Below are 57,671 nucleotides of genomic sequence, written 5' to 3' on the forward strand. Positions count from 1 at the left end.
CCCAGGTAGGCAACCGGCAGACGGGCAAGCTCTTCCTCCCCATCTCGGATACACAGCAGACCCGAATCGGTCACCCTACCCAAAACCCCAAACTCAAGGCCGGCTTTTTGGGTTAAACTCTTGACCTTTTCGAGTTGGGAGGGCGCAAAACAAAGCAGCAGACGCCCCCAGGTTTCAGCCACCAAAATATCGCGGGACGATAAGCCCGCATCCCTCAAAGGAACTTCTTCGGTACTTACTTCCAGGCCCGACTGCCCCCTGGCAGCCATGTCGGCCATGGCGCCTACCAATCCCTGCGCACCAACAGGCTGAACGCCCACCAACAATTGTTGCTTGTTGAGTTTTTGCAGCAACTTCATCAGGCCTTTTTCAACTTCCATATTGCGTAAGCCATCAGCCTCTGCTCCCTTTGTCCCGTGATTGCTGATGACATCGGCAGCAAAAGCATCGCCATCGATGCCCTCACTTCCGGTGGCTGCGCCAACAACAGCTATTAAATTGCCTTCCCCCCGTGCAACAGCATGCAGTAGCTCTTCCCGTGAGGCCACCCCCACAACCATATTGTTGACTACGGGGCTGGAGTTGAAACCTTCAGCAAAAAAGGTGTCGCCTCCCGCTAATGGAAGACCAAAACCCTTTTCAAAGTCGGCCAGCCCCTCTATGACTTCTTCAAACAACCAACGCGCAGTATCCCGTCGCGCATCGCCAAAACGCAGTGCATCCAAAAAAGCCAGGGGCTTTGCGCCCATAGCAAAAACATCCCGGCCCACCACACGCAAACCCGTGGCGGCCCCCAAACGCGGCTGAACGGCACAAGGGTGATTGTGCGATTCGACCTTGAACACACAAAGCTCGCCATCCCCAATATCCACAGCCCCGGAGACTTCGGTCCCGGCCTCCACCACCACATGCTGACCACTGCGCGGCAGCTCCTGCAAGTGTTTTAAAGAGTGCTTATAACTGGCATGCTCCGACCAAAGGATAGAAAATAGCTCCAGCTCAAGCAAATTTGGGCTTCGACCCAGAATTTTTTGTATGTGATCAAACTCCCCGGATCCGACGCCAAAAGTCTCGGCATCCTGCAGGGTGGCTGTTCTTGTTGTCATGGTTGTTGGTTTATGAATCTACAATTACAAAAAAGTGTAATTTTACCGTGGCAATGGCTTCTGAAAAATACTAAAAAACAGACAAACCACAAACCGATCACCAAAAAACAGGGATATGCAAAAAACAGCATTGGTTACCGGAGCTACCTCCGGAATAGGACAAGCTACAGCATTTCAACTCAGCAAAATGGGTTACGAACTGATTATCACAGGACGAAGAGCAGAGCGCCTGGCGGCCCTTTCCGCTGAACTGGCAGAACAAGGCACCTCTTGCACCAGTCTGTGCTTCGATATACAAAAAAAGGAAGCGGTAGACCAGGCCATGGACGAATTGGGGGAAAGACTTCAGCAAATCGACTTACTGGTAAATAATGCAGGCCTGGCTGCCACGGCCGAACCCATACAGTCGGGCGACTGGAACGACTGGGAACGCATGATCGACACCAATGTTAAGGGCTTGCTGACCATCAGCAGGCGCATTATTCCGGGTATGATCGAGCGCCGATCGGGGCACATCGTCAATGTGAGTTCCATTGCCGGAAAGGAAGCCTACGCCAACGGCAACGTTTACTGCGCCACCAAACATGCGGTAGAAGCACTGACCAAAGGAATGCGTATCGACCTGCTGCCGTATGGCATTAAAGTCTCGTCTATTTCTCCGGGAATGGTAGATACAGAGTTCTCGCTGGTGCGCTACCATGGCGACCAGCAAAAGGCCGACGCAGTTTACCAGGGACTTACCCCGTTAGCAGCCGAGGACATTGCCGAAGCCATTGCCTTTATGGTCAGTCGCCCCCCACACGTTAATGTCAACGACCTTTTGCTTATGCCTACGGCACAGGCTAGTGCCGTATATAGTCACCGAGAATAATTGCCTTACATCTGGATAAAAAACAAAAAAGCCCTTACCTTTGGGCCATTGTATAACTTTAATACTTAACCATGAAAAAAGTACTTACTCTGCTGGTTCTGGCTTTTGCAGCCTTCCAGTTAAGCAGTGCCCAGACCAATGTTGAGAAAATTTCAAAACTGACAGAGGGCATCGTGAATGTGGGGGACGCCACCCTGAACGAAAACAACCCCATTGTAGACATCACCCCCCTGGCTGAGGCACAGGCAGAAAGCAGCATCGTGCTGACCAAAGAAAATGTAGTGGAAGCCTTTAGTAAGGGACAGGATTACAGCAAGGCCCTGATTATTGTTGGACAGCACACCCTTGTAAAAATTACCGACTGGGCCGACTGTCAGGCCTCTGGTTCCTGGGGAACCTGTATGCCCAAAGGGGAAGGCTTTGTTAAGAAGGGAGAGTTGCAGGAGAAAGCCGATTACATCAACAACATCATCGGCATTCCGGACAGTCAGACCCGGACGCTGTACCTTTTCAAGTAACAGAAAACAGTCTATCACAAAAAGTGGCCGGAAATCCGGCCACTTTTTTTATCTCCAAAACTCCGCTTATTTTGAGGGATTCACGATCTTTCCTGCAAACAATACCGCCCCGCTGCTTTTCTCTGAAATTACAAAAACGAAGGGGCGATCGACCCTGAAGGTCCGTACCTGAGGCATGCTGGTAGTTACAAAACCTACACTGGTTACAGCTGCTGCCTCGCTGCCCCGTTCGTCCACTTCCAAAAAAGTTTTGTGCCTGACGTCCGAGATCAGCATCCGGTCGTTGGCCAGATTGGCAAAGCCGGTATCGTCCTTAAAGGCCAGCTGCATGCCCAATTTTTCAAGGGCGGGAACCAAGTCGTAGGAAGCTTCTGTTTTAAACCGGGGAAGGGCCAATTGCAACAAACCGGGAGCGGGGTCTTCCTGAAGCTGAGCCCATAGTCCCTCTTTCATTTGTGCCAACAAATCGTCCACAGTATTTCCTTCACGGGGCAAAACCACGTGCATGCTGAAGGCACTGTCTCCATAGGCCAGTCGGACCGCTTCAAAGTCCTCACCCGAATAATATTGAAAGTGCCCCTCCTGTTGCATCATGGGCACATTTACACTGCCCTTTGCAGTATAAAAAGGAGCTTCCTCCGTTTTTTCAGCGTCAAAACGGGCACTCCATGCTCCTTTAAAATACACCGCATTGACCAGAAACAGAACGTGCTCGGGCCTTATTTTGTCTACAATGGATGGGATTCTGTCACGGGTAGCGTCTTTTACCCACTTATTGATAACAGCCTTGGCTGCCTCCTCGTTTCCGAAGTCCAATCCCTCTGCTCGAGCTGCATAAGATTCTGCTATGCAGGCCAGAAAGGCGGGGTTCAGTTCAAAACCTTTTCGGTACCAGGCCGAATTGACCACGCCCATTGTCACCTTTGGGTCTGCACTTTCCAGGGCAAGACGAACATTTCGAAAAGCTTCGTTTAAGGCTTTCGGGTCGTCGTAACCCAAAACCCGGCACATTTCCTCCAGATTGTTTCCACTGGCACCGTTGAGGGCCATCCCCAAAGCCTGTGCAACGCTCAAAGGGGAGAGCACCACATTTTCATCAGATGCTGCAGCTTCATTCAGCGCCAAAAGCAAAGACCACCCAAAATTTTCTGTTTTCTGCACCAGCTCAGCCGATTTCAGCGAGAGCACTTCAGGCTCCGGTTGGGGCAACTCTTCGCTCTTCTCACACGAAGAGGCAGCAAAACACAAACCCAGTACAAACCATCCTAAGCTTCTCATTGTCGTAGTATTTATTATAAATAAGTCCACGTACTAAGATGCAGAAAGTCGCACCGGGTTGCGTCCCATATACTAAAGCGACCTAGAGCAAGCCAAGTTGCCCCATTTCAGCCTTTAATGCCGACTGATGTTCCTCCGCCATGCTGCAAAGCGGCAAACGAAAAGTTCCACCCAATTTACCCATAAGCGCCAATCCGGTTTTTACGGGGATGGGGTTCGACTCCACAAACATCAGCTCCATAAGCCTTTTGTACTTATAAAAGAGAGAACGACTCTGAGCAACATCACCCGCCATGGATACTTCCATCAACTGATGGAACTCACGGGGTATAAGATTAGCCACCACACTGATGCAACCATCAGCACCCAGCAAATTGGCTGAAGTCGCCAGAAAATCGTCGCCACTGTATACTTTAAAGCCATCCGGACGATTGGCCAACAACTCAGCAAAGACCGACATGTTGCCCCCGGCTTCCTTAATGGCGACAATGTTTTTAAACTCGGCACCTAAACGCAAGGCCAATTTGGGCGAGATACAACTGCCGGTACGACCCGGAACGTTGTACAAAATAATGGGGGCATCCACAGCCTTGGCAAGTGCTGCAAAATGCTGATACATTCCACTATCGCTGGGCTTATTGTAATAGGGCGCAACCACCAAAAGAGCATCTACACCCACACTCAGGGCACGTTTGGAGTATTTGATGCTGTCCTGGGTCGAATTGCTGCCGGTACCTGCAATAACAGGGATCCGGCCCTTCACTCTCTTCACCGCTCTTTCCATCATCGTGGCATCCTCATCTTCCGACAAGGCCGGAGTTTCTCCGGTTGTTCCGCACACAACCAAAGCATCGGTCCCGTTGTCGAGATGCCAGTCTACCAAACGATCAAAAGTCTCGAGATCCAACTCTCCGTTTTCTTTGAATGGGGTGGCAATGGCGACTATAGAGCCGCGTAAATTTTCTATAGGCATAACAATCTGTATTATCTTTTTAAGGATCGTTTCAAAGGCTAAAGATATTGAAAAGTACAGGATTGTGCAAAATGCATCCCACTATAGCTCCTGAACAGCTGCAAGCGCAGCTTTCCTTTGCCCTTGTTGTTCGGGCAGGCCCGTGACTGCAAGGACTTCAGCTAAATCCTTAACCGGCAGACTGCTCTGCCGGGCCAAATTGTGTTGACAAAGCGGACAGGAGGTAACGATACTTTGTGCCCCGGGTACTTCCAACACCTTAAGAGTCCGGGAAGTTAGCGCCTGACGCTCGGACAGAGACAAAGAAAGGGAACCGAGACTGTTGCCGCAACACAATGCATCTGCCTGCTCGCGTTCGAGGGAAAGCAGCGTGCCACAACTTTGCAGCAACTCCCTGGGTGCCTGATAACAGGTCGATTTTCTGCCCAATTCGCAAGGGTCATGGTAGCTGAAGCACGCAGTTCCTTTCTCCCGCTTTAAGCTGCCCGAGCTGAGGCAGGACCAGAGCACTTCACTGTGATGATAAACAGGGAGCTCCAACCGATAGTCATCCCTGAACTGTTTGAGGCAAATGGGGCAGGTTGTGACCAGCATTCGGGCCTGCTGCCCCTTAATCAAACTTCGGTTGTGTTCCCGCAATGCGCTGGCCTCACTGGCGCGGCCGGCCAATGCCAGGGGGCGTCCGCAACAAATACTCTCCTGTTCGTCCAGATGCACCCAACTGAGGCCTGCCTCCTCGAACAAGTCTTTCAAGGCCTTGGTGGTTGCGGGTTTCAAACGCCCCATGCATCCGGTAAAGAGCAAAACATCCACCTTGGAAGTCTCCACTGGCCCAACAGTGGGCAAATAGGAATAAACTGCATGGTGCTTTTCATGTATCTTTCCACGGGCAGCCATCCGCAATTTCTCCAAACCGAGGTTGATGGGACAAGCTTCCTCGCAAGCCCCGCAACTCAGGCAGGTGGAAGCCAGACTTTCCCAGCCCTTACCGCTGCGCAGGGCGCGCAGGAAGTAGGCAGACTGAAAGGGATGGTCTTTAATGGCGGGACAAACATCCAGACACAGACCGCAGGAAGAACAAGCATGGATCTCAAAAGCCTGAAGCGCTTTTTCAGGCTGCAAATCTTCAGCGGCCTGCAAACCCCAGTGCCGCAAAAGAATCAATACCATCTCGGTTGGAATATGCAGATATCGCGAAAATGGCAGGACAACAAAAAAGGCACCCAGCGACAAGGAATATGCCCACCAAAACGGCAGTTCCAGACCGGCAAGTGTGCCGGAGGTGAAACAGCAGCGACCTAGTGCGCCCGTCAGAAAGCCCCCACCCCCATGCTGACCAAAAGTAAGGGCTTCGGCCACCAGGCGCAGAGGAAATATCATCCAGAGAAATGTAAGGGCCACCCGATTGACCAGGGTGTGCCGCGTGGTGCTGTGTATGCCCAGCACTTTTTTCCTAATCCTTTTCACTATGGCCAGGGCTAAGCCAGTCAGCACCAGCAAAAGCCCAAAATCCATATAATGCAACCAAAAAGTACCAGCCCATCCACCTACTGTTTGCGGTTCAAAATAACGAAAGAATACCGCATACCAGGTCCCGTGCAAAAACTGGCCGCTGTGGAACCAGGTCTCAAACTTTCCGCCCACAATCATCATAAACCAACCAAGGGCCAGACTCATGTGCATAAAACCCAGGCGTCGGTTCCTCTTGTATATACGCAGGTGCAAAAGACCTTCCGAAAAAATTTCACGCACAGCCAACAAACTGTGCTTCGAAAACATCCTCGACAACAACCTGGAAGAAGGCCGCCGCAACAAACTACGTAACCACCATAGGTAACGCAGCAGCAAAACCGCCAGGGCAAACATAAAGCCGAGCATAAACGGCCAGACAAACCAGGCTGATTTTTCCATCGACTAAGGTTTGGGGGGCAGCAAGGCCGCCATTAACAAAAGGGCGTTACGAATATTAACTCCGCGGGGACAAGTCATCTGACACTTTCCGCACAACATGCAGTGCTGCGCCCTTTGACCAACAACTTCCACTTCTCCTGCCCAAAGCTGTAAAACCAGACGGTAAAAAGCCAAAGGAGTGAATACACCGGCCGTACAAACCGCGGCACATTGTCCGCACGCCATACAAGCACGAATACTGGGTTCGGCCTCCAAAACAGCTTGCACCTCAGGCAATAAGGGTACACTCAGCTCCAGAGCCCGGTTGGGTGCAAAGGAAAAACCAAAATCGGGTTTAGGCATGGGCGACTGCTTTTAAGGATTTCAAATATTGCTCCACCTCACATGCCACTGCAGCGGCATCGGCAAAAACCTCTGGCAGTGTGGCGGGTCCTTTACAGGCCCCACTGGCAAAAAGACCTTTCTGTTGCACAACCGAACCCGCAGCCAAAAACCCCTGAACAGGCACAAAGCCGGAACCAAAAACGGGCTCCTTAAAAAACACGGCCCTTTCTTGCTGCTCCAACACAAAAGTTGGCACCATGCCCGACATGAGCACCAACATATCGAGCTGCAAGTGCAAAGGACGTCCCTGCAGGGTATCTTCGGCCTTTACATGCAAACGCTTACCCTGACCGGGCGCAGCTTCGGATAAGCGCCCCCTTATAAAGCGCACCCCATAATCGACCTGGGCCTTTCGGTACAGTTCCTCATACTCCAGCCCATGCATACGCAAATCCATATAAAAACAGTAAACCTGGGCCTCCGGAAAAAACGCCTTAACGGCCATAGCCTGTTTCACAGCGGTAACACAGCAGAGTTTGCTGCAATGGGGACTGCCACACTTAAGGTCGCGGGAACCCACACAATGCACGAAACCAATCTGGGGAGCGGCACAGTCGGGACCAAATGGCCAGGGGCGTTCCTTCCTGAAAACGGCCTCCAAATCAGCAGATGTAAGCACCGAAGGATACAAGCCGTATCCGTATTCTTCCTTGCGACGGGCATCAAACAAGGCAAAACCGTTGGCCAAAACAACGACCCCGGCCCTTCCAACAACCGTCTCCCCTTGCCATAATTCCCATCCCTCCCCGACCTTTTGCAAATGGTCAACAGTCTGCCCCAAATGGAGCGGAATGGCGCGAGCGAGCACCTGCTCTTTTAAAGCACCCAACAAGTCCGATGCCGCCACCCCATGCGGAAACAAGTGATGCCACCCTTTCAGATGGCCACCCAGCTGCTCCTTTTGCTCATAGATGCGCACACTAAAACCTCTTGCGGACAGCACCAGGGCAGTCTGCATACCGGCGGGACCACCACCAATAATGGCAACCTCATCCTTATTTATGTACTCTGATGATCTCATTCAAAGCTGACTTTTAAAACACCTGGTTCTCTGGGAACGCCGGCAACTCCCTCAACCATACTGTACTTCTGACGGGCTTGGTAAGCAATACCGATCTTGTCGAGCAGCGGCTCCAATTGCACTTGATGCATCTGCAAGCCCAGGGTCCAGGGATCACGTCCCAACATCAAGGCCGCCAATTCTTCATGAGAAAGCACGGGAATGCCTTTTCCTTCTCCATCGTAGGTCTTTCCGCTCATCTCGGCCAAAGTATATTGCCAGCGATCGAGAAACATATTGCAACCGGGACAGTTGGTCAGGATCAAATCAGGGGCAAAGGCCTCCATCGATTCAAACTTAATGCGGCTGTTCGACACGGAATAGCCACGATTTTCCTGCAACATATAGTGCCTGAAACCAAAACCACAGCAATGACGACGTTCCGGGTAATCCACCATCTCTCCCCCGAAAGTCTCCGCCAGGCCCGACAACACACTGGGAAACTCTGCGCCCCCAAAACCTCCGGCAGGAAAAATTTTTGCATAATGACATCCTACATGATCAACCACCCGCAAGGCGCGTTGGGTGGACTTATCGACCAGGCGATGGGGCGACCGATCGGCAATAGGCTTCCGTAAATGGTAGATAAGGTCTGAAGTATGCACCAGGGCTGTAGGCAGCTCAAAGGTTCTTCGGGTGGACTTCCACAAGGCCTCCCGGGTTTGTTCCAGCATTTCGGGATGATGCTGCCACATATCCAGCATTTCCAGATAAATGCCAAAGGAGGTAACACAAGAAACCAGCAAGTGCCGATAACCGGCTTCGGTCATCAGGGACAACTGACGGGCAATTACCGTCATGATGGTTTCGAGGGGCACCAGATCGCAGTGGTAAGCAATTCCGGTGCAGGTCGTGTGCCTGCGGTCTTCAAAAATATCCAGGCCCAGACTGTTGCGGAGAATATCGAGCAAGGCTGCCTCTGCGCCAGGAAAAAAGGTTTGCCGGATGCAACTCCGCACAAAAAAATAATGGTTATCGGGGACCTCCTTTTGGTAGTCCTTCCACAATAAAGGCGTCATGATTCCTGATTTAACTTTAGTTCTTCAGCCCCCCTTTCAATGGCCTCCCAAAATCGCAGTCCCCCCGTTTCCTCAAAAATCGCCTCCAACTCATTCAATACACCGGGGGCCATCTTACGCAGCCCTCCTTCTCCTTCGCCATAGTAATTAGAGCCACAACGCCGGTACAAGTCCGCCCCCTGCTCCAAGGCCCAGATCCATACCGGGCCCTGCTCGGGATGGGTTTCGGGCTCCACCATCAGCGGATGCACACAATAACCCGTCTCCAAAATACTGTGACCGATGCGTCTTTTGAGGCGTATTTGCTTACGCCCTTCGCTCGAATGAATAAAAAGTCCGCTTTGCTGACTCAGCTTGCGCAGGGACTGGATCAGGTAACCGGGAACGTTGCCCCGGGGACAGCGCGCTTTGCAGGACAGGCATTGTCCGCACATCCAGATTTCCTCCCCCTTGAGTAACTTTTCCAGCTCCTGCTCCTCTCCCGTTTGCACCAACTGACAAATACGTCGGGGGTCGTAGTCGAAATAAGCGGCAGCGGGACACACTGCCGTGCAAATGCCGCAATTCATGCAGGCACTCAAACCTTCGCTAAAACGAATATCGTCCTTCAGCTGAGACAACAGACTGGCCATACCATTTCATAATTTTGAACACAGGTTCAAAATTACCTGGTAAAAAGTTTAAACATCAGGGTAGAAACACGTAAATGCAGGTAGTAGAAACACCCATCCTAAACCCCTATATTTAAGCACCTTAATACCTGATTTGCGGAGCTATAAAAACAGGAGCGCCGACCTTCCGGTCCGACGCTCCTGTTCTCTTTTCCCTGACCAACTTCCCTATTGGGCGCCGGCGAAATACTTGCTGCCGGCATCGTAGCCGTAGCGATAATGGTACTCCTTGCGGTGAAAGGGCAAGCCGTTAATGATTAGGCCCAGATGAGCGACCTCTTTGAACTTCTCGTCCTTCAGATTCATTTTGAAAACCTGCTTTGGCGTTACGTTGTAGCGACTTACCAAAAGATTGACGTCGGCAAAAGGAGCCAGCAAAAAGGCATCGGACACTACGCCCAGAGGCGGCGTGTCCACGATGATGACCTCATACAAATCTTGTAAGCTCCCCAAGAATTGTTCCGTGGCTTCTCCGGCAATCATTTCGGCGGGATTTGGGGGGAGGGGACCGGCAAAAATAAAGTCGGGGGCCCCTGCCTCGCTGCCCTTAACAATTAAATCGGCTGCCTGCTCGTCGCTGCTGTAAAAAGACGTTACTCCTTTACCAGTGCCAGGAATGCCCGATTGTCGATTCAGGGATGGCCGACGCAAATCAAACTCCACCACCAGGGTTTTCTTATTCAACTGGGCAAAGGAACGTGCCAGGTTTAAGGCGCAAAAGGATTTACCTTCACCGGGCAGAGTACTGGTAATCATAATCACCTTGCAGGCTTTTTTATTGGCATAATATCCGAGTGCCGTCCGCATGCTTCTAAAACTCTCGCTGAGCAAGGCTTGTGGTGCCTCCTGACCCTCCTTGTTCCCCAAGGCAAAACGACTTTTTTTCTTTTCAGCCGGAATCTGCCCCAGCACCGGCAAATCGCACAACTCTTTTAAGTCGTCCACCTCCTGTACTTTGTCGTTGGTAAAGACTTTGATAAAAACCACGACCGCAGGTAAAAATAGCCCGGCCAATAAAACCAACATAAGCAAGCGTTTCTGATCCGGAGCAACCAGTCCCCGATAGGTTGCCTCCTCAATAATTTCGTTATCGGGACGATTGGCTGCCTTGGCCAGCTGGGCCTCGGTCAACTTGGTGAGCAAAAAAGTATAGGTCTCGTTGTTCATTTGCCGGGTGCGCTCAATATTCAGCAGGCGCTGCTCGGTGCGGGGCAGTTTACGAATTTCGCCACTCAGATTATACAGCCGGTTGTTGATGTCGTTCAGCGACAAGTTGGTGGCTGAGATCACACTCTTTAATGATTCGATGATGTTCCCCTTCAGGTTTTCGATACTGGCGTTGATGCGGGTGATGTTGGGATTGGCGGTGGTGGCATTGAAGCGGAGTGCAGAACGCTCGGCATTGAGGGTCGAAAGCTGGGCTATCAACTGACTCAACACCGGGTCTTCAATGCCCATGGAGGTAGGCACAATGACTTCCTGCAGGTCGCCATTGCCCTCTATATAATCGTTCAGGTAAGAGTAGTAGTCCAGCTTGGCCAGCAGGGCCGACTTCTGATCCTCCAACTCTTTCGATTGCGCCATAATCATTTCGCCCTGTAAGGAAACATTCATCACCACATTTCGAGAGCGAAAATCCTGTAAAATATTCTCTGCAGCTCCCAGCGAATCGGCCACTCCTATCAATTGCTTTTCGATAAATTCAATGGTATTGAGTGCGATCTGATTCTTCTTTTCGAGGGTATAACTTACCGAATTGTAAGCCAGGCGGTTCAGAAAATCACGCCCCTTTTCCACATTATTTTCGAGAATAGATAACTCTACAATGGAGGAGCCATGCTGTACCCGGTCTAAAAACAAACTGGACTTGTACTGGGCAGCCAGCGCCTTTAAATCGTTCACCACAAAACGATACTCCTTCTGTTCATAGCCCGAACCCGGCAAAACATCTTCAACAGGAACCAGACTAAAGGAAAAACGGGGGTGATTGATCTTTTCAAAAAAACCATATTCCTTAGACCACGCGCTGTTTTCGAGTTTTAACACAAAGCGGTCCTTAGATACGAAGGCGACTTCAAAAGCCAGGCCGGCAGGCTTCACCTTGGAAGAATCAATCAGGACCCTAAAGGGGCTGTCCTTATAGATTTCCTGTAAACGGTAGGCCTCCTTCTCGTAATACGACACCTCAAACTCCAACTCCCTGATGGTTTTCTCCACCTGGCGATGCGAGGTAAGAATGATGGTTTGGTTCTCAAAATGACTTTGTCCCCCCAGCGAAATGCCGGGCAAAGCTCTTTCTCCGACATCCACCCTGCCTGCGGCAGCATCCTGAGCACTGGATATCAGCACCTGGGTGCTGATGTGATGCAGGGGAACGGTCGTTTTATATATCGCGAAGGCAATAAAAACGGAAAGAACCAGAAAAACAGGAAAATAATACCAATAACGCAGGGATCTTAAAAACAACTTCTTCGCATCCAGCGTTTTACCAGATGGCGTATCGTCGAAACTTTTCATAGGCAAAACTTACTTAAAAAGGGTGTACAATAAAATAGAAGCACTAACCAGACTCATGCCCACACCCAGGGGAATGGAAGAGAGGTTCCATTGTTTCAAACGGCGGGGTTCGACATAAATGATGTCGCCCGGTTTCAGATAGAAGAAGGAGGAGTACATAATGCGCTCATCGGTAGTGTCGATGATCAGCATCTGTGGCAAATCGCCATCCTTCCTAATCAGACGTACATTTTCACGATTGGCAAAATCGGTCATATCGCCAGCCAGACTTACTGCTTCCAATATCGTAATCTCTTCACTGTTCATCAGGAAACGCCCCGGATTTTTAACTTCTCCCATTACCGTTACGTGGTCGTTAAGCAGTTTAACAATGGCACCGCTTTGATCGATGTACTTACTCGAGGCCAGTTCGATTTTTTCAGCGATCTCCTGCAGCGACAGGCCGGCCACGTATATCTTACCCAAAAACGGGTAATCTATTGAACCATCCAGACCTACCCTGTAACCCAGCAAACTGGCCGACATGGGATTGTCGGCCATCGCGTTGTAACCCGATTCGTTGTTCAGGAAGGCCGAAGAACGGTCGTCAAGACTTGTCACCCGAATGTACAGCAGGTCGTTGGGTTTCACCAGATAATCGGCTTTGTCTGTCTTGTAACTGCCTTCCACCTCCTCAAGATGCCGGGCCATATCTCCCTGCAGATAAATGGACTTCTTTAATGGCACACAGGAGGTAGCCGCGAACAGAAGCAACAGAAAAATTTGGTGTCGGTACTTCATTTTAGACTCATTTTAAATAATGTGCAAGTTACAAATTAAGACCTTTCACCCCTGTGCGAGAAGACCGGGTTTAATCACCGCTTTGCACAAGTTGGTCAAATTATGGCCTTGCTTCTTTCGCTTTCAGCCCCTAACTTGCTTCCCCTAAGCCCAAACCCGCGTTATGACCCTGTGGAAACAACTCCCTTTATTAAGAATTCTGGTCTTCTTTATGGCCGGCATAGTGCTGCATGAGGCCACCTCATCCTATGACATTGTTCTTCCGGAAACCAAATGGGGATCGGCTGCATTGTTACTGTTGCTTGCAGCAGGCCGGCTGCTGCACCAGGGCCTCCGAAGCCCCCTGGCCGGAGATTTGAGCTTCGCCCTGTTTCTAATGTTTTTGGGCTACCTGTTCACCCTGACCTTAAGTACACCCCTGCTGAAGGAACCCACCGAAGCCAAAATCGCCGGCACCCTCGAAGAAATAAAACAAAGCGACAGCGGATGGTGGCAACTGACCCTCCGGGTTGATGCAGCAGCCCCTTCCCCAAACGCAGCTCTGCTTAAGGGAAGCAGGGTTTTGCTGACCAGCAGCGACAGCAGTTTGTCCGACCTGCAAAGAGGCGAGCGACTTTTGCTGCAAACGAAACTGCAGGCCCTTCCCGTCAACACCAATCCCCATGCTTTCGACTATGGGCTTTTCCTTCGGCGCAAGGGCTATTCTTCTCAGGCCTTTCTCTCGGCCGGATCCTGGAAGAGCCTGCCTCTGCCCCCTGCAAGCCACCTGGCACTTCCCGATGCCATCAACTGCTGGTGCCGCGCAAAACTGGCACAAAACAAACTGGAACCGGAAGCCCTGGCGCTGATTCAGGCACTTTTACTGGGAAACAAAAGCGAACTCGACCGGGATACAAACCAAAACTTCGTAAAAAGTGGTGCCATTCACCTGCTGGCTGTTTCCGGTCTACATACAGGCATTATTTATATACTGGTGGCTTCGCTGCTGTCCCTTTTTATTCGCACCTCTCATCCCTTGAGTGTTTCCCTTATAATTGGCAGTCTGCTGGCCTATGCAGTGGTAACCGGACTGGCGCCATCGGTAGTGCGGGCCGTGCTTATGCTGTCTCTCCTACAAATGGGGCAACTCAGTCGACGCCCCGTCAACCGCTACAACCTCTTATGTGCATCGGCCTTACTGCAACTGCTCTGGCGCCCCCTACTCATTTACCATGCCGGTTTTTGGCTGAGTCACCTGGCAGTAGTGGGCATCCTGGCCTTCTACCCCCTCCTCAACAACTGCTTCACCTTCCGCTTTACTCCTGCGCGTAAACTGTGGTCGCTGCTTGCCGTTTCGCTTGCCGCGCAAAGCACAACCCTGCCTCTTTCGCTCTACCTCTTCGGCGCTTTCCCAAGCTGGTTCCTCCTCAGCAATCTCCTGTTGCTGCCCCTGCTCACACCCATTCTGCTCCTGGCATTGGCCAGTCTGGCCCTCAGCTTTAACCCCACACTGGCTGCCCTAACAGCCGGTCCACTCAACGACCTCCTTCTGTTTATGGCACAACTGACCCAAAGCATTGAAGCGCTTCCAGGCAGCTATCCCGACAATTTATGGCTTTCAGCCCCCCTGCTCCTGCTGCTGTACCCTCTGCTGTTGCAAGTCTACCGACTGTGTACCCGTCCCCGCGGCACCCACTGGCTGCAAGCACTTGCCCTATTGTGTCTGCTAATGGCAGGATTTCTGGCGCAACAACATATCAAATTGCAGAATCAAACCCTCATTCTTTACCAAACACGCAAAGGACTCCTGCTCGAAGGGCGCTCAGGAGGACAAGTCTTCGCGCTGCGCAGCCAAAAAATGAGCTATGCCGATGCCGACTATGCCCGAAGCGGACTTATGAGACGCAGTCTGCGCTCCAAAAGCCATTTAAAAGAAGTCCAGCTGCCTGCGGATTCGCTGCTGCATATTCAAATACTGAACCCCGACACACAACCCATACTGCTGTACCACGGCAGCAGTCGGACACCTCTACTGGTTCCCGACGACGCCCACATAGCCACCGTGTTGCTTAACGGTAACCTTCGGGTGGATATGCCGTCTCTACTTAAAAATAAAAACTGCCGACAAGTGGTGGCCGGTCCCGATTGCCCCCCATGGTTAATCCGGGAATGGGACACCTTTCTGGATACCACCATAATTTCCTTTCACAGTGTTCGCTACCAGGGAGCATTCCTCTTTCCGAAAAACTCAGACAACAGCCACCGATAAAGTCCGGTTTTTTTCGTCAAGTGCAAATTATTAGCTTATTTTGTCCCCGACCAAATCATATAAACCAGAATGAAGATTTTGATTGCCGGTGCCGGCGAAGTGGGCAACCATCTGGCAAAACTATTTTGCAACGAAGATCACGACGTGATCTTGATGGACAGTGATGAAGAAAAGCTGCGTAAAGCCGAATCTCATTTTGACCTGATGACCGTAGTGGGCTCAGTGACCTCCATTGACGATCTTCGGGATGCCCAGGTGGGCAGCAGCGATTTGTTTATTGCTGTACCCCCCTACGAAGAAGTCAGCATTCTCTCTGCCATGCTGGCCACCAAACTGGGCGCAAAAAAAACCATTGCCCGCATCAACAATTACGAATACCTGCTTCCCGAAAATCTGGAGTACTTCAGACAGCTGGGGGTCGATGAAGTCATTTATCCCGAGCACCTGGCGGCTCAGGAAATTATGGCCTCCTTAAAACAGGTCGGCATTCGACAAATGTTCCAGTTCAGCGACGGCAAACTGCTGCTTTATGCGGTTAAACTGCGCAACAATGCGCCCATTGTGGGACTAACCCTCTCACAGGCTTCGGCCATGCACGAAAAAAACGCCTATTTTACGGTAGCCATCAATCGCGACGGCAAGACCATTATCCCAAGGGGGAAGGACAGCTTTCAGCACAACGACCTGGCCTATGTAGTAACTACCAAAGAAGGGGCCGCGCAACTTTTGGCCGATGCCGGAAAAGTTCAATATGAAGTTCGCAATGTGATGATTTTAGGGGGCTCCCGCATCGGAAAAAAGGTCGCTAAGGAGCTGGAGCATCACTACCACATCAAACTGATCGAGATCAATAAGGAAAAAAGTGCCCGACTGGCCGACTTCCTTGAAAACACCCTGGTAATTAACGGAGACGGCCGCAACCTCGACCTGCTCAAAGACGAAGGCATAGCCAAGACCGATGCTTTTATTGCCGTAACCGACAACTCGGAGGTGAACATCCTGGCCTGCCAGCTGGCCAAAAAGATGGGCGTAAAAAAATCAGTGGCCGAGGTGGAGAATATGGATTACATCGACCTGGCCGAGAACATTGGTATCGGCACCATTGTCAACAAGAAACTAATTGCCGCCAGCTACATCTACCGACACACCTTTAAGGCCAACGTTTCCTATGTAAAATGTCTGACCGCCACCGACGCCGATGTGCTGGAATTGGTAGCCCGTCAGGGTGCCAAAATCACCAAAGGGCCCCTGCGCAGCTTAGATTTACCCAGAGACATGAACATCGGAGGGATCATCAGAAACAACGAAGTGATCATTCCCAACGGCGACACCCGTATTGAAGCCAACGACCGGGTGGTGGTGTTTGCGCTGCCTTCTGGTATTAAAAAGGTGGAAAAAATGTTTTTGTAGGTTTTTATCCACGAATTTCACGAAGGGGGCGCGCGCACCGGGCCAATACTTGCGTCGGCACTTTGCTTAGAGCTCCAGGATGCCCTTGCCCTGCCGAACAACTTCAAAGGGATAGTCGGTACAGTCCACTATGGTGGAACCCTCATTGCCTCCATAGCCGCCATCAATGACCAAATCCACCAAATCGCCATACTTCTCGTGAATCAACTCAGGGTCGGTGGTGTATTCGATCACCTCATCCTCATCCTTTATAGAAGTACTCAACACCGGGTTGCCCAACTCCCGTACAATTTCCAGAATAATGGGATTGTCGGGAACACGGAAACCAATGGTCTTTTTGTTGTTCTTGAAAAGCTTGGGCACATTGTTGCTGGCCGGAAGAATGAAGGTAAAGGGACCGGGCAGGTGTTTCTTTAAGAGTTTAAAAACCTGGTTATCCAGAGCCTTGGTGTACACCGAAAGGTGACTCATATCGTGACAAACAAAGGAAAGGTGATCCTTCTTGAGGTTCAAACCTTTGATCTGTGCAATCCGCTCTACCGCCCGGGCATTATTCACATCACAGCCCAATCCATATACCGTATCGGTGGGGTAAATAACCAGTCCCCCCGACCGCAATACCTCCACCACCTTTTGGACTTCCCGGGCATTGGGATTTTCGGGATAAATCTTAACCAGCATAGGGCGTGAGTTTTCGTCAAATATAGTTAAAAAAATAAGAAAGCCGGACCTCAACAGATCCGGCTTTGTATTTCTTTGGTGGGGGGAGGAGGATTCGAACCTCCGAAGTCGTAAGACAACAGATTTACAGTCTGCCCCAGTTGGCCGCTTTGGTATCCCCCCTAAAAAAAACTTCAATAAAATGAGCCGATGGAGGGATTCGAACCCCCGACCCGCTGATTACAAATCAGCTGCTCTGGCCAACTGAGCTACATCGGCAAGTGGGTAAGCTATCTGTATCGCACCGCTTCGACCGCCTACCTTTGCTGTCGTCAGACCCTGGAGGAGTTCAGCAGGAGCTGGTCGTACAGGACTTACCCGGCGACAAAAGTAGAAAATTCTCCAATTACCACAAGCACTTTCAAAGGTTTTTTTTCAGCCTTTTTGGCCCCCACAGCACATAAACCAAATAACCAATAGGTTATGCAAAAACAAAATAATTAGAAGCCCTGCCAATTCTACACTCAAAAGCTTTTGCCGCCAAAAAATCCAAAGCATTAAGTATATTTTTGTAATTTCACGCTGTTTAAGCCTCATTGTATGGAAAACCAAACACAAGACAAAAGATTGTTCCTATTTACCAGCGGTGCCGCCCTGGGCCTGGCCATGGTGCTTTTTTCAACCTTCGTTTACCTGCTTACCGGACGCCTGTCGGGCACCTCTTTGGATGCCCTAAGCTGGCTGATCTATGCTGGCGTTATTTATTACACCATGCGGGTGTACCGCGACCGCTACATGGGCGGCTTTTTGAGCTATGGAAAGGGCCTGGTCTTTGGTATGCAAACCGCCGCACTATCGGGACTCATCATCGGTTTTTTCTTCTTCATTATGTTCCGCTTCATTAATCCTGGATTGCAATTTCAACTGGTCCAGGAAGCCGAAGAGGCTTATCTGGCTTTGGGCATGTCAGAAGCCTTTGTAGAAGAAATGAGCGCTTCCATTGAAATGATGAGCAACCCCTGGGTGCTTCTGATTTCTAATGCCTTCAGCGGACTGATTAACGGCCTGCTGGTTGCCTTAATAGTCAGTATTTTTGTAAAACGCAAGGGCGATCCCTTTCAAGAAGTTATGAAAGATGTATAAAAACCCGGCTACCCTCGACCTTTCGGTCATTGTCCCCCTGTTTAATGAGGAAGAATCCCTTCCCGAACTCACCGCATGGTTACTGAAAGTTCTTGGTCCGCTAAAGCTGTCCTTCGAAATTCTAATGGTCGACGATGGGAGTCGCGATGGATCCTGGCAGGTGGTGCAAAAACTGGCTAAAAACATCCCCCAGTTAAGAGGGCTGCGTTTCCGACGCAATTATGGGAAGTCGGCCGCTCTCCACTGCGGCTTTAGTGAAGCAAAGGGAGCCGTAGTCATTACCATGGATGCCGATTTGCAGGACAGTCCCGATGAAATACCGGAATTGCGACGTATGATTATGGAGGAAGGCTATGACCTGGTAAGTGGTTGGAAGAAGAAACGCTACGACCCGCTGGGCAAAACCATCCCCAGTCGCCTCTTCAACCGCACCGCACGTGCGGTGTCGGGTATAAAGCTGCACGACTTCAACTGCGGCCTTAAAGCCTACCGACACGAGGTGGTTAAAAATATTGAAGTGTACGGTGAAATGCACCGCTACATCCCCATACTGGCCAAACGCGCCGGTTTTGGCCGCATAGGAGAAAAAGTCGTGCGCCACCGCGAACGCAAGTACGGAACCACAAAATTTGGAATAGAACGTTTCATCAAGGGTTTTCTGGACCTGCTGTCGGTCATGTTCATTTCCAAGTTTGGACACCGACCCATGCACCTTTTCGGAAGTCTGGGTACCCTTACTTTTGTCATCGGATTCTTTTCTGCACTTTGGCTGGGTCTGCGCAAACTCTGGTACGTCAGCCACCAAGTAGAAGCCCCCCTCATCACCACCAGTCCCTACTTTTACATCAGTCTCACCTGCATGATATTGGGCACCCAGTTGTTCATGACCGGCTTTGTGGCCGAGCTGGTGGGACGTATTCGACCCGATCGCAACCAGTATCAAATTGAGGAAAAGTTTTAATTATGGCCTTTTACGAGAGCATTGCCCCCTGGTACGACCACATTTTTCCGCCCGCCCCTGCTCAGCTGAATTTCACCGAATCCATTTGCGGTCCCCTCAAAGACAAGAAAATCCTGGATATAGGTTGCGGCACCGGCAATCTGTCCCTGCTCCTGAGTGCAGCAGGGGCTGAAGTTTGTGGCCTGGATCTGGATCCGGAAATGATTGCAAGAGCCCGTAAAAAAGTTTCTTCTGGCAAGGAGATCGACTTTAGAGTGGGCAATATGCTGGAACTGGAGCAACTGGAGCTGCCCTTTCGCCCCGAGGCGGTAGTATGCTTCGGCAACACACTGGTGCATTTGCATCAGGACCATGAGCTGACTTCCTTCTTTCAGCAGGTGCATCGCTTGCTGCCCCGTGGAGCCTACTTGCTGCTGCAGCTCATCCACTACAACCACATCCTGGACCACCAGGTGAACAGCCTCCCAAGTATCGACAACGAACACTTATTATTTGATCGTCGCTATCGACTGATGGACAATGGCCTGCTTGCTTTTGACACGACCCTGCATGTGAAGTCCGAAAACAGAGAAATACAAAACTCCGTTACTCTGAATCCGCTGCGCAAAGAACACTTGGAAAAATTGCTGAGGGAAAACGGCTTTGGCAACCTACAGTTTTTTGGAGATTTTAAAGGGGGGCCGCTGTTGGCCAACAGTACACCCCTGGTGCTGGCTGCACAGAAAATCTAAGACAACAATGCAGCGTCGGACTGCAACAATTCCACTACTTTCCGATCAATGGGAAAGGTCAGATCTTCCGCCCTCAGCTCTTGCAAGCGGACCCAACGGAGCTGCTGACCGCCTGAACCAAGAGAGAATTGGGCCCTGTTGCACACAGGAAAGTCGGCCCGTGGTTCTACATCCACCAAATAATAAATACTCAACAGCTGGGTTTTTTCGAAAAACAGGGCGGCTTGAAAAAAATCGGTGGTATAGTAGTGTGTCAAGGATCTGACCTTTCCAATCCGTTCTTCTTCAAACTCCCGGTGCAAACACGCCACGGTGCCCTCCCCGTATTCGAGTCCACCCCCCGGAAACTTCGTCATTTCAATGCCCTGAAAAACCTCATCGGAAAGTAAAATATACCCTTCACGAACACACAAGCCATAAACACGAATATTGAAAGATCCATCCATAAGCAGGTCTTAAAAGTGAAACCGGCCCCCGGGTGAAGTTGTAAACCGTGAAAAAGATTAAACGTAAATGGGAGCCGGTCTCCCTGCAAAGCTAAAAAAGAAAGCGGCTTAGGCCAGCGCTTCGCGCCACTTTTTTCGTTCGGCCTCGATGTAGGCGAGCAAGGCCAACAATTCTGAAGGATGAAACCATTGTATGGAGCCATCCCTGCGAAACCAGGAAAGCTGTTTACGTGCGTAGCGTCGACTGTTCCGCTGAATCAGCTCCACGGCCCTATCCAGTCCATAAGCCCCTTCAAAATAAGCAAACAGCTCCTTATAACCCACCGTATTCAAGGCATTTAGGTCGCGATGGGGCCAAAGCACCCGGGCTTCCTCTTCCAATCCGCCGGCCAACATCTGCTCCACTCTTTGATCGATCCTTTGGTACAACAAGGCGCGGTCCATATGCAAGCCCACCCGTATGATTTGGAACGGACGTTTCTTCTTTGGCTGGGTGCGGAGGGAAGAGTAGGGCTGTCCGGTCATCAGGCAAATTTCCAGAGCGTGGATAACCCGCTTGGCATTTTTAAGGTCGACCTGCTTATAAAACTCCGGATCGAGCTGTTTCAACTGTAAACGCAGCGATTCGAGTCCCTCTTCAGCATAACGTGCCATCAGATCTTTTCGCAATTCCGGATCAACGGTCGGTAATTCATCAATACCGTTGCAAAAGGCGTCCAGATACATCATGGATCCACCCACCATAAACACCACATCCTTGTCCACAAAAGCTTCCTGAACACACCGAAGGGCATCCTGCTCAAACTCAAAGGCATTATAATAGTCGAAAACGGAACGGGTACCTACTAAAAAGTGTGGAACTTCAGCCTGCTCTTCCAAAGTTGGCGCGGCAGTCCCTATGGGTATTTCACGATAAATCTGTCGCGAATCGGCCGAAACAATTACACTGCTGTAGGCCTTGGCCAAAGCCATGCCTGTTTTCGTTTTACCTATTCCGGTAGGCCCGGCAACCACTACGACTGTTTTCAACATGCTGCTTCGTCTAGCAAAACGACAGGTTAAAAATAAACATCGGGATCCTCACCCATATCCGGAAAATCATCAGAAAAACCATCGGAGAACTCATCGCCCAACTCATCGGCATACAAGTCGTCGTCCATAAGATCCTCTTCCGACTCAAAATCAAATTCTTCCTCTGCAAACTGTGGCGGAGGTGTACCCTCCAGACGAACCACCCTGGGCGCATCCAATTCGCCTTCGGTGATGTGCGTCAACTCCATAAACAAGACCCGCTCGGCGAAAAGATCAAAGGCATACAAGAGGCGTTGTTTGGGCGCAGTCAACAAATCCTCCAACTTCAGGGCGTCCATAACGGCCCCCTCACCACCGTCCGACATATCCAAAAGGGTGATCTCTTTTTCCTTCTGCCACTCTTCATCGGTTAAAAAGAACGACGTCATCTGAGCCGTATCAAAATTCAAATGCTGCTGAATCCTTTGGTGCAGATCCAAAAAGGTGGCGCTTCCACCCATCGCCAAATCAAAAAGAAAATCATCGGACTCGTTGCTGATGGCCCGGAAAAAATAGATCATATTGAGCAAGCCTTTTAGTAATGTTACAGTTACCCCCTAACGGATAAGCAAAGAACTTTGTTTCATAAGCCTAGTTATTTATAAAACAAAGGCTGCGAAATTAAGACAAACTTTTCTATTTTGCACCAGCAAAAAACAAAAGATGCGCCTGCTCCTTACCATCGTTCTATTTTCAGCACTCACCTTCCGATCTGGAGTCTCTGCCCAGCCAAACGGCAAGGAAGACCAAGAGCCGCCAAAAGCGCTTGATGAGCTGGCAGCTTTGGGGGAAAGTGTACTGAAGCGGCTGACTTTTGAAAACGAAAAGGGTGTTTGGACCGTATATCCGGCAGGAGGCTATTCGCCGCGTACCGGTCTGGAATTCGGACTCATGCCTATCTACTCCTGGAAAAACAAAAAAATGAAGGCCACAGCAGGAAGCATAAACACCCTTTCCTCTTCCTTGCAAGGGTCTTCAAAAGGAATGATTGAGCTGCGCAGCGAACTGGATTGGTACCCCTCTGCCGACTGGCAGCTTGCTGCCCGGGTGGAAGCCTTGCGAATCTATGACCAATATTGGGAGGCCTGGTCGCTGTCCCGCCCCCACACCACCAACAACTACCGGGCCAGCAACCTTGGTCTAAAAACACAACTGCTTAGACACTTAAAACATCGCATCTACATAGGGATTCACACGCAAATAGGACACCAGCAGTTTGAGCCAGAGGATGCAGTTTTATCTTTTTCAGAACTCCCGGGCAGCTCAGGTGGCTGGCTGGCAGGTGCGGGACCTGTTGTGGTACTGGACCGGCGCGACCATGTACTCTACCCCCGTAAGGGCAGCTACATACGGGCTTCCTGGACCGTCTTCCAGCAAGAAAAGGGAGCTGACTTCCAAAATTACCTATTGGATTTAAGGCACTTTATCGACGCAGGCCAACCGGTTGTGGCCCTTCAAGGGCTATGGGAATATGGCTCGGGGGACTTGCCCTTTAATAGGCTGCCTCAACTGGGTGGCAAAGAGCGCTTACGAGGAATTGGTCATTCCAAAAGAGTGGTGGACCAGGCTGTCTGGCTGCTTAGAGGCGAGCTCCGTATGCCCTTGTGGTGGCGTCTGGGAGCTGTTGCCTTTATCGAAACCGGACAGGCTTCCGTCCGCCCCTCCTTCAATTGGAACGAGCTGATTTTCTCTCAGGGGGGCGGCTTAAGATTTCGCATCCTCCCCAATGAACCCCTCCACATCCGTATCGATGCAGCTTGGAGTTCTGCCGGCACGCAGGGCCTCTTTATCTCCTTGAAGGAAGCCTTTTGAAAACAAAGAAAGGCTACCCCAATGGGCAGCCTCTTCTTTTAGTTTTACCTTCAACAATCTTACTTCATAAAGGAAGTCAGCATCCAAACCAACTTTTCCTGCTGACTGATGTAGTCTGAAATCAAAGCCAGTGTACCTTCGTCTTCAGCAGCTTCGGCCACAGGCAAAATTTCCCTTTCCATTTTTATCAGCACCTCCAGATTGTTCAAGACAGCAGCCATTGTAGAAGCGGCATCATTCTTATCTTTCTCTGCCTTGATGCTGCTCACTTTGAGGTAATCTTCAAAAGTATGCAGGGGCGCACCACCAACGGTAAGAATGCGCTCAGCGATTTCATCGATTTTTTCGACGGCATCATCGTAGAGCTCCTCGTACTTGGCGTGCAGCACAAAAAAGCGCTCCCCCTTAATGTTCCAATGGAAGCCACGGAGGTTTTGATAATACACCTGGTAGTTGGCCAGCAATTCGTTCAACTTTTCTGCTACGGCGGCAGACTCTTTTTCTTTTAAACCTAAAATCTCGGTAATCTTCTTCATAAGGTATAGTATTTAATGTGGTTTTACTTTTAATGCTCCCTCAAAGATAGAATTTTTGCAGCTTTTATTCAAATAGCTTCTATTTATAGGCCATACTCCTGCTCAATATTAAAAAAAAGTATATTTTTATTTCGTTAAACCTAATTCAAATGATGAAACACACTATTCTCCTCCTGCTTTTTATGCTGGCCGGCACCGTTTTAAGGGCCGAAATTCAAAAAACCCCACGATTGGGCAAAATTTCCATCGAAGAAATGGAAGCCAGTATATGCCCCATTGACTCCTCGGCTCCAGGCTATTATTTGTTCGACAAGGGAAGTACCGACTTTGTATACCGACAAACAACTGTTCGTTCTGACGATCCTGAATCGTCCAAGGGTTTCCAATTGGTTTTTAAACGACATCTGCGAATAAAAATCCTGGACAAATCGGCATCCGATTATGGAGATTTTGAAATACCTCTTTACCACAAAGGTACTGACGAAGAAAAAGCCTCCAACATAAAAGGTTTCACCTTTAACCTGGAAGACGGAAAAATAACCAAAACAAAACTGGACACCCGTCAAATCATCTACGAAAAGAAAACGGACAACATTACCGTCGTTAAAATTGCCATGCCTGAGGTTAGGGAAGGTTCGGTCATTGATCTTGAATACGAAGTCCTGAGCGACTTCCTGTTTAATCTTCAGGAATGGTATTTTCAAAAACAGCTCCCTGTCCTGTACAGCGAGTACCGGGTAGCCATTCCACAGTACTTTTTCTACAAACCATCCAGCTTCGGATACCACAGATTCGACCACAAAATCAGCAGCCAGTCTCAGACCATAAAGCTGGTTTACATTCAGCGCGCTGAGGGGCTCAACACCAAAGAGCAGCGTTATGAGCACGAAGAAAAATATCAGGATAAAATAACCACTTTTTTTGCCTCCAATGTTCCAGCCTTTAAAGCTGAAAGGTTTTTAAAGGCGCAAAAGAACTACCTCACCCGCATAGCTTTTGAACTGGAGGGCACCCAATTCCCCAATTCGGGCTACAAAAATTTTTCTTCCAGCTGGAAAGAAGTGGCAGAAGAACTCTTAAAACATGAAAGTTTTGGCAAAGCATTAGAAAGAAACGGCTTCCTGGATGAAGCGGTTCAAAGCATTGAAGCTGTAGCCACCACCAAACAAGAAAAAATTTTAGCGGCCTATAATCTGGTGCAAAATAGCGTAAAATGGAATGGAAAAGTCAGACTATTTACCGAAAGCCCGCTAAAAAAAGTCTGGGAAGACGGCCAGGGAAACAGCGCAGAATTAAACCTATCCCTGGTAGCCCTGCTTAAGCGCCTGGATGTAGCAGCATACCCCGTGGTACTCAGCACCCAAAACAACGGCATATTACCCCTGACACATCCATCCATCAGCGACTTAAATTACGTTATCGCAATGACCGAAGAAGACAACACCTTGTTGCTGATGGACGCCACCGAACCAAATTCCTACCCCAATTTATTGCCCGAACGCTGCCTGAATGGGAATGGACAAATAATATCGGACAGCCGATTTGGCGAAGTAGAAATTGCAGCCACCCAAGCCCACCAGACCTACATTAAAACGAGTCTCGAACTGAAAGACGACGGCACATTCGAAGGAACGGTAGAGCTTAACGAGGCCGGCTATGCTGCTCTTGAGCGAAGGAAGCAGTATTACCAGGAGGACGACAGTCTGCTCTTTACGCAGCAATTGGAAAAGGACTTCTCCGGCTTATCCATCACCCACCACTCCACTTCTAACCTTGAAAACAAGCAAGATCCACTCATTGATTCTATGCTTGTGGTTATCAAGGACCAATGCGACCTCATGGGCGATATGCTGGCATTCTCGCCCCTTCTTGCATTTAAGACCAACGAAAACCCTTTTAAGCTGGATCAAAGAGACTACCCCATCGAATTCTCCTTTCCGCTTCGCCAAACCATTCTCTGTTCCATAAAAATACCCGAAGACTACCAGATAGAGAGTCTGCCGGATCCCATACGGGCCGCTATGCCCAACAAAGATATGGAAGTAACCTTCACCACCTCTGCTATAGGTAACATCATCCAGGTGGTGAGCGATTTTAAAATCAATAAATCCATGTTTCTCCCTGCAGAATATGAAGCTGTAAAGAACACGTTCTCTTTCTTAATCAACAAGCACAACGAAAAAGTTGTTTTAAAAAAGATCTAAATGAGAATTCTATTTTTCCTGCTGGTTCTGTGCCTAAACGTGAAGGGGAGTGCCAAAAATCCAGTGCCTGATTATGCCAGCCTCCCCGACGAACTCATCCCGGAAGCCCACGCCCTTATCCGTTCGCTCCACCAGGAGGTGGAGCGAACCTCTGAAGATCAGCTGAAAACAACTGTAAAAAAAACAATTACAATACTCAGCAGTAAAGGGAAAAGTCATGGGGTTTTCCATCTGCCTTACAGCAAAAACACCAAAATAACCAATTTGTCGGGAAGGATCTTTGACGCGAGGGGACAGCAAATAGAAACCCTTAAAAAGAAGGATTTTATCGACCAGTCTTCTTATCAGGATTTTATCTTTTACAGCGATCAACGGATTCTGTATTACCAACCCAAAGTGACCAACTACCCCTACACGGTAGAATACAGCTATACGACACAAACCAAAGGGTTGATCCTTATCGACCTTTGGCTGCCGGTGGATGGCTACAATCTGGCTTTGGAACAAGCGACACTGAAGGTGCTGACGCCCAAAAACCTTCAGGCTGATTTTCGTATGCAAAATGGAGAATTTGCCTACAGTACCCGTGAGCATAAAAATCTTTACACGGAGCACCTGTGGGAGATCAAACACTTGGCGGCACTCAAGCAAGAACCCATGGCGCCAGACTTTCTGTCGGTCTTTCCCTTTGTTGCGGTAACGCCCCGCGATTATCGATACGACGGGTATGCCGAAACGGTCTCAGATTGGGAAAGCTATGGAAACTGGGTGAGTAAACTCCTGGAAGGGAAACAAGAGCTCCCTGAAGCAACTAGAAGCCTGATGCAGGCACTTACCGATTCCTTGCCGGATGTGCGAAGCAAGGTAAAGGCCATTTACCAGTACATGCAAAAGAAGACCCGCTATGTATGTATTACAGAAGGGATTGGCGGCTTCCAGCCCATGTCGGCCAGCGAGGTAGATCAATACGGTTACGGCGATTGCAAAGCACTCAGCAATTACACCCGGGCTTTACTGACAAGTATCAACATTCCCTCTTTCTACACCGAAATAGGGGCCGACAGTCGCCGTATCCGACATTCCGATTTCGCCTCCGCCGACCAAACCAACCATGTAATACTCACCGTCCCTCTGGAACAGGATACCGTTTGGTTGGAATGCACCAATCCCTACAACCCTTTTGGTTACGTTGGAGAGGCCATAGCCAACAGAAAGGCCCTGGCGGTTACCCCGAAAGGTGGATCCTTAATCACCATGCCCACCTACAAAGCTGAAGACAACCAAATGGCTCATAAACTGGAGCTGAAGTTAAGTCCCAATGGCGATGCGAGCGCCCTGCTAACAAGCACAGCCAAAGGTTTACGTTTTGAAGAGCTGCACTTCTTAACCACAGGAACAAACCAGCAACAAAAAGATTATCTCCTGTCCCATTTACCACTTAAAAACCTTTCCATCGACCAATTCAACATCAGCGAGCAGGGAGATGAGGATGCTCAGGCCACCTTAGCGGTTGAATTTAATGCGGGACAATATGCCCATCCCTCCGGAGACCGCTTGTTTCTGCCCCTGAACACCGTCAGTCCCGTCAGACTGAGAATCAATAACACGGAGACCAGAGCCTTCGATTTGAATTTTAAAATACCGGGCACAGACACAGGTCATTTTGTTTATGAAATACCCGAGGGCTTTGAAGTAGAGTTTTTCCCATCCGAAGTAAGCATCGAAAACGACTACCTGAGTTTCCGCTCCAGTTGCGAACTATCGGGGAAGAAGCTCAGCTACTACCGCTCGTTTACACTAAAACAGAGACAGGTGCCCAAAGCATTCTTTGCTGATTTTGTGGAGACGCTCGATAAAATCCGCAGGCAGGACAACCCCAAGGCCATTCTGAAAAAGATCTGAAAACAGTAAACAACATTACAGGGAGAGTCACCCTCCAGACAAACGGCCCCTGAAGCTATGCTTCAGGGGCCGTTGTTTCAAATCATCTGCCTTATCGACAAACTCTATTTGGCATTTTCTAATTTAATCAGATTAAGCGCCGAACCGGCTTTAAACCACTCAATTTGCTGCGCATTGTAAGTATGTAAAACCTTAAAGCTCTCCTTTTGCCCATCGGCATGAACCAATTCAACGGTAAGTGGCCGATCCGGAGCAAAACTTTCCAGGTCGGTCAAATTAATGACATCGTCTTCCTGAATCCGGTCGTAATCTGCCTCGTTCTCAAAGGTGAGGGCCAACATACCCTGTTTCTTCAAATTGGTTTCATGAATACGGGCAAAACTCTTTACCAAAACAGCCCTTACACCCAGGTGACGCGGCTCCATGGCAGCATGCTCTCGAGAAGAACCTTCACCATAATTGTGATCACCCACCACTATCGAACCTACTCCTGCAGCTTTATAGGCACGCTGAACAGCAGGAACCGCATCGTAGGCGCCGGTCAGTTGGTTCTTAACCGTGTCGGTGGCATCGTTGAAATAATTGACCGCTCCGGTCAGCATGTTGTTCGAAATGTTGTCGAGATGCCCCCTAAAACGCAACCAAGGCCCAGCCATAGATATGTGATCGGTGGTACATTTGCCCTTAGCCTTAATCAACAAGCGCAAACCACTCAGGTTTTGTCCATCCCAGGGTGCAAAAGGCTCCAGCAGCTGAAGCCGCTCCGATTCCGGATTTACCAGCACCTCAATATTACTGCCATCTGCGGCAGGCGCCTGATAACCGGCATCCTTCACAGCAAAACCCTTCGGCGGCATATGCAAGCCAGCCGGTTCATCCAGTTTCACCGCCTTACCCTCTTCATTTACCAGGGTGTCGGTAACCGGATTAAAAGTCAGATCTCCAGCAATAGCAAAAGCCGTTACAATTTCGGGGGAGGCTACAAAAGCGTGGGTATTCGGATTACCATCATTGCGCTTGGCAAAGTTCCTGTTGAAGGAAGTTATGATGGAATTGGGCCGTTTGGGATCGTTGGTATGCCGCGCCCATTGACCGATGCAAGGTCCACAGGCATTGGCCAGAACCACGCCCCCAATCTGGTCAAAATCGGCCAAGAAGCCATCCCGATCAACGGTATAGCGCACCTGTTCAGAACCCGGAGTGATGGTAAACTCGGCTTTCACCTTCAACTTTTTCTCACTGGCCTGACGGGCAATGGAAGCCGCCCGGGAAATATCTTCATAAGACGAGTTGGTACAGGAACCGATCAAGCCCACTTCGAGTTCTTTGGGCCAGTTGTTCTTCTTCACCTCAGCAGCAAACTGCGACAGAGGCGTAGCCCGGTCGGGCGTAAAGGGTCCGTTGATGTGCGGCTCCAACTCCGAAAGATTGATCTCAATGACCTGATCAAAATATTTTTCAGGCTGGGCATAAACTTCCTCATCTCCGGTTAAATGCTGCTTTACCTCATCGGCCAAACCAGCGACTTCAGGCCGGTCGGTCCCACGCAGGTATTCGGCCATACTCTCGTCGTAACCAAAAGTTGAGGTTGTTGCGCCAATTTCAGCCCCCATGTTGCAAATGGTGCCTTTACCGGTAGCTGAGAGACTGCGTGCCCCCTCCCCAAAATATTCCAGAATGGCCCCGGTCCCACCTTTTACGGTTAAGATACCGGCCACTTTCAAAATAACATCCTTGGCAGAAGCCCAACCGCTCAAGCGACCAGTCAGCTTAACACCTATTAATTTGGGAAACTTCAGCTCCCAGGGCATGCCGGCCATCACATCTACTGCATCGGCACCACCAACACCAATGGCAATCATGCCCAAACCTCCGGCATTCACAGTATGCGAATCGGTTCCGATCATCATTCCTCCGGGAAAAGCATAGTTTTCCAAAACAACCTGGTGAATAATGCCGGCACCTGGTTTCCAGAAGCCGATCCCATATTTATTGGACACGGAAGCCAGAAAATCAAAGACTTCCTTACTGGAATTTAAAGCGTTTTTCAAATCCGCAACAGCGCCATCCTTGGCCTGAATAAGGTGATCGCAATGTACCGTAGAAGGAACCGCAGCCTTTTCACGACCTGCCTGCATAAACTGCAACAAAGCCATCTGTGCGGTAGCATCCTGCATAGCTACGCGGTCCGGTGCAAAATCCACATAAGATTTCCCACGTTCAAAGGCTTGCTGAGGCAACTCACCGGAAAGGTGCGCGTACAATATTTTCTCAGTTAAAGTCAGCGGACGGTTCAAAACCTTACGGGTTTGCTCCACCTTTTCTCCAAATTGGGCATACACCCTGCGAATCATGTCAATATCAAATGCCATAGTCCAGTAGTGATTTATCTGTTAGCTGTTTATTATTCTCAAAAATACACAAAAAAAGTCATCCAAATCAATAACAGTCGTTGGGGCGCTTTTGTTTTAAACAAAATTAGAGTTTGTGTCTACCCGAAACACTAAGCAGGAGGATAAAACAGTAAAAATGGGCGAACCTTGTTGAAACAAGTCCTACAGACATCAGACGGCCTCCCTCCACCCAAAAAAATGAAGTATACTTGCCTCTGAACAAGTAAAAAGCAAAACCAAATTTCATGAAAACACTGCGCAAAATTAGTCTGCTGACTCTGTCAGCTCTGAGCTTAGCCTCATCCATCCAGTCACAAAACCCCATTATCACACACAAATACACGGCCGATCCGGCTGCTTTGGTCCACAACGACAAAGTATATTTGTATGTAGGGCACGATGAAGCCAAAGCCCACGAAAACCATTATGTGCTTAACGAGTGGCTGATTTTCTCGTCCGACGATATGGTCAACTGGACAGAGGAAGCCTCCTTTCCTGCCTCGGCCTTCGCGTGGGCTAAAGGGGAAGCCTGGGCTGCTCACGTCGTAGAAAAGGAGGGGAAATTCTACTGGTATGTAACGGTGGAGCACGGTACCATCCCTGGAAAATCGATAGGGGTTGCTGTTTCCGATTCGCCTACTGGTCCTTTTAAGGATGCTCTGGGCAAAGCGCTTATCACCAACGACATGACCACAGAACACTCGGACAGCTATTGGGACGACATCGATCCGGCAGTTTTCATAGACGACGACGGTGAGGCCTATATGTATTGGGGCAACGTGGTCTGCTACTGGGTTCGACTAAACGACAATATGATAGAACTGGATGGCCCCATCCAAACCGTTGACTTACCTCATTTTACCGAGGCGCCCTACATCCACAAAAAGGACGAGTGGTACTATCTCACCTATGCCTATATGTTTCCGGAGCGCACCGCCTATGCCCGGAGCAAAAGCGTTACCGGTCCCTGGGAATTCGTAGGCTTGCTCAACGAGGTGGCCGGCAACACCAACACCAACCATCAGAGCATCATCGAATTTAAAGGAAAGGACTATTTCATTTACCACAATGGGGTAATCCCGACGGCTGGCGGCAGTTTCCGGAGATCGGTTTGTGTAGACTACCTTTATTACAAAGAAGACGGGACCATGCAAAAAGTACTTATGACCTCGGAGGGAGTAGCTCCGGCCCGATAGCAGCAGTAAGCTGCGCTCCAAAAAAGGGTCGGTCGCTACGAAGCTGACCGACCCCTTCAGGATAATCCCAAATTATCCGAAAATCATTTTTTGATTAAAAGCTCCTTTAAAACCCCATCCCGGGTATTTACCACAAGCACATAAGTACCTGCAGACAAGTGCTGCAACGACAACTCCTGCACCGACCCGGGCCAATACCCCAAACGCACTCCCGAAAGTCCATACAAGGCGACCCCATCTACCGCCGCGCTGCTTCGAATGTGGACTATGGACTGGACCGGATTGGGAGAGATAGAGAGCGTCGCAGCTTCCTCCTGTCTGAGTGAAGTGCTTAGTCCCATGTCCACACTCATATAAAAAAGGTTGGCCACATCGTGCTTTGTAATGGTATGTTCCCCAGCCTCTAAGGGCAATTCTAAAAGCCCATCCACATAAGTGTAACTGCTGCCGTCAACATATACCCGCTTGCTCTCCCCTTCGTTAAAAACCAGAATAAGCACACCAGGCTGTTCCATGGTGAACGCTATATGCGTCGAGCTTTCCATCTTAAGGCATTGAGTCAGCACCAAAGCGCCATAGTTGACCGTACCCTTACTGTCGGACAGGTTGCCAACAATGCTGTAAAAAGTACTCTCCATGCCCGAAAGGGTGAAGTTGTGCACATAATCACCCGGAAGAACGACACCATTTCCAGGTTCCTCTCCGTTGCCGGGCTCCTCGTCATCACCATTGCCCGGACCGCCACCCAGGGCATCTTCCCCCTGTACGGAGACCAGGGCAGTAGTATAATTGAGCAGTGCCTGCTTCAGCGGTAAATTCACCGCATAAGAAGCATCGTCGGCAGCATCATTAAAAGACCATTGAAAATCACCCCCAAACATCCTCCCTGCGTAAGTCTTCACCTTGTCGCGGGCCAGCTCGGGCGCATCGGCAGTATAAGCATACATGAGCTCGGGATTGGTGTCGAAATTATTGTAACTGTGACCTCCCTTTTTGGTCTTTACATCGGCTGGTACGCTGGCCGTGGCTTCATCGGCCACCCAGGCATCAAAATCCAGGGTCGAGTTGGCAAAACCGGTAGCCCCATAGGGGACAAAGCGGGCAGCGCCCTCCACGTAATTGTTGAAGGCTTTTATAATCCCTCCGTCTTCTCCCGAAAAAGTCCCTGTTCCACTGTACACATCGCTTCCCTGCTGGGAAATCAACATCGGGTATTTGGCATTTCTAAAATAATTGCCTTCCACGAAAACAGAGCCTCCGGAGGTTACCCCTACGCCATACTTTGAAACACCATCATAATAGTTGTTGTAAACGTGGACCGAGAAAAAACGCACCCGCGGGTGGCGCGAATCGGAATGGTCGAACCAGTTGTGGTGATAAGTCGCATACAGTCCTTCCGTGGTGCTCTCTCCCAAACCCAAAAGGTTGGCCTTTCCGCTGTCCCAAAAATGATTGTAGGAAAAAGTGATGTAGGTCGACCTCTTGGCATCCAGGGCCCCGTCCCCCTTAGCCTGATCGGCATCCCCACCGGCCTCACCATAAAAAAAGTCGCAATGATGCACCCAAATGTAGTCGTTGTTCTGTTGCAGACCAATATTATCTCCTTCACCACTGTCGCAGTTCATCGTTCCCAGATTTCGAATCTCCACATTACTTGCATTCTTAAGACGGATGCCCCAGCCATCAGCAACCGCATCGTCGCCCACACCCTCCAGCGTGATATAACTGCTGGCATTGTTCTTATTCTCTACCACCACATCCCCATTCAACAGGTAATCCGGGTCTGTAATCTGCCCAATAAAACGTACGATTAAAGGACGGTTATCGTTCCCTTTTTTAAAGCCGTCTAAAATCTCTTGTATTCCCACACAAGGGTTGGCATTGGCACCGCTTACATCCATACTGACGGTATTCTTGCTTTGTTCCGTAACATACAGAACCACCGCGCCTTCCTTGGCTGTCCCATCGGCACGATAAGCTCCGGGAACACGTCCGTTGGCAAAAGCAAAGCCCGTCCGGTCGTGCGCCTTTACCTCCAAAGCCGGACTTTCAGCAGCACTGCCGGCCACTCCATCTACCAGTGCGGCCACCTTTATGGTATAAGTCCCTGCTTTCAATCCAAGTACATCGGCCCTGTAATAGTCCCCATAAAAACGAATCAACTGCGGATCAATCGCCTGGTTGCTCTTCCCATCACCACTCCAGCTTACCGCATAGTCCGACACCCCATCAAGGGGTGTCCAGGTAACATAGGCCGACTCCAGCCAAGCCCTGGATTCCTGAATAACGGGTGTTTGTGACAACAGGGACGAACTACATCCCCACAGCAGCAAAAGAAAAAGTAGATTTTTCATCATCATTTTGGGTTTTAGATCAAACGAGTATTTGTTCAACAAAAGTGCAGTATTTTTCACCCTGAGTGGTATGGCGTTTTGGTGATAAAAGGGGGGCGAATCGTCCAATCACCGAAACCTGCCGAAACCAACGATAAAAAAGCAGCACCCAATAATTAACCGGGACCTTTTGACTGCGGCAAATAAAAATATTTCGTATCTTAAGCATTTAAATGCAATCTAAAAATTGGACATAGTTATGGAAAACAATCCGCACAAAGCAAGCAAATGCCCGGTAACTGGAGCCATGGGACGACACAGTCTGGGTTCCGGGGGGACCGGCAACCGGGACTGGTGGCCCAACAAACTTAAAGTCAATATGCTGCGCCAGCATTCCAGTCTCTCCAATCCAATGGACAAAGACTTCGACTACGCAGCGGCCTTCAAAAGCCTGGATTTTGCAGCCCTAAAAAAAGACCTGCATCAACTGATGACCCAGTCGCAGGACTGGTGGCCGGCAGATTTTGGGCATTACGGCCCACTGCTTATTCGCATGGCCTGGCACAGCGCGGGCACCTATCGTATGGGAGATGGACGCGGCGGTGGCGGCACCGGAAATCAACGCTTTGCTCCATTGAACAGTTGGCCCGACAACGTCAACCTGGACAAGGCCAGGCGTCTGCTGTGGCCCATCAAACAAAAATATGGAAAGAAAATTTCCTGGGCCGACCTGATGATTCTGGCCGGTAATGTGGCCCTCGAATCTATGGGCTTCCGCACCTTTGGTTTTGCCGGGGGACGGGAAGACATTTGGGAACCCGAAGAAGACATTAACTGGGGAGCTGAAAAAGAATGGCTCGGCAACAAGGAGCGTTATGAGGGAGAAAAAGAACTCGACAACCCCCTTGCAGCTGTTCAAATGGGCTTGATTTATGTAAATCCCGAAGGACCTAACGGGAAACCAGACCCACTGGCGGCTGCCAAAGATATTCGGGAGACTTTTGCCCGGATGGCTATGAACGACGAAGAAACGGTTGCGCTCATTGCGGGTGGTCACACCTTTGGGAAGACCCACGGCATCGCCGACGCAGCGAATCTGGGACCGGAACCCGAAGCAGCTCCCATTGAGGAAATGGGACTGGGCTGGAAAAATGCACACGGCAGTGGCAAGGCCGGAGACACCATTACCAGTGGACTGGAGGTTACCTGGACGCAGACGCCTGCCAAATGGAGTTATTACTTCTTCGACAACCTCTTCCGTTTTGAATGGGAATTGGTTAAGAGTCCCGCCGGGGCCTACCAATGGGAAGCCAAAGGAGCCGGAAAAATCATTCCGGATGCCCACGATCCCTCGAAGAAGCATTACCCCACCATGCTTACCACCGACCTTTCGCTGCGCTTTGACCCGATTTACGAGAAGATTTCACGCAGATTTTGGGAGCACCCACTGGAATTCGCCGATGCCTTTTCACGCGCATGGTTCAAACTGACCCACCGCGACATGGGGCCCAAATCACGCTACCTTGGGCCGGAGGTTCCGGCGGAGGACCTCATCTGGCAGGACCCCATCCCGGCTGTTGACCACGAGCTGGTGGACGACAAAGATGTGGCTGCACTCAAAAAACAAATACTCGAAAGTGGCCTTTCTGTAGGAGAACTGGTAAGCACTGCATGGGCTGCCGCCTCCACCTACCGCAACTCGGACAAAAGAGGAGGTGCCAATGGTGCCCGCATTCGTCTGGCTCCGCAAAAGGACTGGGAAGCCAACAACCCTAAGCGCTTGCAAAAAGTGCTTCAGGTACTGGAAAAAATTCAGGACAATTTTGCCCAACAGCAAAAAGGCAACAAAAAGATATCCCTGGCCGACCTGATTGTACTGGGCGGGTGTGCAGCGGTTGAAAAGGCTGCCAAAGACGGCGGATACAACATCGGTGTTCCCTTTGCTCCGGGCCGTATGGACGCTTCCCCCGAACAGACCGATGCCGAATCGTTTTCGGTGCTGGAGCCTTATGCCGATGGCTTCCGCAACTACCAGAAAAAGGTCTATGCTGTTTCAACAGAAGAAATGCTCGTGGATAAGGCGCAGCTCTTGAACCTGACTGCTCCCGAAATGACGGTGTTGGTAGGCGGTCTGCGTGCCCTCAATGCCAACTGGGACGGCTCCAGCCTGGGTGTTCTGACCGACAAGCCCGGTGTTCTGAGCAATGATTTCTTTATCAACTTGCTGGACATGGGCATTGAATGGAAGGCCCTGGACGAACAAAAGATGCGTTACGAAGCCAAGCTCCGAAGCAGTGGGGAGAAAAAGTGGACGGCTTCACGGGCCGATCTGGTTTTTGGTGCCAACTCGGAATTGCGTGCCGTTTCTGAGGTCTATGCCTGCGCCGACGGAGCAGAGAAAATGGTCAGAGACTTTGTGGCAGCCTGGAATAAGGTGATGAATCTCGATCGCTTTGATTTGTAAGAACAGCCTTACACAAAGTTTTATCCATAAAAAAAGAACGGACCGCAAGGCCCGTTCTTTTTTTATTCAGTTGCTTAAAGCAAATTCAATGCCTTAAGCATGGTCTACTTTATACATGTGCTGTACCAACTCAACAACTTTAGTGGAGTAACCCATTTCGTTGTCGTACCAGCTCACTACTTTTACGAAGTTGTCGTTCAAAGAAATACCGGCGTCGGCATCGAAAACAGAAGTCTTGGTTTCACCTACAAAGTCGTTAGAAACAACTGCGTCTTCGGTATAACCCAGTACGCCTTTCAACTCACCTTCAGAAGCAGCTTTCATAGCAGCACAAACGTCGGCATAAGAAGCAGGCTTCTCCAAACGGCAGGTCAGGTCAACCACAGATACGTCGGGGGTGGGGACACGGAAAGCCATACCGGTCAGTTTACCGTTCAGCTCAGGAATTACCTTACCTACTGCTTTAGCAGCACCGGTAGAAGAAGGAATAATGTTTTGACCGGCACCACGTCCGCCTCTCCAGTCCTTCATAGAGGGACCATCAACAGTCTTCTGGGTAGCAGTGGTTGCGTGAACGGTAGTCATCAAACCTTCTACAATACCAAACTTGTCGTTCAACACCTTGGCAATGGGAGCCAAACAGTTGGTGGTACAAGAAGCATTAGAAACAAACTGCATGTCTTTGGTGTACTTGTCGAGGTTTACACCACAAACAAACATGGGGGTATCATCTTTTGAGGGAGCAGACATAACCACCTTTTTGGCACCAGCCTCAATGTGGCCTTTGGCCTTTTCCTTATCCAGGAACAAACCGGTTGACTCCACTACATACTCAGCACCAACGTCCGACCACTTCAGGTCAGCAGGGTTTCTTTCAGCGGTAACACGGATGGCGTTGCCATTCACAACCAATTTTCCGTCTTTTACTTCAACAGTACCGTTGAAACGGCCATGGGTTGAATCGTACTTCAGCATGTAAGCCATGTACTCAACGTCGATCAAGTCGTTGATACCTACAATCTGTACATTGTCGAAATTTTGGGCAGCGCGGAATACCAGGCGACCGATACGGCCGAAACCGTTGATACCAATTTTAATTTTTGACATTTTATATCTGTTTTAAGTGATTATTTAAGGACAAAGCCCCTGTTAACTGAAAACATGCTTCAAAATTGCGGTACAAAAATATGAAATCATCGCCAAACAGTCAAACAATACTGCTGTCGAAATAGCTGCACAGATGTGAAATGAAGTTAATTTTCAAGCATATGCAAACCTTTGTACACGCAAATGCACAAAAAAAGGAAATGCAACATTTCCTTTTTTTCTACCGCCCCATCTCTAAATTAAGCATGGGCAGGAAGTTCAGTTGTGGTTTCCACCTGGCCATAAGCCGGACAATCACTGTAGGATTTGCAGGAAGAGAAAGCCAAGGCAACAAAAATAACAACCACAGCCACAGACGCTAATTTCTTCATAATTGTAAGTATTTATTTGCAAAAGTAAGAAAAATCTCCAAGGTTTCGAATATAACGAAAAACCGGCTGCAGATGTTTCATAATTATCACGCAAATACCTACCCTTTTTTCGGGCTAAACAATTAGCTTGCTATATTTGTACTCGTTAGCGAACATTTTTAAACAACTTTATGAAGAAATCATTATTAATAAGAGCATTGATTGGCGTACTGCTGCTTGCATCCTGTGAACCCGCTGCCAACATTCAAATCCAGGGCATCCTGCAAAAGAGCGATGCGCCCTTTGTTTACCTGCAAAAGTTTGACGACCGCAGTTTCAGAACCATTGATTCGGCCAAAGTAGAAATGGGAGCCTTTGACTTCGAAGCCCTACTGGAACTTCCCGAAATATACGGTCTGACCACAGACACCACAAAAGCGTCTCTCCTCCTCTTTCTGGAAGAAGGTGAAATAAGGGTGGAACTGAACCCGGAAGAACACTACAGCAAATCGGTGATTTCGGGCTCCACCCTGCACGCAGCCTATGAAGCCTACCAGCAGGATCGGCCGGAAGACATCGGCAACTACATCCGGGAAAACCCGAATTCTCTGGTGGCCCTCTACGCCTTGTACCGACACTATGCTTACCGACTTACGGCCGATGAAATTCAAAGCAATATGGCTTTGTTGAATCCGGATTTATTGCGCACACCCTACGCCTCCACCCTTAAAAAACTGGTGACTACCCTTGAATCGGTCCAGATAGGCAAAATGGCGCCCGACTTCTCCGCCCAAAGTCCTGATGGCCGCTCCATATCCTTATCCGACCAACTCAACAATAGTTACATCCTCCTTGATTTTTGGGCATCATGGTGCGGCCCCTGCCGCCGACAAAAACCCTTTCACAGAACTGCTTATGAGCGCTTCAAGGATAAAGGATTTGAAATCTTTTCTGTATCGCTCGACCGCGACAGAGCAGCCTGGTTGTCGGCCATAGAAAACGACCAACTGGAATGGACCCATGTGTCGGACCTCAAACATTGGAACAGCGCTCCTGCTGCCTTGTATGGCGTAAGGGCCATCCCCACCAATTTCCTCATTGATGCCGAAGGGAGAATTGTAGCCCACACTTTACTGGGCGAGGATTTGCTGAATTACCTGGAGGAATTGTACAAGCAGTAAACCGCAACTAAACCAACCCGCCGTGCTGGTAGAAAAACAACCCTTCGCGCTGATCGTAACGCTGGCCATCACCATTGTGCTGCAATTTTTTGCCGCCCTGGTGGCTGTTCGACTTACCAAGGTAACCAAGTTCAACCTGTCGTGGATCTTGATTTCCTTTGGCTTCATCTTTATGGCGGTTCAACGCCTGGCTGAATTCCTCCCCTTTGTTACAGACTTTAAACCTCAGGATTTCAGACTGTTTTACACCTGGCTGGGCGCCATAACCAGTCTGTTTTTTGCGGTAGGAGTTTTTCTTATCCGTAAAATATTCAAGCACATGAAGGAGGTGGAACGCAAAACACGCAACCAGGAAAAAGCACTGCTGAATGCGGTTATTCAAGCTGAGGAAAGGGAACGCCGGCGCTTTGCCCGGGAGATACATGACGGATTGGGCCCCCTCTTATCTACCATTAAGATGTCGGTATCTTCTCTGGCAGAGCTAGAAACCAACCCCAGCGCCCTGCCGGTCATCAAAAACACCAAGCAAGCTGTAAGCGAAGCCATAAAGAGTATACAAGACATCTCCAACAATTTGAGCCCCCACATTCTGAGCAACTTCGGCATCGTTAAGGCCACCCGCAACTTCATCAACAAAGTCAACCAAAGCAAGGGACTTAAAGTCAATTTTAAATCCAACCTCGGCGACCAACGCTATTCTGCAGCCCTGGAGGTGGTGATCTATCGTTCCATCTGTGAGCTGGTCAACAATTCCATCAAACACGCAAAAGCCAGAAAGGTGGACATTGAAATACTGGCCCAAGAGCACCACATTATTGTTCAGTACAGCGACAACGGAATTGGTTTTGACGCCACCCGGCTGTTTACCGGCGATAAAGAAGTCGGAACAGGCTATTTCAACATGCTCAGCAGGGTGAAATCTATGAAAGGGAAACTCCAGGTAACTTCAAACAAAAACCAGGGCGTCCACGTCCAAATAACACTCCCCAGCGATGGAAAATAAACAAAGTATACGCGTTTTCCTGGTCGACGATCATACCCTTTTTCTTAAGGGACTCAAATCGCTCCTGGATCCCTTGCACGACTTTACAGTAGTAGGGGAAGCCTACAACGGGCTCGAGTTTCTGGAGAAGTACGAAGCTGCCCGACCAGACGTGGTTTTAATGGACATTTCCATGCCGGAGATGAACGGTATTGAAGCCTCAAAAAAAGTACTGGAGCAAGATCCCAACCTAAAAATAATCACCCTTTCGATGTATGGGGACCAGGAATACTACAGCCGCATGCTCGAAATCGGCGTGCGAGGTTTTGTATTAAAAGACAGTGACATACAAGAAGTAAAAACAGCCATTCACACCGTAGCCGAAGGGGGTAACTATTTTTCCCAGCCGCTGTTGCGGGGCCTCATCCTTGCCCGAAAAGAAAATCCACCGACAGAACAGGAGGACGACCAACTGTCCGAACGCGAACTGGAAGTCCTCCTTGAGATATGTCAGGGTTTATCGAACAATGAAATTGCCGACAAACTTTTCATCAGTAAACGCACTGTAGAAAAACACCGGGCCAACGTACTGCTGAAAACCGGCTGCAAAAACACAGCCAGTCTGGTTGTCTTCGCCATCAAAAACCACCTGGTAGAGCTTTAATTATCGGGAGGATTCCAGGCAAAACTGCGTTTGACCACCTTACACTGCACCGTTTCCTTTCCATCTCCCGCCTCCAAAATATAGACGCCGTTTCCCAAACGCGAGAGATTCAAAACAAGACTTTCTCGTCCCGCCCTAACAGCAAAAGTCTCGCGATGCACCAAACGACCTGCTTCGTCGTAAACCTTCACATCCAAAGGGCCCGACGAAGGCACGGACAACTCAAGCACAACCAGGTCAACGGTGGGATTGGGATGACATTGAATGATATTTAAAGGTTCCCGGGCACCCGGCACCAAAGGAAGGTCGAGAGAATCGGGGTGACCGCTGGAACGAAGCAGAAACACCCCAAAAGCGGGAAGCGTAGTGCTTAGGAGACTCGTAAAACTGCCCGCTCTTAAGGGCAAGTCGGGATTCGAGGGCGTCAGTGGCAATGCCACTGCTCCTCCGGCATATTCGCCACTGAGCACGGGTGCCTGGTCCATGCGCAGCACATCATATATTTCAAAATCGGCACCTTCCTCCAGCAAACCGGAAAGATTAATCATCAGACTTTGCTCTGCCGACCAGTTGTATACCACAATATGCGCCCGCTGTGCCTCGTACCTGTTGGTCAAAATGTGATAATTACTTTGTTCCGGCAGCGTTGCAGAAAAAGAACTTTGCGCATCCTGCCCACTGAAGTCGCGCCAATCTGAAAAGGAGCGCATGGCCAGAGAACCGACATAATAGTCGTTGTTGTTGAATACAGGACGTGAAATACCCGCGAAATCATCAAAAGCCAACAGTTGCATATCCGGACTCCGGGAGTAAAGCGTATTGCCGGTCAGTTGAAGGGCATTCCAACCCGAGAGGATGTAAACACTGCCGTCAACCGACACATTGTTCGTGAATTCTGCATTGCGATTGGGTACTGCATATCCCAACTGCACACTGGCTTTGGAACTAAATGCAGGCCGATTGTAAAAATAATTGTCCCGCAGCACAATCCTATCGGCCGGCTGCATGCCTCCCACCAGCACATTCCGTTCAATAAAGCCGGCACCGGGAATGCCACTGTTAAAAATTACATTTCCCTCCAAAACATAGCCCTCAATGGCCCCATTCTCAGTATAAATATGGATCCCAATCCCATAAGAGTGAAAAAGGACATTGTCACGAATCAGCTTGGTTCCGCTTTCATTCTGACTGTAAATCCCATGTCCATGTCCACGGGTAGTACCCTCGTATCCATTGTGGTATATCAAACAGCCATAAATCTCTGCATTGAGTGCCGGCCGCCAAAAACCGACGCCGTTTCCGCCATTATTGTATATGCGACAATTGATCAACTTGCTGTTGGCTCCTACAAAGTATACCCCATCCTTAAAATACGCATCCCCTGTTGCCGCACTGTTGGTTATTGTTAGGCCCCAAAACCACGAATAGGCGCCATGAATATTAAGCACCCCATTGGCATTGCCGGAAACATTCCCGTCGAGCACCACTTCCTGGCCTGGAATACTGCGTACCACAACCACTTGCCCTTCCCGGCCACTCAGCTCAGAATAAAACACGCCGCTGTAGCGACCGCCGGCCACCCAGACCGTGTCCCCGGGGCCAACCGCAGGATGCCTAAGGGCTGTCTGCAAATCCCAGGGGGCCTCTCGCGAACCATCGCCTGAATCCCTACCGTGTACAGAAACAAAATAACTCTCAGCAAGCACGCACTGGCCAAGCACAAACAACAGGGTCACCAGCCCCAAAAAGTATCCCTTCATACACTTCTCTTCTATGGGGACTTATTCCGCCAAGACAGGCGACACGCCCTGCTTTTTTTTATAACGTTCGTTTTGAGGCGCAAATTCTGGCACCAAGTCGCAGAGCCTGGATACCACCCTCTCTTCGGACTCTTCATACAGGGCTGCCAGTAAAGTCCTGACATCCGCATTGACCTGTTGATATTGGTGCTCCCTTACCCGTGCAATCATAATCTTGTCGTGATGAGTTGCTTGCGTGTTCTCCTTCGAGGCCAAGAGCTCTTCGTAGAGCTTTTCGCCCGGCCGCAAACCACTGTAAACAATGTCGATGTCCTCACCCAGTTTGAGCCCCGAAAGCCGAATCATTTTCTCAGCCAGATCGACAATTCGAACCGGTTCTCCCATGTCAAAAACAAAAATCTCCCCTCCATGCCCCATAAAGGAAGCCTCCAGCACCAGCTGGCAGGCTTCGGGTATGGTCATAAAGTAACGGGTAATTTCGGGATGGGTGACCGTAACCGGTCCTCCCTGTGCAATCTGACGTTTGAACAAGGGCACCACCGAACCATTGGAGCCCAAAACATTGCCAAAACGAGTGGTTACAAAGGCTGTATCCAGTCCGGGGAGTTGTGCCATCGACTGAATGTAGATTTCACATAGGCGCTTGGAGGCACCCATCACGTTGGTCGGATTAACCGCCTTATCGGTGCTCACCATCACAAACTTTTCCACCCCAAACTCTACCGAAAGATCGGCCAGGATTTTTGTACCACCCACATTAACCCTTACCGCCTCATAAGGTGAGGACTCCATCAAAGGAACGTGCTTGTAGGCTGCAGCATTAAAAACTATTTGAGGCCGGTACTGTTCAAAAACCTGGCGCATGCGTCGGTAATGCGTGATATCTGCCAACACCGGTTTAAAGGGCGCATCAAAGTGGCGAATAATAATCTCCTGCTCCAAATCATACAAAGCTGATTCCGCCTGATCGAGCATCACAATCTGACGAACGGGGAAACGAAGCAACTGACGCACAATTTCAGAGCCAATGGATCCGGCCGCACCCGAAACCAAAATGGTTTTCCCCTCAAGTCCCTCCATAATCTGTTTTTGATTCAGATGAATCTCATCACGCCCCAGTAAATCTTCGATCCGCACCTCACGAATCTGGCCCATATTGGAAATGCCATTAACCCAGTTGTTTACCGAGGGCATCACCTTCAGCTTCCATCCCCAACGAAGACAATCGTCGGCAATGGCCTGCTTCCGCTTCGACCCAATGGTGGTCACCGCCAAAATAACCTCCTCCACCTCGCTGCACTTGCCTCCACCTTCAAGCATCTTCTCCCAACTCAAAACAGGCAGACCACTTAAGTGCATATTCCACTTACCCGGTTCATCGTCCACAAAAGCCAGCACCTGGTAGGCATTATCTTTATCATTTCGAATGGCCTCAAGGGTTATCATAGCCAGATCACCCGTGCCAAAAATAACGGTAGCCACCGACCCTTTGGTGGTGGTCAGGTAGGCATAAGTCTCTCTCACGACCAATCTAAAGCCAAAACAAAAGAAAACCACCAACATAAAATGCAAAACCAAAACCAGGCGCGGTACCAAATTCATTTCCGGATAAAGCCAGCGAACAAGAGTTCCCCCAACCAGCATGAGGGCCAAAGCCGTAGCACTGGCATACACCAAGGAACGCAACTCGGTAAAACTGGTATGCCTGATAACTCCCCTGTGTATTCCGAACAAATAAAAAATTAGGGAATAAATCACTGCCACATAGGCTCCTCCACTAAGAAACTCCCAAACCGTATAGGTCGGCAACATAACATTCAGTCGCACGACGTAGGCAATAATAAATGCATTGGAAATCAACAGCAAGTCGATGGCCAAAATCCACCAGGGCGAAATGATGCGTCCGTTAAACACCTTCAATAAAAATGCCTTCATTGCTTATGGTCTTTAGCTGAAATTCAAACAAATATCTGCTAAGAAATCAGCATACTCAAGGCCATTTTTACCAGCTACAACGAAACTTACACCAACAGCCCCTTGGCGAATATTAAGGAAAAAGAGACCGCTCTCAAAAAACGATGGAACAACAAAATCCTTTCCTAATTGGTGAGTAAATTGACCGATTTTCGGGCCTGAATCTTCCGGATACTTTCCACCACATAAGCCAAATCGTCGGAGCTCAAGCCAGGATAAATGGGCAGACTTACCGTCCCCTGCCAGATTCGCTCTGCATTGGGATAGTCACCAGGCCGCAAAGCGTAGGTGTCGCGGTAGTATTTTAGGCGATGAATGGGTTTATAATGCACCGAAGTCCCAATACCTGCCCGGGCCATTTCTTCAATAAAAACATTGCGTGAAACGCTGGAACCCTCATTCAATATAACAGGGAAAAGATGCCAGGCATGCTCCTCCGCAGCCACATGCAATTTGGGCAAGTCCACCCAGGAACAGCTCTTCAGTGCAGACAAATAATACTCGGCCACCTGTTGTCGGGCGGCCCGCAATTCGTACGCTCTTTCGAGCTGAGCCAGGCCAATGGCCGCATTGATATCGGGCATATTGTATTTATAACCCGGTGCCACCACATCGTACTCCCAGGAAGGCTTGTCCGAAGTAAAGCGATCCCACACATCACGATTTATGCCGTGCAGCCGCATCAATTTTACCCTTTGGTAAATCTCCTCATCATTGGTGGTAAGCATACCCCCCTCTCCCGTGGTAATGGTTTTATTGGCATAGAAACTGAAGCAGGTTACATCCCCTATACTACCTACCATCTGCCCATTCAATGAGGCCGGAAAGGCATGGGCAGCATCCTCCAGCACCCGGATTCCATTTTGGCGACACAGCGCCAAAATGCCTTCCTGCCTGACGTTAAGCATTTCGGCGGCCTGACCGCCAAAATGCACCACAATCAACACCTTCACCTCCGGATGCCGCGCAATGGCCTCCTTCAGGATGGCCGGAGTAAGAAGAGAGCTGCCGTACTCCACATCCAGGCAAATGGGATCGGCTCCCATATAGCGAATAACCTCTGCGCTGGCTGTAAAAGTCATGGCAGGAACAAAAACTTTATCACCAGGTGCTACCCCCAGCGCATCGAGGCCCAGGTGAAGCGCTGCCGTACAACTGTTGACCGCACAAGCAAATTGCGCACCCGTTTTTTCTGCAAAGAGCTCCTCAAAGCGCTGTGCTTTTCCGGCTGTAGTCAACCAGCCACTTTCCAAAACCTCCTTAACATACACCAGCTCATTTCCATCGCAGGAAACTTTAGCATAGGGAATTTTCAACATTGCTCAGGGTTTTAAATATCCTCAAAACGTCCATGTTTTAACAAACGTGCAATGGCCCTGTCTGGGGCCACATACTCCAGGTAATAGGCCCGGATGTTCTCCTCCAGCCGGCGACGCAGGGCTTCATCACCGATCAACTTTTCCAAAGCTGCATAAATTTGCTCCTCGCTCCCATCGACAAAAAGCACCTCCTCCCCATGGTTTAAAGGGCGGGGCAACTGATTGATTACAGGGGTGGCCACCACAGCCTTTCCCAGGGCCATGAACTCTCCCAGTTTCCAGCCATGGCAATCCAATATCACAGGGGTATTAAAGACCGTTGCCGACTCCTTCAGCTTTAATAAATAATCGGCCATAGGAACATTGGCAGCCATAGTTAAGTCCTCATAGCCCGGGATGTCATTCTGTGAGCGGGGCGCAAAACCACCCTCGAAACGCACGCCACTTAAACGGCGACAAGCCCTGATGTAATTGGCGCGGGTCCGGTTGGTCTCTTGTTCCTTTTTCCAAAGTGCTCCGGCAAAAAAGATGTAATCCGACAGCGAGGGCTGAGCTTGATAATAACTCAGGGGCTGCCGCCGCAGCTGGGCATAATAATCGGCAAAAAAGCGCCGCTTGTTGCCGATGCGTGGGGCCGCCTTCACATAATTAATTAGTGCGAGTCGCCATGTTTTTACCGGGGCATGCAAACGAATCGCAAAACCTGGTCCCAGGGCCATAATCTTAGGATGGGTGCTCAGCGCACAACGCTCCGCATTGATGTTTATTTTACCGTACACATCACACCATTCCAGGGCTTTGGCGTCGATCTCATAACTGTCGCCAAAATCAATGAGGCCTTTAAACACCGACTTGCCCCGACGCAAAACAAAGGCAAAATGACAGTTGTTGTGCGTAAACGACTTGAAATAACGGGAAGAATAACTCAAGCTGGGGAAAAGCTGCTTCAGTCCATGAATGTAAAACGAAGCATACAAAAAATCACAAGCAGGATCGACATAAACGTGTACAGAAGACTTCATAGGCGACAAATGGTTTTAATGAGCAATTGAATATCTCCACCAAAGGATCGGTTTCGAAGATAATGCTCGTACAACTCAAGTTTACGGGGCAAAATTTGCTCCCTATAACAACGCTCCGGCTCTGGCTCTGCCGCCAGCAACTCTTCTTCATGACGGAACTCCAGCGCAGCATTATCGGTAATGCCCGGGCGTAATTCCAACACCTTTTGCCAACGCTCCGGGTAGACCTGAACCCAAGCGGGGACCTCCGGTCGGGGGCCCACCAAAGCCATATCGCCCCGCACAACATTCCAAAGCTGGGGCAGCTCATCTAATTTGGTTCTACGCAAAAAGCGACCTACCCGCGTTACCCTGCGGGCATCTCCGGCATCGAAACGCCCCTTTTCGGCCCCCTTTAAAACGGTCATGCTCCTAAACTTACAAATCCCAAACAGGCGGCCACGACGCCCCACCCGCTCTTGTATAAAAAAAGGAGGCCAACCAGAATCAAGCCCGACTGCCAATGCAATCAGCAACAGAAGAGGCAGCAACAAGATCAAAGCGCCAAGCGCCGCAAAAAAATCAAACAACCGCTTCATTGGGCAATGTTTTATTGAGAATAAAGATATTAACTACCTAACAAATTCCACCCTGCAGCAAAGGCTGTCGGTGGATGTCTGGAGGACTTTGATAAAAATTCACTGGAATTGGAAGTCGATCGGCCCTATATTTCGCAAAAAAAGCAAATGTCTCAACCAAAATATAAGAATCCACCACCGGTGTTTATGCTCGAAATGATCGACCAGGGTTATGCCATCGCGAGGGAGCTGGCGACTTACGGCATTCCTATTGTTGGTTTTCTGCCTCAGGGACCATGCATCGAAAGCCACAGCCGCATTGCAAGCAAAATCTGCAGGTTTCCTGAAAGGGATGAGGAACGCGTGGCCTTAATGCTCCGACTCAAGGAGGAATTTGCGCCCCACAAACCGGTTTTAATCCTCAGTTCTGAAGCCCATATTCCTTTTCTCTACAGGAATCGAAAAGTCTTAGAGACCCACTTCGCCTTTGAACTGCCCGAAGAAGGAAAAATGCAGACCATGCTGGAAAAGGATCTTTTCAGCGCCTTTGCCCGTAAACACCACATACTTATACCCGCCAGTCTGGAACTCAGCAACAAGCAGCCGCTTACCTCGGAGACCTTTGAGGGACAACCCTTTCCGATGGTGGTAAAACCTAAAATAAGAGACCACAACTGGAAAAGAACCTATAAATCACAAAAAGCCTTTTTGGCCCGCAGTCCCACAGAAGCCCTCAACCTCTGCCGTCGCCTGCTTAAAACAGCTGACCGGCTGGTGGCCCAGGAGTGGATTCCTGGTCCCGACCGCAACATTCATTTCTGCCTCACCTACCTTTGCCGCAACGGAGAGGCACTGGATACGGTCTGCGGCATCAAACTGCAGCAACACCCGCCTCTGTTTGGAAACACTGCCGCGGCCATCAGTAGGGAAGTTGACGAAGTGACCCAAGAAACCTTGCGTTTACTGCGGGCAGCTGAAGTTTGTGGTTTTTGCTCTGTTGAATTTAAACAACATGCCCAAAATGGGCGTTTTTATGTTATAGAGCCCACTGTGGGACGAATGAACCGTCAGGAACTCTTCTCGATGCTGGGTCAACACCGCCTGGTTTTAGCGGCGTATTGCCGACTCAGCAGCCTGCCTTTGCCTGCTTCACCGGGCATGTCCAAACCCTTTATCTATGTGGAAGAAGGATTGGACATAAAATCGAGTCTCGATTATCAGCACTACGGCGCCATGAACTGGAAGGAATGGTTTTCAAGCTTGACAAGCCGACAAATACGCCCCATGTTTATCAGCAGCAAAGATCCTCTTGTGAGTCTCCTTACTCTGGCCGGAGTACTTAAACACCTGGGTTATTATCTATTTAAAGGGCGCACCCGCCACTTTTACGAAGACCCCACCCTGCGCGAGCTCATTCACCTCAACCAAAACAACTAAAAAAGCGCCTTGCATGACCAGTAACAAGTCCCCGGGTTTACCACCCCTCTTCCTTTTAGCTATGACCGATCAGGGCTATGCTGCCGCCAAACACCTGAGTGCCTATGGAATCCCCATCGTTGGGTTCTTCCCCAACAACAAAGGCTTTGAATATTTCAGTCGACTCCCTTGCCAAAAACATGTATTGCCTGCGTCCAATAACGACCGAATGGCGCTGCTGCGCAAAACAGCGGCGGAGTTTGACCAAAAGCCGGTTTTAATGCTCACCGCAGAAAGCTACTTCCCATTCATTTACGAACACTTCGACGAAATAAACCAACTGTTTGCCCTGGAGATGCCCGATGCCGACACCCTGCATCAAATGCTCGACAAGAACCGTTTCTCGACCTTTGCCGAGACCTACCATCTTAAAATTCCCAAAAGCACTGAAGTAGGCCTGCACTTATTGCCAGAGGAACAGCTGCCTGGGGACCTCAACTATCCGCTGGTGATCAAACCCAAATACCGTACCGATCGCTGGAATGGCCGCTACCATACCAAAAAAGCTTTCCTGGCCTATAATCGACAGGAAGCCCTAAGTGTGTGTACAGAACTGCTGCAGGTCATCGACTGGCTGGTGGTACAGGAATTTGTACCCGGCCCCGACACCAATGTCTACTTTTGCCTGACCTATCTGACCGCCTCGGGCGAAGCATTGGATACTTTTTGCGGACAAAAAATTCACCAACACCCCATTTTATTTGGCAATACCAGCTCGGCCCTAGCTGCAGACCTTCCTGCACTGAAAGCAGAAAGTCTGCGTATTTTAAAGACGGCCCAAATGAGTGGTTTTTGTTCGGTGGAATTCAAGCAACATGCCGTAACGGGCGACTTCTATGTGATAGAACCTACCGTGGGGCGGATGGACCGGCAGCAATATGTGGCCATGGTCAGCAAGCACGATATGGTATTGAAAGCGTATTGCCACCTGGCCAGGATTCCCCAGCTCACTCCCCGTAAGCAAAAAGAAAACTTCCTGTATGTCGAAGAATCGCTGCAAATGAAGTCCTACCTCGACTACCACCATTATAAAAGCAAAGAGCAGGGTCGAATCCGACACCTGCTCCGTACGCACAAAATTCGTTTCATGCACCTGACCCTAAGAGACCCCCTTCCTTCCCTCCTGGTTCTGGCCGGGGTACTCAAACACTTACTTCACTACCTGCTGAAAGGAAAAACCCGCTACTTTGAAGAAGACGACCTCACCCGACAACTCCTCCAACCAGCAAAGCACAAGATTCAACAAGAGACTGTTGAGGCCTCAACAAGGCACAGGAAAGAAGCCCAATAGGTATTCCAGAAAAGAGACTACAGCGTTTCCAGAAAGCGATGCAAGGCTTGAACCTGTACCGGTCGGTTGAATGCCGTTGCCGCCATGTGGCGGCAACGACTACGCATCGCAGCCAGGTCGGCTTCTGCCAAACGGGCAAAGTTTTCTTTCAGGGCCGCCAAATCGCCGGGACGATTTACCCATCCTAAGTCGTTCTCTGCAACAATGCGTGCCCCCTCTCCTTCACCGGAAAATAAAATGGGGAGCCCCGCTGCCATGGCCTCGTAAATTTTAGAGGGAACGGCACCATAAATATTTTTAGTCAGCGGAATCAGCGCAGCATGATGTTGCACCAGAACTCCGGGAATCTCCTCCCGCTGCAACACCCCGCCATAATAAATACCCCGCTCAGGATGCTCAGCCAGATAGGCCTCCAGTTCCTCCTTTTCGGCCCCTGCACCATAAATATGAAACTCCAGTCCCAGCTCCCGAAAATTTAAGGCGCGACAAAGGCCCAGTATGCCCTGGGCAACCCCCAGAAGACCAGCATACACCACCTTGCGCGGCCCCTGGTCGGCCGCCGGCTCCAGGGAGCGAAAACGCGCATAATCGACCCCGTTACGAAAGAGGAAGGTCTGACCAAACCCACGCTCCCTAATGTAGGTAACAATTTCCTGCGACTGCCCCAAAATACCTGCCGAGCGACGGTAAACAAAGTGCTCCAGTCGCTCCAGTGCCCGATACAGGGTGCCGCGCGACAAGGCGCCCAATTCCAGCGCAGATAAAGGCCAAAGATCCGACACGTTGGTCACCATTCGCGCACCGGAGATTTTCGCCAGCAGCCAGGCAGTCAATGCCAGGGTTAAGGGGGGACTCTCCACCACCAACAAGTCGGGCTGCTTTTGGCGACAAAAGCGCCAGGCAAAAAGGGCGGTGAAAGAAAAGGACAGCATGCTTAAAATACGCGGCAGTGTGCGCCTCGAGTTCGATGCATAGAGCCAAAAGCGCAAAAGAGCAATCCCGTCGCGCTCCTCACGCAAGGCAAAGCGTCCACGAAAATCCTTGAAAATACGGCCCTCCGGATAATTGGGCAGGGCCGTAACCACCGACACTTCAGCCCCCAAGGCTTTGAGGCCCCGAAGCATCTCAAAAAGACGACTCTGCGGAGCACCCATCTCGGGCCGGTAATACTGGGTCAATAAAACAATACGCATACTCAACTGTAATGCTTTCGAAGGATGTCCACAATGTTTTGGGCAGCCTTACCCTCGCCATAAGGATTACGGGCACTCGACATGCTTTCGTAAACCTCCGGCTCGTTCATCAGCCGCTTGCACCAATGCACTATTTCGTCGCGCCGGGTACCCACCAGCTTCACCGTACCTGCCTCCACCGCCTCGGGTCGCTCCGTGGTATCGCGCATCACCAGGACCGGCTTACCCAGTCCCGGTGCCTCTTCCTGAATGCCCCCACTGTCGGTCAACACAAAAGCGCAGTGCTGCATCAAATAAACAAAGGGCAGGTATTCGAGCGGAGGAATCAGGTAAACGTTCGGCAAATCCTTCAGCAGCGCATTAACCGGTTGCTGTACATTGGGATTCAAATGTACCGGATAAATCACCTGCCAACCGGGATGCGTCTCCGCGACCTCACGAATGGAAGCACAAATTTCCTCAAAACCCTTTCCGAAATTTTCCCGCCGGTGTCCGGTAACCAGCACGTAGCGTCCCTCCTCAACCAAGTTAGCTGTGTTGGGAATGTGTTGTTGCAAGACCGAAAGCACGCCCTGCAAAAGGGGACCGCCCTTTTGCAATTCGGCTCCGGCAATTTTCAATGCGTCAATCACCGTGTTTCCGGTTACATGTATGCTTTTTTCTGCCACCTGCTCACGACGCAGATTATCCGCAGCCCACTCGGTAGGGGCAAAATGCAAATCCGCCAATCGGCCCGTCAGCTGCCTGTTCATTTCCTCCGGCCAGGGAGAATATCTTTGATAGGTCCGCAGTCCCGCCTCCACGTGGCCCACCTCCACCTGTCGGTAAAAAGCCGCCAGTGCCGCCGCTGTGCTGGTTCCTGTATCGCCGTGCACCAAAACCAAATCGGGCTTAAACTCGTCTAAAACCGAACGCATACCCAACAACACCGCCGAAGTAATATCGAAAAGATCCTGCCCGGCCTTCATGATGTTCAAATCGTACTCGGGCACAATGCCAAATACCTCCATCACCTGATCGAGCATCTGACGATGCTGCCCGGTTACACAAACCCGTGCATCAAAATACGCCTGCTGGTCGGAATGCTTCAAGGCACGTACCAGAGGAGCCATCTTAATGGCCTCGGGGCGCGTCCCAAACACAATCAATACTTTTATCATAGTTTATTTTTTAATCCTTTCACCCGTCAAAGTCACCAAAAATAGCGCATTTTATGCGCTATACATAACGAATGGGCGGAAGTTCTCCCCCGTCGCTACCAAGCGCAACGACCTGCCCTCTTTCATCCAGAACAAAACGCAGGCCGGCCAACAATTCAGCCTGTTGCCAGAGTTCCTGAAGCGTGGGCATCCAAATTTTTCCCTCTGCCACCGCTAAAGACAGGCGCTCAAGGGCAGCCTTGGCCCCAGGCATAACATGCCCCTTGTTGTCGGCAAAAAGGCGGCCCGATTTACGCCGGTCGGTATCGGCCAAATAGGTATGCGCCAAACAAACTCCGGCTTCACCCATCAATAAATTCAGGTTGTCCTGCGAAAAAGTCGCCGCAAAATCATGCACCTCAACGGTCTGGAAAAGCCAAAACCGCTGCCCACCCAAACCGACTTCAAACAAAATGGGCGTCATTTTCTGCCATTCGGGTAATCGCAGTCTCCCGCTCCCGAAGAACACCACCCGGAGCAACTGTGCCAGCAAGCGAAAGCTGCCCACCAAAAGCCGCGGCCAAATGCGCCAGGACTGCCTCCAGGCTTTTTTGCGCAGCCAGGCAGCCAGTTGTTGATAACGCTTTTGGGCACGAACACCACAAAAAAACAGGTTGTAGCTGCGTAAAAACTCGAAAACTCCGGACTGGGAGAACTGCTGCATTAAGGTTTTCCTATAGGCGGACAAGGAAAAATGCCTCGGATTCAACTGATTGATTCGACCCGGCCCGGATTGCCCTGCATCGAGATAGTTCCACAACAAACGCACGCCGGCCCTGCGCATACCCCGTGCCCAATCGACCAGCTCTGGAGCAGCGGCCGGGATACGACTTAAATTATAGGGCTGAAACCCATGGTCTATCCAGGTGGTCCAGGACCCGGATTCCGTCACAAAGCGATCAAAATCATCGTTCCACTCCGATCGACTTGCACGGGTCGATTGTGAGAGACTGTGGTAACACAGTTCATGACCATCCTTCGCCCAATCTCTCAACAAATCGGCTTGCCTTTCCATCGACACATTCCAGGGACGTTTACTGTGATGAAACAAAAAGACCCCTTTGGTAATGTTTAAACCTAAGCGGCGCAGAAAACGACGTTGTCGCTCCAACAAAACCGGAGAATCGAAATCGCAATGATCGGAGATGTTGAGGATGGCTGAAAAAGGAATTCGGGAACGACTGAATTCGGGAACTGCCGAGCGGGTGAATAAAAAAGTGCATACCCACTCATTGCGGGCCGGGGAGCAAGTGCTGAGCAAGGGGTCGTCGTTGGCATCGTAATGCAAACGCGGTTGCTGCAGCGGATCGGCCAAAATCCAGGTCAACTCCTGCGCCTGACGAGGATCGTAGTACCAGGTACCGTGGGTTTCACCGGCCACCATGCGCCAGTCGCCTTCCAGTTCGAGTATTTTGGGCGACCAGCTCCCGGCCATGCGGACCTGGTCGGCATTTACCCATTTGTAATCGAAATTTCGCCAACGCAGCACCCTGGCATCGAGCTTTATCTGCAAATGCACTCGCAACCCGGCAGTAACCAATCCCTCAGGAAGCCGAATAACAAAGCGATGCCTATGGCCCTCCTGCTCCTGCCGGACCCTGACACGTGATGGCGCTACGCCGTCAAGCTCCAAAGAATAACTATGTATCAAAGGGCATCAAATTTTCGTTCAAAACGCTTGAACTTTCCCATAAGCGTACGTTCCAGTACCGCTTCATTTTTAATCTCAACTTCCGCAGCAAAATCCAAGGCCTGCAAACACAAACGTCGCAAGCGGTCTTTCTCCTCTGCAAGCAAAGGACGGTCGCTGGCCACCTGCACCACAAAGCGCTCTAAAGCCGTTTGCAATACTTTGTACTCGTTCACCACCTTGCAATGTTCCGAAAAAGCTTTAAATACATACAAAAACAAGGTGTCTCCAGCCACCTTCTTGCCCGAAGGCAGCCAGGCCATCTCCTCCACCCTGCCCTGCAGCCGCGTCAGCCACAGTTGCCCATCCAACTCCTCCAAGGCCGCCATATCTCCAATTTCATAACGAATCAAGGGCGTCCCCTGATTGTAGAGGGGAGTCAGCACCACCTTTCCCACCTCCCCCCGGGCACAGGGCCGATTCTGCTCATCCAGAATTTCCGTCAGCATCAGCTCATTCGATAATTTCCAGCGACCATTTCTTCCAAAACCGACAATACCCGCCTCCGAGGCCCCGTATTCATTGTACACCGGAACCCCGTATACCCGCTCCATAAGAGCCATCTCCTCGAGGCTGCACATTTCGGAAGTGACAATAACCGTCTGTAAAGTAGGCAGCAGCGTTTTAATGACCACCCCTTTTTTATCCAAAAAATGCGCGAAAATCACCAAGGGATAGGCATAACCGTAAATATAAACAAAGGGGCGTCGACGAAAAGCATCCAGCCAGGACTCAAGAACAGACTCCGACAAATCAATGGTATTAAAGCGAACCCGGTTGCTGAGCCTATCCTTCAAGCCTTCGGTTATACGGCTGCGCCAGCTCAGGGGAAAACCGAAAAAGCGGGCCTGCAAATCGTTAAAGCCCACACCGGCCGACCGGTAGCGATCTTCCAACAAACGCCAGGTAAGGGCGTGACTGAGGTAGTCCAGTGCGTAAGCAAAAGGTTTGCCGGTCGACCCGCTGGTCTCCCGATGATAATACTTTGGGTAGGCATTCTGGTCGGGCACCCTTGTAATCCCATGTTCCCTAATCAGGTTCTTATTAAGTACGGGCAGCTCCTCCCACGAAGCGGGCCAATCCCCTATAAAATGACGAAAACTGGCATTGGCCTGGTAGTGGTACTCCAAAGCCGACCATTTCTGACGTTCCAGGTAGGCCGGATCATGCGCCTCCCGCTTATATTCCTTAAACAAACGTCCCGCTTCATCTACTGGAAACCCCGTCCATTTCAACAGTCTGAAAAAATCCATCACCAGGTCCATTTATAAGCATGCAACAAATCCAGCGATTGAGCCACCACGGCCTCCATACGAAAGGGCTGCACCACCTTTTGAACACCTGTGCTCAAACGACGACAGAGTGCCTCATCGACCAGCAGACGCTCCATGGCAGTCACCAGTGCATCGACATCTCTGGGGGCCGTAAACAGGGCACTCTCCCCCTCCTCAAAATATTCGGGCAATGCACTGAACCGACTGATTAACAAGGGCAGTCCGGCCATTCCGGCCTCCACCAAAACCCCGGGGAGTCCCTCTCCCGGATGGAAAGTGGGCAGGACCAAAAAATGATACGCAGCCAGCACTTCCTGCACTTTGGCAGGTTCCACCAAACCGCAATATTGAATTCTTCCTCCTGATTCCCTCACCGCCTTCTGCAACAGCGACTCATCCATCGGGTCCACCGGTCCGTACACGTCCAGCTGCACGCGCCGGCCCGCAAGCAGCAAGCGGCCCACCGCCTCCAGCAAATCGTGAATCCCCTTGGTACGGGTTACCCGCGAAATAAAAACAATGCGTCCCTGTGCAGCCGCATTCAAGGCCCACCGCTGCCCACTGTCCCGCCGGGGATTAAAAACCAGTTCCACCTTCCGCAGTCCGCAAGCCTCTAAACCTTGCTGCAAGGCCCGCGATTCGGCAAAAACACCGTCCAAGCGGTTGAGAAAGGACACCATCCACCTGCGCCTCCAGGGCGACAAATCGTTTTGCAGTTGCTGGTGAAAAGACCCGCCCACGACATAAAGCACGCCCATTTTAGTCCGCAAAGTCTGCATCAGCGCAAAAATCGGCAACAGGTAGTAACGCCCGTACTTATTCAAAGAGAAGATAATCTGGGGACTGCCCCACATTTTGGCCAACAAACGCAGATTGTTGCGCCAGCGGGGCCCCTGCCGGGCAATGGTATCGAACCATTCCACCCCCTTAATGCCAGCCCCCTCAAAACCCGCTTTAAGACAGGAGTTCTTTACCCCATCGCCATTGTAAGGTGGCGCAAAAGGTCCGACAAACAGAATGTTTCCCGACGCTTTACGAGAGGATTTTCGCATATACCTTTTCAATTTTATCCAAAGCACTTGTGGCCGAGAAATGGGTGGCTACCCTTCCCTTCAAAGCCTCGGCCAAACGACGGGCTTCTTCAGGAATGTCGAGCAATTCGACCACAGCCGCTGCCAGGGCCTCCGGGTCGGAAGGCGGCACCAGACGCCCGCAACGGCCCTGATCCAGAACCAGCGCGCAATCGCCCACATTCGTGCTCACCACCGGTAAAGCGGCCATCCCATATTCCAGGAGCGAAACAGGTAAGCCCTCTGAGAGGGAGGACAAAAGGCCAAGATCTGCCGCCTGTAAGATGGCAGCGACATCGTTTCGCGAGCCCAGGATGTGAACACGCCCGCCCAGCTGAGCTTCCTTAAGGAGTCTTTGCGACAGATGGTGAAAGTAATCGTCGTTGAAGTGACCGCCCACCAAGAGGAGACTCGCTGCCGGGTAGCGCCGGCGAATGCGAACAAAAGCATCCAGGAGATTGTCGTGGTCCTTTTGTCGTCGCAAATTGGCCAGGCAGACCAGGCGAGGCCCCTGCCCGTCGTCGGGCAGCGGCTTTTCCAGAGCTGCGACTTCCTCCAAATCGGCAAAATTGGGCAGAAAGGCCACCTTTTTCGCTGGAAGGGCCAGCTTCTCCACTGCGTATTTCAACAACTTGTCGTTCACCACAAAAACGTAACTGCAAAACTTCACCAGTACTCGCAACAAGCCACGTGGACGCCGGTGCAACTGTTCACTGTAGCCAAAATGATCGTGCCAGACCAGTTTTAAACGGGGACAGCTCAATTTCAACAAAACGGCCCAAAAGAGGGAGGACGAATGGGCGTGAACCACACCGATCTGTTCCCGGGAGACGAAACAACGCAAGCGCCAAAAAGCACGAACATCCAGAGCATGTCGCTTATTAAGAAGCAAGAGTTTCACCTCCTCGTCAACGAATACCTCCAAGGGACCCCCCTTGCGCGTGGCACACAAAAAACTTTGCAC

Annotated in this window: 47 protein-coding genes and 2 tRNA genes (2 of these 49 running past the window's edge); 17 read left to right on the forward strand and 32 right to left on the reverse strand. The window is 50.2% G+C overall.

The genetic code is table 11. The features are described from left to right. Positions 1–1,106 carry the beginning of a phosphoribosylformylglycinamidine synthase subunit PurL gene (gene purL / locus B4W65_RS04625; RefSeq protein ID WP_088653945.1) on the reverse strand. The gene continues 1,129 nt to the left of window position 1, outside the view, so 1,106 of the gene's 2,235 nt are visible here — the first part of the coding sequence; it begins with the start codon at positions 1,104–1,106; the stop codon falls past the left edge of the window. Positions 1,107–1,221: 115 nt separating this feature from the next. Here purL and B4W65_RS04630 point away from each other — a divergent pair, with 115 nt between their 5' ends. Both B4W65_RS04630 and B4W65_RS04635 read left to right on the forward strand, forming a co-directional pair. Next, positions 1,222–1,977, forward strand: a complete 756-nt coding sequence (locus B4W65_RS04630; protein WP_088653946.1) for an SDR family NAD(P)-dependent oxidoreductase — start codon at positions 1,222–1,224, stop codon at positions 1,975–1,977. A 71-nt stretch (positions 1,978–2,048) separates the two neighbouring features. Then, complete coding sequence (locus B4W65_RS04635) at positions 2,049–2,495, forward strand: hypothetical protein (RefSeq protein WP_088653947.1); 447 nt, start codon at positions 2,049–2,051, stop codon at positions 2,493–2,495. A gap of 66 nt (positions 2,496–2,561) precedes the next feature. On the opposite strand, the gene B4W65_RS04640 is transcribed toward B4W65_RS04635, so the two are convergent. The 9 genes from B4W65_RS04640 to B4W65_RS04680 form a co-directional block, all read right to left on the reverse strand. Next, positions 2,562–3,773: a serpin family protein gene (locus tag B4W65_RS04640; protein ID WP_088653948.1), complete on the reverse strand. Its 1,212-nt coding sequence runs from the start codon at positions 3,771–3,773 to the stop codon at positions 2,562–2,564. A gap of 82 nt (positions 3,774–3,855) precedes the next feature. Continuing rightward, on the reverse strand, positions 3,856–4,746 hold the full coding sequence (gene dapA / locus B4W65_RS04645) for a 4-hydroxy-tetrahydrodipicolinate synthase (protein ID WP_088653949.1): 891 nt from the start codon (positions 4,744–4,746) through the stop codon (positions 3,856–3,858). 81 nt (positions 4,747–4,827) lie between these two features. Beyond that, on the reverse strand, positions 4,828–6,657 hold the full coding sequence (locus B4W65_RS04650) for a (Fe-S)-binding protein (protein WP_088653950.1): 1,830 nt from the start codon (positions 6,655–6,657) through the stop codon (positions 4,828–4,830). A gap of 3 nt (positions 6,658–6,660) precedes the next feature. Further along, positions 6,661–6,999, reverse strand: a complete 339-nt coding sequence (locus B4W65_RS04655) for a 4Fe-4S dicluster domain-containing protein (protein WP_088653951.1) — start codon at positions 6,997–6,999, stop codon at positions 6,661–6,663. Continuing rightward, on the reverse strand, positions 6,992–8,062 hold the full coding sequence (locus B4W65_RS04660) for an NAD(P)-binding protein (RefSeq protein WP_088653952.1): 1,071 nt from the start codon (positions 8,060–8,062) through the stop codon (positions 6,992–6,994). Before B4W65_RS04660 ends, B4W65_RS04655 begins: the two co-directional genes overlap by 8 nt. Beyond that, the gene (locus B4W65_RS04665; RefSeq protein WP_088653953.1) at positions 8,059–9,120 is read right to left on the reverse strand and encodes a heterodisulfide reductase-related iron-sulfur binding cluster; all 1,062 of its coding nucleotides are present in this window, start codon (positions 9,118–9,120) and stop codon (positions 8,059–8,061) included. Before B4W65_RS04665 ends, B4W65_RS04660 begins: the two co-directional genes overlap by 4 nt. Continuing rightward, positions 9,117–9,752 (reverse strand): 4Fe-4S dicluster domain-containing protein, encoded by a 636-nt coding sequence (locus B4W65_RS04670; protein ID WP_088653954.1) that lies wholly within the window; start codon positions 9,750–9,752, stop codon positions 9,117–9,119. Before B4W65_RS04670 ends, B4W65_RS04665 begins: the two co-directional genes overlap by 4 nt. Positions 9,753–9,959: 207 nt before the next feature. Next, positions 9,960–12,308: a GumC family protein gene (locus tag B4W65_RS04675; RefSeq protein ID WP_088653955.1), complete on the reverse strand. Its 2,349-nt coding sequence runs from the start codon at positions 12,306–12,308 to the stop codon at positions 9,960–9,962. Positions 12,309–12,317: 9 nt separating this feature from the next. Next, positions 12,318–13,088 (reverse strand): polysaccharide biosynthesis/export family protein, encoded by a 771-nt coding sequence (locus tag B4W65_RS04680; RefSeq protein ID WP_088653956.1) that lies wholly within the window; start codon positions 13,086–13,088, stop codon positions 12,318–12,320. Between the two features lie 163 nt (positions 13,089–13,251). Between B4W65_RS04680 and B4W65_RS04685 the strand changes: the two genes are divergently transcribed. Together B4W65_RS04685 and trkA are read left to right on the forward strand one after the other, a co-directional pair. Next, positions 13,252–15,336: a ComEC/Rec2 family competence protein gene (locus B4W65_RS04685; RefSeq protein WP_088653957.1), complete on the forward strand. Its 2,085-nt coding sequence runs from the start codon at positions 13,252–13,254 to the stop codon at positions 15,334–15,336. A 69-nt stretch (positions 15,337–15,405) separates the two neighbouring features. Next, positions 15,406–16,746, forward strand: coding sequence for a Trk system potassium transporter TrkA (trkA, locus tag B4W65_RS04690; RefSeq protein WP_088653958.1), 1,341 nt, complete (start codon positions 15,406–15,408; stop codon positions 16,744–16,746). Positions 16,747–16,812: 66 nt separating this feature from the next. Here trkA and B4W65_RS04695 read toward each other — a convergent pair whose 3' ends face one another. The 3 genes from B4W65_RS04695 to B4W65_RS04705 all read right to left on the reverse strand — a co-directional run bounded on the left by B4W65_RS04695 (position 16,813) and on the right by B4W65_RS04705 (position 17,685). Next, the gene (locus B4W65_RS04695; protein WP_088653959.1) at positions 16,813–17,427 is read right to left on the reverse strand and encodes an L-threonylcarbamoyladenylate synthase; all 615 of its coding nucleotides are present in this window, start codon (positions 17,425–17,427) and stop codon (positions 16,813–16,815) included. Positions 17,428–17,503: 76 nt separating this feature from the next. Further along, positions 17,504–17,589: transfer RNA gene (locus B4W65_RS04700), tRNA-Tyr, on the reverse strand. A 22-nt stretch (positions 17,590–17,611) separates the two neighbouring features. Then, positions 17,612–17,685, reverse strand: a tRNA-Thr gene (locus B4W65_RS04705). A 321-nt stretch (positions 17,686–18,006) separates the two neighbouring features. On the opposite strand from B4W65_RS04705, the gene B4W65_RS04715 reads away from it, so the two are divergent. The 3 genes from B4W65_RS04715 to B4W65_RS04725 are packed head-to-tail and all read left to right on the forward strand — an operon-like array spanning position 18,007 to position 20,241. Continuing rightward, positions 18,007–18,549: a DUF4199 domain-containing protein gene (locus B4W65_RS04715; RefSeq protein ID WP_088653960.1), complete on the forward strand. Its 543-nt coding sequence runs from the start codon at positions 18,007–18,009 to the stop codon at positions 18,547–18,549. Next, complete coding sequence (locus B4W65_RS04720) at positions 18,542–19,510, forward strand: glycosyltransferase family 2 protein (protein ID WP_088653961.1); 969 nt, start codon at positions 18,542–18,544, stop codon at positions 19,508–19,510. The genes B4W65_RS04715 and B4W65_RS04720 overlap by 8 nt, the downstream gene beginning before the upstream one ends. Positions 19,511–19,512: 2 nt before the next feature. After that, a complete protein-coding gene (locus tag B4W65_RS04725) occupies positions 19,513–20,241 on the forward strand; it encodes a class I SAM-dependent methyltransferase (RefSeq protein WP_088653962.1) in 729 nt (242 codons plus the stop codon). On the opposite strand, the gene B4W65_RS04730 is transcribed toward B4W65_RS04725, so the two are convergent. The 3 genes from B4W65_RS04730 to B4W65_RS04740 form a co-directional block, all read right to left on the reverse strand. Then, positions 20,238–20,687 carry an NUDIX domain-containing protein gene (locus B4W65_RS04730; protein WP_088653963.1) on the reverse strand — a complete coding sequence of 150 codons (450 nt, stop codon included), beginning with the start codon at positions 20,685–20,687 and terminating at the stop codon, positions 20,238–20,240. The genes B4W65_RS04725 and B4W65_RS04730 overlap by 4 nt on opposite strands. A 108-nt stretch (positions 20,688–20,795) precedes the next feature. Next, the gene (gene miaA, locus B4W65_RS04735) at positions 20,796–21,719 is read right to left on the reverse strand and encodes a tRNA (adenosine(37)-N6)-dimethylallyltransferase MiaA (protein ID WP_088653964.1); all 924 of its coding nucleotides are present in this window, start codon (positions 21,717–21,719) and stop codon (positions 20,796–20,798) included. A 26-nt stretch (positions 21,720–21,745) separates the two neighbouring features. Then, positions 21,746–22,279 (reverse strand): IS1096 element passenger TnpR family protein, encoded by a 534-nt coding sequence (locus tag B4W65_RS04740; RefSeq protein ID WP_088653965.1) that lies wholly within the window; start codon positions 22,277–22,279, stop codon positions 21,746–21,748. A gap of 142 nt (positions 22,280–22,421) precedes the next feature. Here B4W65_RS04740 and B4W65_RS04745 point away from each other — a divergent pair, with 142 nt between their 5' ends. Next, positions 22,422–23,570 carry a BamA/TamA family outer membrane protein gene (locus tag B4W65_RS04745; RefSeq protein WP_088653966.1) on the forward strand — a complete coding sequence of 383 codons (1,149 nt, stop codon included), beginning with the start codon at positions 22,422–22,424 and terminating at the stop codon, positions 23,568–23,570. A 59-nt stretch (positions 23,571–23,629) separates the two neighbouring features. Here the strand turns inward: B4W65_RS04745 and B4W65_RS04750 are convergent, their stop codons facing one another. Beyond that, positions 23,630–24,106: a Dps family protein gene (locus B4W65_RS04750; RefSeq protein WP_088653967.1), complete on the reverse strand. Its 477-nt coding sequence runs from the start codon at positions 24,104–24,106 to the stop codon at positions 23,630–23,632. Between the two features lie 149 nt (positions 24,107–24,255). Here B4W65_RS04750 and B4W65_RS04755 point away from each other — a divergent pair, with 149 nt between their 5' ends. Next, positions 24,256–26,310, forward strand: coding sequence for a DUF3857 domain-containing protein (locus B4W65_RS04755; RefSeq protein WP_088653968.1), 2,055 nt, complete (start codon positions 24,256–24,258; stop codon positions 26,308–26,310). Beyond that, entirely contained in the window at positions 26,311–28,212 is a 1,902-nt protein-coding gene (locus B4W65_RS04760; protein ID WP_088653969.1) for a DUF3857 domain-containing protein, read from the forward strand. A 104-nt stretch (positions 28,213–28,316) separates the two neighbouring features. Here B4W65_RS04760 and B4W65_RS04765 read toward each other — a convergent pair whose 3' ends face one another. After that, positions 28,317–30,584, reverse strand: a complete 2,268-nt coding sequence (locus tag B4W65_RS04765) for an aconitate hydratase (protein ID WP_088653970.1) — start codon at positions 30,582–30,584, stop codon at positions 28,317–28,319. Between the two features lie 266 nt (positions 30,585–30,850). On the opposite strand from B4W65_RS04765, the gene B4W65_RS04770 reads away from it, so the two are divergent. Further along, positions 30,851–31,801: a glycoside hydrolase family 43 protein gene (locus tag B4W65_RS04770; RefSeq protein WP_088653971.1), complete on the forward strand. Its 951-nt coding sequence runs from the start codon at positions 30,851–30,853 to the stop codon at positions 31,799–31,801. Between the two features lie 83 nt (positions 31,802–31,884). On the opposite strand, the gene B4W65_RS04775 is transcribed toward B4W65_RS04770, so the two are convergent. Next, on the reverse strand, positions 31,885–34,158 hold the full coding sequence (locus tag B4W65_RS04775; protein ID WP_088653972.1) for a pectate lyase family protein: 2,274 nt from the start codon (positions 34,156–34,158) through the stop codon (positions 31,885–31,887). A 235-nt stretch (positions 34,159–34,393) separates the two neighbouring features. On the opposite strand from B4W65_RS04775, the gene katG reads away from it, so the two are divergent. Beyond that, positions 34,394–36,598 (forward strand): catalase/peroxidase HPI, encoded by a 2,205-nt coding sequence (gene katG / locus B4W65_RS04780; protein WP_088653973.1) that lies wholly within the window; start codon positions 34,394–34,396, stop codon positions 36,596–36,598. Between the two features lie 93 nt (positions 36,599–36,691). Here katG and gap read toward each other — a convergent pair whose 3' ends face one another. Further along, complete coding sequence (gene gap, locus B4W65_RS04785; protein WP_088653974.1) at positions 36,692–37,705, reverse strand: type I glyceraldehyde-3-phosphate dehydrogenase; 1,014 nt, start codon at positions 37,703–37,705, stop codon at positions 36,692–36,694. A gap of 239 nt (positions 37,706–37,944) precedes the next feature. Continuing rightward, positions 37,945–38,076, reverse strand: coding sequence for a hypothetical protein (locus tag B4W65_RS17645; protein WP_262487799.1), 132 nt, complete (start codon positions 38,074–38,076; stop codon positions 37,945–37,947). Between the two features lie 170 nt (positions 38,077–38,246). On the opposite strand from B4W65_RS17645, the gene B4W65_RS04795 reads away from it, so the two are divergent. From B4W65_RS04795 to B4W65_RS04805, 3 genes are read left to right on the forward strand one after another with little or no spacing between them, the layout of a single operon-like run. Beyond that, on the forward strand, positions 38,247–39,236 hold the full coding sequence (locus B4W65_RS04795) for a TlpA disulfide reductase family protein (RefSeq protein ID WP_088653976.1): 990 nt from the start codon (positions 38,247–38,249) through the stop codon (positions 39,234–39,236). A gap of 22 nt (positions 39,237–39,258) precedes the next feature. Then, positions 39,259–40,239, forward strand: coding sequence for a sensor histidine kinase (locus B4W65_RS04800; protein ID WP_088653977.1), 981 nt, complete (start codon positions 39,259–39,261; stop codon positions 40,237–40,239). After that, complete coding sequence (locus B4W65_RS04805) at positions 40,229–40,882, forward strand: response regulator transcription factor (RefSeq protein WP_088653978.1); 654 nt, start codon at positions 40,229–40,231, stop codon at positions 40,880–40,882. Before B4W65_RS04800 ends, B4W65_RS04805 begins: the two co-directional genes overlap by 11 nt. Here the strand turns inward: B4W65_RS04805 and B4W65_RS04810 are convergent. The 5 genes from B4W65_RS04810 to B4W65_RS04830 all read right to left on the reverse strand — a co-directional run bounded on the left by B4W65_RS04810 (position 40,879) and on the right by B4W65_RS04830 (position 47,535). Next, positions 40,879–42,642: a T9SS type A sorting domain-containing protein gene (locus B4W65_RS04810; protein ID WP_088653979.1), complete on the reverse strand. Its 1,764-nt coding sequence runs from the start codon at positions 42,640–42,642 to the stop codon at positions 40,879–40,881. The genes B4W65_RS04805 and B4W65_RS04810 overlap by 4 nt on opposite strands. A 21-nt stretch (positions 42,643–42,663) precedes the next feature. Beyond that, positions 42,664–44,577 carry a polysaccharide biosynthesis protein gene (locus tag B4W65_RS04815; RefSeq protein ID WP_088653980.1) on the reverse strand — a complete coding sequence of 638 codons (1,914 nt, stop codon included), beginning with the start codon at positions 44,575–44,577 and terminating at the stop codon, positions 42,664–42,666. A 164-nt stretch (positions 44,578–44,741) separates the two neighbouring features. Beyond that, complete coding sequence (locus B4W65_RS04820; RefSeq protein WP_088653981.1) at positions 44,742–45,935, reverse strand: DegT/DnrJ/EryC1/StrS family aminotransferase; 1,194 nt, start codon at positions 45,933–45,935, stop codon at positions 44,742–44,744. Between the two features lie 11 nt (positions 45,936–45,946). After that, entirely contained in the window at positions 45,947–46,957 is a 1,011-nt protein-coding gene (locus B4W65_RS04825; protein ID WP_088653982.1) for a glycosyltransferase, read from the reverse strand. Continuing rightward, positions 46,954–47,535, reverse strand: a complete 582-nt coding sequence (locus B4W65_RS04830) for a sugar transferase (RefSeq protein WP_088653983.1) — start codon at positions 47,533–47,535, stop codon at positions 46,954–46,956. Before B4W65_RS04830 ends, B4W65_RS04825 begins: the two co-directional genes overlap by 4 nt. A 147-nt stretch (positions 47,536–47,682) precedes the next feature. On the opposite strand from B4W65_RS04830, the gene B4W65_RS04835 reads away from it, so the two are divergent. Both B4W65_RS04835 and B4W65_RS04840 read left to right on the forward strand, forming a co-directional pair. Continuing rightward, positions 47,683–48,951: a hypothetical protein gene (locus B4W65_RS04835; RefSeq protein WP_146697709.1), complete on the forward strand. Its 1,269-nt coding sequence runs from the start codon at positions 47,683–47,685 to the stop codon at positions 48,949–48,951. Positions 48,952–48,964: 13 nt separating this feature from the next. Next, complete coding sequence (locus tag B4W65_RS04840; protein WP_088653985.1) at positions 48,965–50,281, forward strand: carboxylate--amine ligase; 1,317 nt, start codon at positions 48,965–48,967, stop codon at positions 50,279–50,281. Positions 50,282–50,298: 17 nt separating this feature from the next. Here the strand turns inward: B4W65_RS04840 and B4W65_RS04845 are convergent, their stop codons facing one another. The 6 genes in view from B4W65_RS04845 to B4W65_RS04870 are tightly spaced (at most 58 nt apart) and all read right to left on the reverse strand, a layout consistent with a single transcriptional unit that may run on beyond the window. Further along, entirely contained in the window at positions 50,299–51,474 is a 1,176-nt protein-coding gene (locus tag B4W65_RS04845) for a glycosyltransferase family 4 protein (RefSeq protein ID WP_088653986.1), read from the reverse strand. Between the two features lie 2 nt (positions 51,475–51,476). Beyond that, positions 51,477–52,634 carry a non-hydrolyzing UDP-N-acetylglucosamine 2-epimerase gene (gene wecB, locus B4W65_RS04850; protein WP_088653987.1) on the reverse strand — a complete coding sequence of 386 codons (1,158 nt, stop codon included), beginning with the start codon at positions 52,632–52,634 and terminating at the stop codon, positions 51,477–51,479. Between the two features lie 58 nt (positions 52,635–52,692). Further along, positions 52,693–54,324: a hypothetical protein gene (locus B4W65_RS04855; RefSeq protein WP_146697710.1), complete on the reverse strand. Its 1,632-nt coding sequence runs from the start codon at positions 54,322–54,324 to the stop codon at positions 52,693–52,695. Then, positions 54,321–55,616 (reverse strand): phenylacetate--CoA ligase family protein, encoded by a 1,296-nt coding sequence (locus B4W65_RS04860; protein ID WP_146697711.1) that lies wholly within the window; start codon positions 55,614–55,616, stop codon positions 54,321–54,323. Before B4W65_RS04860 ends, B4W65_RS04855 begins: the two co-directional genes overlap by 4 nt. Next, positions 55,616–56,689, reverse strand: coding sequence for a glycosyltransferase family 4 protein (locus B4W65_RS04865; RefSeq protein WP_088653990.1), 1,074 nt, complete (start codon positions 56,687–56,689; stop codon positions 55,616–55,618). Before B4W65_RS04865 ends, B4W65_RS04860 begins: the two co-directional genes overlap by 1 nt. Then, positions 56,670–57,671, reverse strand: partial view of a glycosyltransferase gene (locus B4W65_RS04870; RefSeq protein WP_088653991.1) — the 3' portion only. The gene runs 90 nt beyond the window's last position; 1,002 of the gene's 1,092 nt are visible here — the last part of the coding sequence; the start codon falls outside the window, past its right edge; it ends in the stop codon at positions 56,670–56,672. The genes B4W65_RS04865 and B4W65_RS04870 overlap by 20 nt, the downstream gene beginning before the upstream one ends.

Source organism: Geofilum rhodophaeum (assembly GCF_002210225.1).
GTDB classification, from domain to species: Bacteria; Bacteroidota; Bacteroidia; order Bacteroidales; family Marinilabiliaceae; genus Geofilum; species Geofilum rhodophaeum.

What these genes read in the sequence shown, in the direction of transcription:
- gap (WP_088653974.1), bottom strand. Translation starts at nt 37,705, where the DNA reads ATGTCAAAAATTAAAATTGGTATCAACGGTTTCGGCCGTATCGGTCGC.
- B4W65_RS04795 (WP_088653976.1), top strand. Translation starts at nt 38,247, where the DNA reads ATGAAGAAATCATTATTAATAAGAGCATTGATTGGCGTACTGCTGCTT.
- B4W65_RS04805 (WP_088653978.1), top strand. Translation starts at nt 40,229, where the DNA reads ATGGAAAATAAACAAAGTATACGCGTTTTCCTGGTCGACGATCATACC.
- B4W65_RS17645 (WP_262487799.1), bottom strand. Translation starts at nt 38,076, where the DNA reads ATGAAGAAATTAGCGTCTGTGGCTGTGGTTGTTATTTTTGTTGCCTTG.
- B4W65_RS04775 (WP_088653972.1), bottom strand. Translation starts at nt 34,158, where the DNA reads ATGATGAAAAATCTACTTTTTCTTTTGCTGCTGTGGGGATGTAGTTCG.
- B4W65_RS04630 (WP_088653946.1), top strand. Translation starts at nt 1,222, where the DNA reads ATGCAAAAAACAGCATTGGTTACCGGAGCTACCTCCGGAATAGGACAA.
- trkA (WP_088653958.1), top strand. Translation starts at nt 15,406, where the DNA reads ATGAAGATTTTGATTGCCGGTGCCGGCGAAGTGGGCAACCATCTGGCA.
- B4W65_RS04685 (WP_088653957.1), top strand. Translation starts at nt 13,252, where the DNA reads ATGACCCTGTGGAAACAACTCCCTTTATTAAGAATTCTGGTCTTCTTT.
- B4W65_RS04680 (WP_088653956.1), bottom strand. Translation starts at nt 13,088, where the DNA reads ATGAAGTACCGACACCAAATTTTTCTGTTGCTTCTGTTCGCGGCTACC.
- B4W65_RS04675 (WP_088653955.1), bottom strand. Translation starts at nt 12,308, where the DNA reads ATGAAAAGTTTCGACGATACGCCATCTGGTAAAACGCTGGATGCGAAG.
- dapA (WP_088653949.1), bottom strand. Translation starts at nt 4,746, where the DNA reads ATGCCTATAGAAAATTTACGCGGCTCTATAGTCGCCATTGCCACCCCA.
- B4W65_RS04725 (WP_088653962.1), top strand. Translation starts at nt 19,513, where the DNA reads ATGGCCTTTTACGAGAGCATTGCCCCCTGGTACGACCACATTTTTCCG.
- B4W65_RS04750 (WP_088653967.1), bottom strand. Translation starts at nt 24,106, where the DNA reads ATGAAGAAGATTACCGAGATTTTAGGTTTAAAAGAAAAAGAGTCTGCC.
- B4W65_RS04760 (WP_088653969.1), top strand. Translation starts at nt 26,311, where the DNA reads ATGAGAATTCTATTTTTCCTGCTGGTTCTGTGCCTAAACGTGAAGGGG.
- B4W65_RS04765 (WP_088653970.1), bottom strand. Translation starts at nt 30,584, where the DNA reads ATGGCATTTGATATTGACATGATTCGCAGGGTGTATGCCCAATTTGGA.
- B4W65_RS04665 (WP_088653953.1), bottom strand. Translation starts at nt 9,120, where the DNA reads ATGACGCCTTTATTGTGGAAGGACTACCAAAAGGAGGTCCCCGATAAC.
- B4W65_RS04830 (WP_088653983.1), bottom strand. Translation starts at nt 47,535, where the DNA reads ATGAAGCGGTTGTTTGATTTTTTTGCGGCGCTTGGCGCTTTGATCTTG.
- B4W65_RS04655 (WP_088653951.1), bottom strand. Translation starts at nt 6,999, where the DNA reads ATGCCTAAACCCGATTTTGGTTTTTCCTTTGCACCCAACCGGGCTCTG.
- B4W65_RS04770 (WP_088653971.1), top strand. Translation starts at nt 30,851, where the DNA reads ATGAAAACACTGCGCAAAATTAGTCTGCTGACTCTGTCAGCTCTGAGC.
- B4W65_RS04860 (WP_146697711.1), bottom strand. Translation starts at nt 55,616, where the DNA reads ATGGATTTTTTCAGACTGTTGAAATGGACGGGGTTTCCAGTAGATGAA.
- B4W65_RS04635 (WP_088653947.1), top strand. Translation starts at nt 2,049, where the DNA reads ATGAAAAAAGTACTTACTCTGCTGGTTCTGGCTTTTGCAGCCTTCCAG.
- B4W65_RS04820 (WP_088653981.1), bottom strand. Translation starts at nt 45,935, where the DNA reads ATGTTGAAAATTCCCTATGCTAAAGTTTCCTGCGATGGAAATGAGCTG.
- miaA (WP_088653964.1), bottom strand. Translation starts at nt 21,719, where the DNA reads ATGTTGAAAACAGTCGTAGTGGTTGCCGGGCCTACCGGAATAGGTAAA.
- B4W65_RS04740 (WP_088653965.1), bottom strand. Translation starts at nt 22,279, where the DNA reads ATGATCTATTTTTTCCGGGCCATCAGCAACGAGTCCGATGATTTTCTT.
- B4W65_RS04730 (WP_088653963.1), bottom strand. Translation starts at nt 20,687, where the DNA reads ATGGATGGATCTTTCAATATTCGTGTTTATGGCTTGTGTGTTCGTGAA.
- B4W65_RS04865 (WP_088653990.1), bottom strand. Translation starts at nt 56,689, where the DNA reads ATGCGAAAATCCTCTCGTAAAGCGTCGGGAAACATTCTGTTTGTCGGA.
- B4W65_RS04815 (WP_088653980.1), bottom strand. Translation starts at nt 44,577, where the DNA reads ATGAAGGCATTTTTATTGAAGGTGTTTAACGGACGCATCATTTCGCCC.
- B4W65_RS04755 (WP_088653968.1), top strand. Translation starts at nt 24,256, where the DNA reads ATGATGAAACACACTATTCTCCTCCTGCTTTTTATGCTGGCCGGCACC.
- B4W65_RS04810 (WP_088653979.1), bottom strand. Translation starts at nt 42,642, where the DNA reads ATGAAGGGATACTTTTTGGGGCTGGTGACCCTGTTGTTTGTGCTTGGC.
- B4W65_RS04660 (WP_088653952.1), bottom strand. Translation starts at nt 8,062, where the DNA reads ATGAGATCATCAGAGTACATAAATAAGGATGAGGTTGCCATTATTGGT.
- wecB (WP_088653987.1), bottom strand. Translation starts at nt 52,634, where the DNA reads ATGATAAAAGTATTGATTGTGTTTGGGACGCGCCCCGAGGCCATTAAG.
- B4W65_RS04835 (WP_146697709.1), top strand. Translation starts at nt 47,683, where the DNA reads ATGTCTCAACCAAAATATAAGAATCCACCACCGGTGTTTATGCTCGAA.
- katG (WP_088653973.1), top strand. Translation starts at nt 34,394, where the DNA reads ATGGAAAACAATCCGCACAAAGCAAGCAAATGCCCGGTAACTGGAGCC.
- B4W65_RS04640 (WP_088653948.1), bottom strand. Translation starts at nt 3,773, where the DNA reads ATGAGAAGCTTAGGATGGTTTGTACTGGGTTTGTGTTTTGCTGCCTCT.
- B4W65_RS04650 (WP_088653950.1), bottom strand. Translation starts at nt 6,657, where the DNA reads ATGGAAAAATCAGCCTGGTTTGTCTGGCCGTTTATGCTCGGCTTTATG.
- B4W65_RS04840 (WP_088653985.1), top strand. Translation starts at nt 48,965, where the DNA reads ATGACCAGTAACAAGTCCCCGGGTTTACCACCCCTCTTCCTTTTAGCT.
- B4W65_RS04715 (WP_088653960.1), top strand. Translation starts at nt 18,007, where the DNA reads ATGGAAAACCAAACACAAGACAAAAGATTGTTCCTATTTACCAGCGGT.
- B4W65_RS04670 (WP_088653954.1), bottom strand. Translation starts at nt 9,752, where the DNA reads ATGGCCAGTCTGTTGTCTCAGCTGAAGGACGATATTCGTTTTAGCGAA.
- B4W65_RS04695 (WP_088653959.1), bottom strand. Translation starts at nt 17,427, where the DNA reads ATGCTGGTTAAGATTTATCCCGAAAATCCCAATGCCCGGGAAGTCCAA.
- B4W65_RS04845 (WP_088653986.1), bottom strand. Translation starts at nt 51,474, where the DNA reads ATGCGTATTGTTTTATTGACCCAGTATTACCGGCCCGAGATGGGTGCT.
- B4W65_RS04825 (WP_088653982.1), bottom strand. Translation starts at nt 46,957, where the DNA reads ATGAAGTCTTCTGTACACGTTTATGTCGATCCTGCTTGTGATTTTTTG.
- B4W65_RS04745 (WP_088653966.1), top strand. Translation starts at nt 22,422, where the DNA reads ATGCGCCTGCTCCTTACCATCGTTCTATTTTCAGCACTCACCTTCCGA.
- B4W65_RS04720 (WP_088653961.1), top strand. Translation starts at nt 18,542, where the DNA reads ATGTATAAAAACCCGGCTACCCTCGACCTTTCGGTCATTGTCCCCCTG.